50 protein-coding genes and 3 tRNA genes (2 of these 53 cut by a window edge) are annotated in these 57,671 nt (G+C 65.2%); 20 read left to right on the plus strand and 33 right to left on the minus strand.

Annotated features, from left to right (window positions below):
• Window positions 1-338, plus strand: partial view of an endonuclease NucS gene (nucS, locus tag CSQ85_RS08180; protein ID WP_150383658.1) — the 3' portion only. It extends 397 nt beyond the left edge of the window; 338 of the gene's 735 nt are visible here — the last part of the coding sequence; the start codon falls outside the window, past its left edge; it ends in the stop codon at window positions 336-338.
• 320 nt (window positions 339-658) lie between these two features.
• Here nucS and CSQ85_RS08185 read toward each other — a convergent pair whose 3' ends face one another.
• From CSQ85_RS08185 to CSQ85_RS08225, 9 genes are all read right to left on the minus strand, one after another.
• The gene (locus tag CSQ85_RS08185; protein ID WP_043165894.1) at window positions 659-958 is read right to left on the minus strand and encodes a F0F1 ATP synthase subunit epsilon; all 300 of its coding nucleotides are present in this window, start codon (window positions 956-958) and stop codon (window positions 659-661) included.
• Complete coding sequence (gene atpD, locus CSQ85_RS08190) at window positions 958-2,445, minus strand: F0F1 ATP synthase subunit beta (protein ID WP_107041711.1); 1,488 nt, start codon at window positions 2,443-2,445, stop codon at window positions 958-960. Before atpD ends, CSQ85_RS08185 begins: the two co-directional genes overlap by 1 nt.
• Window positions 2,446-2,454: 9 nt before the next feature.
• The gene (locus tag CSQ85_RS08195; protein WP_150383659.1) at window positions 2,455-3,375 is read right to left on the minus strand and encodes a F0F1 ATP synthase subunit gamma; all 921 of its coding nucleotides are present in this window, start codon (window positions 3,373-3,375) and stop codon (window positions 2,455-2,457) included.
• 3 nt (window positions 3,376-3,378) lie between these two features.
• The gene (atpA, locus tag CSQ85_RS08200) at window positions 3,379-5,007 is read right to left on the minus strand and encodes a F0F1 ATP synthase subunit alpha (RefSeq protein WP_107041709.1); all 1,629 of its coding nucleotides are present in this window, start codon (window positions 5,005-5,007) and stop codon (window positions 3,379-3,381) included.
• 81 nt (window positions 5,008-5,088) lie between these two features.
• Entirely contained in the window at window positions 5,089-5,916 is an 828-nt protein-coding gene (locus CSQ85_RS08205) for a F0F1 ATP synthase subunit delta (RefSeq protein ID WP_150383660.1), read from the minus strand.
• A gap of 47 nt (window positions 5,917-5,963) precedes the next feature.
• On the minus strand, window positions 5,964-6,485 hold the full coding sequence (locus tag CSQ85_RS08210) for a F0F1 ATP synthase subunit B (RefSeq protein ID WP_190972958.1): 522 nt from the start codon (window positions 6,483-6,485) through the stop codon (window positions 5,964-5,966).
• Window positions 6,486-6,539: 54 nt separating this feature from the next.
• Window positions 6,540-6,770, minus strand: a complete 231-nt coding sequence (gene atpE / locus CSQ85_RS08215) for an ATP synthase F0 subunit C (protein WP_107041706.1) — start codon at window positions 6,768-6,770, stop codon at window positions 6,540-6,542.
• Window positions 6,771-6,923: 153 nt separating this feature from the next.
• Window positions 6,924-7,736 carry a F0F1 ATP synthase subunit A gene (gene atpB, locus CSQ85_RS08220; protein WP_150383662.1) on the minus strand — a complete coding sequence of 271 codons (813 nt, stop codon included), beginning with the start codon at window positions 7,734-7,736 and terminating at the stop codon, window positions 6,924-6,926.
• A 669-nt stretch (window positions 7,737-8,405) separates the two neighbouring features.
• Complete coding sequence (locus tag CSQ85_RS08225) at window positions 8,406-9,461, minus strand: homoserine O-succinyltransferase (RefSeq protein ID WP_150383663.1); 1,056 nt, start codon at window positions 9,459-9,461, stop codon at window positions 8,406-8,408.
• A 170-nt stretch (window positions 9,462-9,631) separates the two neighbouring features.
• Between CSQ85_RS08225 and CSQ85_RS08230 the strand changes: the two genes are divergently transcribed.
• Window positions 9,632-9,708, plus strand: a tRNA-Met gene (locus CSQ85_RS08230).
• 141 nt (window positions 9,709-9,849) lie between these two features.
• On the opposite strand, the gene CSQ85_RS08235 is transcribed toward CSQ85_RS08230, so the two are convergent.
• Complete coding sequence (locus tag CSQ85_RS08235) at window positions 9,850-11,094, minus strand: hypothetical protein (RefSeq protein ID WP_150383664.1); 1,245 nt, start codon at window positions 11,092-11,094, stop codon at window positions 9,850-9,852.
• A gap of 460 nt (window positions 11,095-11,554) precedes the next feature.
• Between CSQ85_RS08235 and CSQ85_RS08240 the strand changes: the two genes are divergently transcribed.
• The 3 genes from CSQ85_RS08240 to CSQ85_RS08250 all read left to right on the plus strand — a co-directional run bounded on the left by CSQ85_RS08240 (window position 11,555) and on the right by CSQ85_RS08250 (window position 15,493).
• Window positions 11,555-13,846 (plus strand): alpha-1,4-glucan--maltose-1-phosphate maltosyltransferase, encoded by a 2,292-nt coding sequence (locus CSQ85_RS08240; RefSeq protein ID WP_150383665.1) that lies wholly within the window; start codon window positions 11,555-11,557, stop codon window positions 13,844-13,846.
• Window positions 13,847-13,924: 78 nt separating this feature from the next.
• Complete coding sequence (locus tag CSQ85_RS08245; protein ID WP_043165914.1) at window positions 13,925-14,419, plus strand: inorganic diphosphatase; 495 nt, start codon at window positions 13,925-13,927, stop codon at window positions 14,417-14,419.
• Between the two features lie 495 nt (window positions 14,420-14,914).
• Window positions 14,915-15,493, plus strand: coding sequence for a manganese efflux pump MntP (locus tag CSQ85_RS08250; RefSeq protein WP_150383666.1), 579 nt, complete (start codon window positions 14,915-14,917; stop codon window positions 15,491-15,493).
• 45 nt (window positions 15,494-15,538) lie between these two features.
• Here the strand turns inward: CSQ85_RS08250 and CSQ85_RS08255 are convergent, their stop codons facing one another.
• The gene (locus CSQ85_RS08255) at window positions 15,539-16,384 is read right to left on the minus strand and encodes a hypothetical protein (RefSeq protein ID WP_150383667.1); all 846 of its coding nucleotides are present in this window, start codon (window positions 16,382-16,384) and stop codon (window positions 15,539-15,541) included.
• A gap of 365 nt (window positions 16,385-16,749) precedes the next feature.
• Between CSQ85_RS08255 and CSQ85_RS08260 the strand changes: the two genes are divergently transcribed.
• From CSQ85_RS08260 to valS, 4 genes are all read left to right on the plus strand, one after another.
• Complete coding sequence (locus tag CSQ85_RS08260; protein ID WP_190972973.1) at window positions 16,750-17,493, plus strand: winged helix-turn-helix transcriptional regulator; 744 nt, start codon at window positions 16,750-16,752, stop codon at window positions 17,491-17,493.
• A 156-nt stretch (window positions 17,494-17,649) separates the two neighbouring features.
• Window positions 17,650-18,315 (plus strand): endonuclease III, encoded by a 666-nt coding sequence (gene nth, locus CSQ85_RS08265; RefSeq protein ID WP_190972959.1) that lies wholly within the window; start codon window positions 17,650-17,652, stop codon window positions 18,313-18,315.
• Window positions 18,316-18,412: 97 nt separating this feature from the next.
• Complete coding sequence (locus tag CSQ85_RS08270; protein WP_190972960.1) at window positions 18,413-20,194, plus strand: ABC transporter substrate-binding protein; 1,782 nt, start codon at window positions 18,413-18,415, stop codon at window positions 20,192-20,194.
• Between the two features lie 85 nt (window positions 20,195-20,279).
• Window positions 20,280-23,054, plus strand: a complete 2,775-nt coding sequence (gene valS, locus CSQ85_RS08275; RefSeq protein ID WP_150383670.1) for a valine--tRNA ligase — start codon at window positions 20,280-20,282, stop codon at window positions 23,052-23,054.
• Between the two features lie 463 nt (window positions 23,055-23,517).
• Here the strand turns inward: valS and CSQ85_RS08280 are convergent, their stop codons facing one another.
• The 10 genes from CSQ85_RS08280 to gatC form a co-directional block, all read right to left on the minus strand.
• Window positions 23,518-25,842, minus strand: a complete 2,325-nt coding sequence (locus CSQ85_RS08280) for a hypothetical protein (RefSeq protein ID WP_150383671.1) — start codon at window positions 25,840-25,842, stop codon at window positions 23,518-23,520.
• 159 nt (window positions 25,843-26,001) lie between these two features.
• A complete protein-coding gene (locus tag CSQ85_RS08285) occupies window positions 26,002-26,484 on the minus strand; it encodes a chorismate mutase (RefSeq protein WP_223846913.1) in 483 nt (160 codons plus the stop codon).
• Window positions 26,485-26,602: 118 nt separating this feature from the next.
• Complete coding sequence (locus CSQ85_RS08290) at window positions 26,603-27,559, minus strand: aminodeoxychorismate lyase (protein WP_150383672.1); 957 nt, start codon at window positions 27,557-27,559, stop codon at window positions 26,603-26,605.
• Between the two features lie 228 nt (window positions 27,560-27,787).
• Window positions 27,788-30,028, minus strand: coding sequence for a transcription termination factor Rho (rho, locus tag CSQ85_RS08295; RefSeq protein WP_150383673.1), 2,241 nt, complete (start codon window positions 30,026-30,028; stop codon window positions 27,788-27,790).
• Window positions 30,029-30,627: 599 nt separating this feature from the next.
• Complete coding sequence (locus CSQ85_RS08300) at window positions 30,628-32,232, minus strand: NAD(P)/FAD-dependent oxidoreductase (RefSeq protein WP_150383674.1); 1,605 nt, start codon at window positions 32,230-32,232, stop codon at window positions 30,628-30,630.
• A gap of 98 nt (window positions 32,233-32,330) precedes the next feature.
• On the minus strand, window positions 32,331-32,645 hold the full coding sequence (locus CSQ85_RS08305; protein ID WP_043167202.1) for a DUF2469 domain-containing protein: 315 nt from the start codon (window positions 32,643-32,645) through the stop codon (window positions 32,331-32,333).
• A 110-nt stretch (window positions 32,646-32,755) separates the two neighbouring features.
• Window positions 32,756-33,856 (minus strand): GNAT family N-acetyltransferase, encoded by a 1,101-nt coding sequence (locus tag CSQ85_RS08310; protein WP_190972961.1) that lies wholly within the window; start codon window positions 33,854-33,856, stop codon window positions 32,756-32,758.
• 337 nt (window positions 33,857-34,193) lie between these two features.
• The gene (gene gatB / locus CSQ85_RS08315; RefSeq protein WP_150383675.1) at window positions 34,194-35,693 is read right to left on the minus strand and encodes an Asp-tRNA(Asn)/Glu-tRNA(Gln) amidotransferase subunit GatB; all 1,500 of its coding nucleotides are present in this window, start codon (window positions 35,691-35,693) and stop codon (window positions 34,194-34,196) included.
• Between the two features lie 33 nt (window positions 35,694-35,726).
• The gene (gene gatA, locus CSQ85_RS08320) at window positions 35,727-37,268 is read right to left on the minus strand and encodes an Asp-tRNA(Asn)/Glu-tRNA(Gln) amidotransferase subunit GatA (RefSeq protein ID WP_150383676.1); all 1,542 of its coding nucleotides are present in this window, start codon (window positions 37,266-37,268) and stop codon (window positions 35,727-35,729) included.
• Window positions 37,269-37,276: 8 nt separating this feature from the next.
• Window positions 37,277-37,576 carry an Asp-tRNA(Asn)/Glu-tRNA(Gln) amidotransferase subunit GatC gene (gene gatC / locus CSQ85_RS08325; RefSeq protein ID WP_043167208.1) on the minus strand — a complete coding sequence of 100 codons (300 nt, stop codon included), beginning with the start codon at window positions 37,574-37,576 and terminating at the stop codon, window positions 37,277-37,279.
• 592 nt (window positions 37,577-38,168) lie between these two features.
• Between gatC and CSQ85_RS08330 the strand changes: the two genes are divergently transcribed.
• The gene (locus CSQ85_RS08330) at window positions 38,169-39,125 is read left to right on the plus strand and encodes a hypothetical protein (protein WP_150383677.1); all 957 of its coding nucleotides are present in this window, start codon (window positions 38,169-38,171) and stop codon (window positions 39,123-39,125) included.
• 357 nt (window positions 39,126-39,482) lie between these two features.
• Here the strand turns inward: CSQ85_RS08330 and CSQ85_RS08335 are convergent, their stop codons facing one another.
• The 3 genes from CSQ85_RS08335 to CSQ85_RS08345 all read right to left on the minus strand — a co-directional run bounded on the left by CSQ85_RS08335 (window position 39,483) and on the right by CSQ85_RS08345 (window position 41,390).
• The gene (locus CSQ85_RS08335; protein ID WP_150383678.1) at window positions 39,483-40,253 is read right to left on the minus strand and encodes a TrmH family RNA methyltransferase; all 771 of its coding nucleotides are present in this window, start codon (window positions 40,251-40,253) and stop codon (window positions 39,483-39,485) included.
• Between the two features lie 127 nt (window positions 40,254-40,380).
• Window positions 40,381-41,022 (minus strand): orotate phosphoribosyltransferase, encoded by a 642-nt coding sequence (locus CSQ85_RS08340; RefSeq protein WP_181281858.1) that lies wholly within the window; start codon window positions 41,020-41,022, stop codon window positions 40,381-40,383.
• Between the two features lie 86 nt (window positions 41,023-41,108).
• Window positions 41,109-41,390, minus strand: a complete 282-nt coding sequence (locus tag CSQ85_RS08345; protein WP_107041620.1) for a metal-sensitive transcriptional regulator — start codon at window positions 41,388-41,390, stop codon at window positions 41,109-41,111.
• Between the two features lie 220 nt (window positions 41,391-41,610).
• Here CSQ85_RS08345 and CSQ85_RS08350 point away from each other — a divergent pair, with 220 nt between their 5' ends.
• Window positions 41,611-44,268, plus strand: coding sequence for an HAD-IC family P-type ATPase (locus tag CSQ85_RS08350; RefSeq protein WP_150383679.1), 2,658 nt, complete (start codon window positions 41,611-41,613; stop codon window positions 44,266-44,268).
• A gap of 129 nt (window positions 44,269-44,397) precedes the next feature.
• On the opposite strand, the gene CSQ85_RS08355 is transcribed toward CSQ85_RS08350, so the two are convergent.
• The 7 genes from CSQ85_RS08355 to rpsF form a co-directional block, all read right to left on the minus strand.
• On the minus strand, window positions 44,398-45,129 hold the full coding sequence (locus tag CSQ85_RS08355; RefSeq protein WP_150383680.1) for an MIP/aquaporin family protein: 732 nt from the start codon (window positions 45,127-45,129) through the stop codon (window positions 44,398-44,400).
• A 709-nt stretch (window positions 45,130-45,838) separates the two neighbouring features.
• A tRNA-Lys gene (locus CSQ85_RS08360) sits at window positions 45,839-45,912 on the minus strand.
• A 380-nt stretch (window positions 45,913-46,292) separates the two neighbouring features.
• Window positions 46,293-46,366: transfer RNA gene (locus CSQ85_RS08365), tRNA-Lys, on the minus strand.
• An 862-nt stretch (window positions 46,367-47,228) separates the two neighbouring features.
• Entirely contained in the window at window positions 47,229-47,675 is a 447-nt protein-coding gene (gene rplI / locus CSQ85_RS08370) for a 50S ribosomal protein L9 (RefSeq protein WP_107041633.1), read from the minus strand.
• A 17-nt stretch (window positions 47,676-47,692) separates the two neighbouring features.
• Window positions 47,693-47,941 carry a 30S ribosomal protein S18 gene (gene rpsR / locus CSQ85_RS08375; protein WP_043167349.1) on the minus strand — a complete coding sequence of 83 codons (249 nt, stop codon included), beginning with the start codon at window positions 47,939-47,941 and terminating at the stop codon, window positions 47,693-47,695.
• A gap of 69 nt (window positions 47,942-48,010) precedes the next feature.
• Complete coding sequence (locus tag CSQ85_RS08380; RefSeq protein ID WP_150383681.1) at window positions 48,011-48,679, minus strand: single-stranded DNA-binding protein; 669 nt, start codon at window positions 48,677-48,679, stop codon at window positions 48,011-48,013.
• Window positions 48,680-48,750: 71 nt separating this feature from the next.
• Window positions 48,751-49,047, minus strand: a complete 297-nt coding sequence (gene rpsF, locus CSQ85_RS08385) for a 30S ribosomal protein S6 (RefSeq protein ID WP_150383682.1) — start codon at window positions 49,045-49,047, stop codon at window positions 48,751-48,753.
• A 462-nt stretch (window positions 49,048-49,509) separates the two neighbouring features.
• Between rpsF and CSQ85_RS08390 the strand changes: the two genes are divergently transcribed.
• The gene (locus CSQ85_RS08390) at window positions 49,510-50,523 is read left to right on the plus strand and encodes a ribose-phosphate diphosphokinase (RefSeq protein WP_150383683.1); all 1,014 of its coding nucleotides are present in this window, start codon (window positions 49,510-49,512) and stop codon (window positions 50,521-50,523) included.
• 22 nt (window positions 50,524-50,545) lie between these two features.
• The gene (locus tag CSQ85_RS08395) at window positions 50,546-51,754 is read left to right on the plus strand and encodes a MalY/PatB family protein (RefSeq protein WP_150383684.1); all 1,209 of its coding nucleotides are present in this window, start codon (window positions 50,546-50,548) and stop codon (window positions 51,752-51,754) included.
• 267 nt (window positions 51,755-52,021) lie between these two features.
• On the opposite strand, the gene CSQ85_RS08400 is transcribed toward CSQ85_RS08395, so the two are convergent.
• On the minus strand, window positions 52,022-52,327 hold the full coding sequence (locus CSQ85_RS08400; protein ID WP_150383685.1) for a hypothetical protein: 306 nt from the start codon (window positions 52,325-52,327) through the stop codon (window positions 52,022-52,024).
• A gap of 294 nt (window positions 52,328-52,621) precedes the next feature.
• On the opposite strand from CSQ85_RS08400, the gene CSQ85_RS13640 reads away from it, so the two are divergent.
• The 7 genes from CSQ85_RS13640 (at window position 52,622) to CSQ85_RS08435 (ending at window position 57,143) form a co-directional block, all read left to right on the plus strand.
• On the plus strand, window positions 52,622-53,296 hold the full coding sequence (locus CSQ85_RS13640; RefSeq protein ID WP_150383686.1) for a hypothetical protein: 675 nt from the start codon (window positions 52,622-52,624) through the stop codon (window positions 53,294-53,296).
• Window positions 53,297-53,569: 273 nt separating this feature from the next.
• The gene (locus tag CSQ85_RS08410; protein WP_150335994.1) at window positions 53,570-54,022 is read left to right on the plus strand and encodes a helix-turn-helix domain-containing protein; all 453 of its coding nucleotides are present in this window, start codon (window positions 53,570-53,572) and stop codon (window positions 54,020-54,022) included.
• Window positions 54,023-54,215: 193 nt separating this feature from the next.
• Window positions 54,216-54,368 (plus strand): hypothetical protein, encoded by a 153-nt coding sequence (locus tag CSQ85_RS13090; protein WP_190972962.1) that lies wholly within the window; start codon window positions 54,216-54,218, stop codon window positions 54,366-54,368.
• Window positions 54,365-55,717, plus strand: a complete 1,353-nt coding sequence (locus tag CSQ85_RS13095; protein WP_190972963.1) for a helix-turn-helix domain-containing protein — start codon at window positions 54,365-54,367, stop codon at window positions 55,715-55,717. The genes CSQ85_RS13090 and CSQ85_RS13095 overlap by 4 nt, the downstream gene beginning before the upstream one ends.
• On the plus strand, window positions 55,714-56,298 hold the full coding sequence (locus CSQ85_RS08425) for a WhiB family transcriptional regulator (RefSeq protein WP_150383688.1): 585 nt from the start codon (window positions 55,714-55,716) through the stop codon (window positions 56,296-56,298). Before CSQ85_RS13095 ends, CSQ85_RS08425 begins: the two co-directional genes overlap by 4 nt.
• Before the next feature lie 48 nt (window positions 56,299-56,346).
• Window positions 56,347-56,928: a ParA family protein gene (locus CSQ85_RS08430; RefSeq protein WP_150335992.1), complete on the plus strand. Its 582-nt coding sequence runs from the start codon at window positions 56,347-56,349 to the stop codon at window positions 56,926-56,928.
• Window positions 56,925-57,143: a hypothetical protein gene (locus tag CSQ85_RS08435; RefSeq protein ID WP_033494383.1), complete on the plus strand. Its 219-nt coding sequence runs from the start codon at window positions 56,925-56,927 to the stop codon at window positions 57,141-57,143. The genes CSQ85_RS08430 and CSQ85_RS08435 overlap by 4 nt, the downstream gene beginning before the upstream one ends.
• Window positions 57,144-57,214: 71 nt before the next feature.
• On the opposite strand, the gene CSQ85_RS13100 is transcribed toward CSQ85_RS08435, so the two are convergent.
• Window positions 57,215-57,671, minus strand: partial view of a GNAT family N-acetyltransferase gene (locus CSQ85_RS13100; protein ID WP_081892078.1) — the 3' portion only. The gene runs 68 nt beyond the window's last position; 457 of the gene's 525 nt are visible here — the last part of the coding sequence; its start codon lies off the right edge, out of view; the stop codon is at window positions 57,215-57,217.

Here is a 57,671-nt window from a genome sequence, read left to right on the forward strand (position 1 = left end):
CCGCGCAGATCGAACGCATCGGCGAGGGCGCCAAGCTCGTGCGCCGTGAATACCCGACCGCCATCGGCCCGGTCGACATCATGGCGATCAACGCGGACGGCGAGCATGTCGCGATCGAGATCAAGCGCCACGGCGGCATCGACGGCGTTGAGCAGCTCACCCGCTACTGCGAGCTGCTCAACCGCGACCCACTGCTCGCCCCGGTCCACGGCATCTTCGCCGCGCAGACCATCACCCCGCAGGCGCGCGTCCTGGCCGAGGACCGCGGCTTCCGCTGCCTCATCCTCGACTACGAGGACATGAAGGGCACCGAGGACGACTCGTTGCGGCTGTTCTAGCTTTTGGGCTTCTCTCCCCCAGTCAGCCTGCGGCTGCCAGCCCGTCCCGCAATTATGGACGCGCTACGCGCGCAACTTGCCGGCTCGCCTGTCGGCTCGCACGTTGCCTACAAACAGCTCTGCTGTTTGCTTCACGGCAACGTCCCGTCAGAGGGGGCCAACGACAGCCAATGACAAAGCGCCTCGGCGCGTTCCTCCCCGCTAAACGGGAAACGGAACGCGCCGAGGCGCTTGTCATATATGCTCGCGTTGCGATGCGATGCGATGCGATCGTCAGCCAATCAGCCGGCCAGCCAGTCAGCCGGCCGATCGCAACCGGGTCACTGCTCCTCGGTGGTGGAGTACTGCACGTCGCGGCCGCGCTCGACGGCCACGGTGAGCTTGTTCGAGTCGAAGGAGATGAATCCGTCGGTCACCTCGAACATGTGGCGATCCTCGTCGGGTTCAACCACGGTGACCGTGCCCTGCTTGATGATCGTGAGCACCGGCTCATGATCCGGCAGGATGCCCATGCCGCCCTCGGCGGCCGGGATGGTCACGCTCCTCGCCTCGCCGTGCCACACGGGGTGGTCGGCCGCGACGATGTTGACCTGCATCGTGGTCTTGTCCGATCCAGCCATCACGCACCCAGTTCCTTCTGCATGTCGTGCCACTTCTTCTCGAGGTCGTCGATGCCGCCGATGCCGGAGAACGCCTGCTCCGGGACGTCGTCGTACACGCCGTCGCAGATGCGGGTGAAGGCCTCGATGGTCTCGTCGGCCGGCACGTAGGAACCCGGACGACCGGTGAACTTCTCGGCCACGTAGAAGTTCTGGCCGAGGAACTGCTCGATGCGGCGGGCGCGGTTGACGGTGGTCTTGTCCTCCTCGGACAGCTCGTCGATACCGATCAGGGCGATGATGTCCTGCAGCTCCTTGTTACGCTGCAGAATCGCCTTGACGCGGTTGGCGCACTCGTAGTGGGCCTGACCGACGTAGCGCGGGTCGAGGATTCGAGACGTGGAGCTCAGCGGGTCCACGGCCGGGTAGATGCCCTTGGACGCGATGTCACGGGAAAGCTCGGTCGTCGCGTCGAGGTGGGCGAAGGTCGTGGCCGGGGCCGGGTCGGTGTAATCGTCGGCCGGCACGTAGATGGCCTGCAGCGAGGTGATGGAGTGGCCACGCGTCGAGGTGATGCGCTCCTGCAGGGCGCCCATCTCATCGGCCAGGTTCGGCTGGTAGCCCACGGCGGAAGGCATACGGCCCAGCAGCGTGGACACCTCGGAACCGGCCTGCGTGAAGCGGAAGATGTTGTCGATGAACAGCAGCACGTCCTGGTTCTGCACGTCGCGGAAGTACTCGGCCATCGTCAGGGCGGTCAGCGGGACGCGCAGACGGGTGCCCGGCTGCTCATCCATCTGGCCGAAGACCAGGGCGGTCTTCTCGAGAACGCCGGCCTCGTCCATCTCGCCGATCAGATCGTTGCCCTCACGGGTGCGCTCGCCGACGCCGGCGAACACGGAGACGCCGCCGTGGTTCTGCGCCACGCGCTGGATCATCTCCTGGATGAGGACCGTCTTGCCGACGCCGGCGCCGCCGAACAGACCGATCTTGCCGCCCTGCACGTACGGGGTCAGCAGGTCGATGACCTTGATGCCCGTCTCGAACATCTGGGTCTTGGACTCCAGCTGGTCGAACGCCGGCGGGTTGCGGTGGATCGGCCAGCGCTCGGTCACGGTGACCTGCTCGTCAGCCTTCTTGTTGAGGATGTTGCCGGAGACGTCGAAGACGTGGCCCAAGGTCACGTTGCCGACCGGCACGGAGATTGAAGCGCCGGTGTCGTACACGGCGGCACCGCGCACGAGGCCGTCGGTCGGCTTCAGGGCGACGCAGCGGACGGTCGAGTCGCCGAGGTGCTGCTCCACCTCGAGAGTGATCTCGGTCGCCTTGGCCTCGCCCTCCTCCTTGGCGCCCGTGTTCACGATGGTCACGTGCAGGGCGTTGTAGATGTCAGGCATGTGGCCAGCCGGGAATTCAACGTCGATGACCGAACCCTGGACTCGGGTGACGCGTCCGTGGATCGGTTCGCCGTTGGTCTCGGAAGGCGCAGTGGTCTGCTTTACAGCCATAGTGCGTTCCTACTCTTCCTTTGTATTCAGAGCATCGGCGCTGCCGATGATCTCGGTAAGTTCCTGGGTGATCGAGGCCTGACGCGACGCGTTGAGCTTGCGGGTCAGGGAGTCGATCAGATTGCGTGCGTTGTCGGTCGCCGTGTGCATGGCGTTCTGACGGCTGGCGGTCTCCGAAGCGGCCGCGGTCAGCAGGCACTCGTGGATGCGAGACTGGATGTACTTCGGCAGAATCGCGTCGAGCACCTTCTCGAGGCTGGGCTCGAAGACGTACAGCGGGGCCATCTTGTCCTTGTTCGGCTCCTCGCCGACCTCGGGCGCGGTCGCGGGGGATTCCACGATCTCGACCGGCAGCATGCGCAGCACGCGAACCTTCTGGACCACCATGTTGATGAACTCGGTGTAGACGATATAGAGTTCCGAGACCCCGCCCTGGTCCGCCGGCTTCATGTAGGCGTCCAGCAGCGTCTTGGAGATCGTCTCGGCGATTTCCACGCCGGGCTGGTCGGTGTCGCCCTCCCACGTGGCCACGACGTCACGGTTGCGGTACTTGTAGTACGTCGAACCGCGACGCCCGTACACGAACAGCTCCGGCTTTTTGCCGTCACCCTCGAGCCGGGCCAGCAGGGACTCGGTCTCGCGGATGATCGAAGAGGTGTACGGGCCGGCCATGCCACGATCCGAGGTGAGGGCGAGAACAGCCACGCGCGGGTTCTTCTCGTCCTTCACCGCGATCGGATGCGTGATATGGGTATGCGCCACCAACGCTTGCACGGCATCGAAAATCGCATCGGTGTACGGCTTCGCGTTCAGGGCCACGTCACGGGCCTTGGCGATATGCGAAGACGCGATCATCTCCTGGGCGTTGAAGATCTTCTCCAACGACTCCGTGGAGTGGATGCGTGATTTCAATGCGAGTTGCGAGCCCATGGCTTATTTCTCTCCCGCCACGATCTTTTCCTGATCGACCGGGGTGGCCTCGGCCGCGCTCGGCTTCTTCTCCACCAGCGGCTTGCCCGCGGAGGTGACGAAGGTGGCGCGGAACTCGTCGACGGCCTTGGCAAGAGCCTTTTCGGTGTCGGCGGTGAAGTCCTCGGTGTCACGGATGGTCTTCAGGATATCGGTGTTGTGGTCGAGGTAGTCGAGCAGACCCTGCTCGAACGGGAGCACGTCCGCGAGCTCGAGGTCATCGAGCTTGCCGTGGGTGCCGGTCCAGACGGACACGACCTCCTGCTCCATCGAGTACGGGTGGAACTGCGGCTGCTTCAACAGCTCGGTCAGATGGGCGCCACGGGTCAGCTGGGCCTTGGACGCGGCGTCCAGATCGGACGCGAACATCGCGAAGGACTCGAGCGAACGGTACTGCGCCAGGGAGATCTTCAGCGTGCCGGAGACCTTCTTCAGGGCCTTGGTCTGCGCCGCGCCACCGACTCGGGAGACGGAGATGCCGACGTCCACGGCGGGACGCTGGTTGGCGTTGAACAGATCGGACTGGAGGAAGATCTGGCCGTCGGTGATGGAGATCACGTTGGTCGGGATGTAGGCGGACACATCGTTCGCCTTCGTCTCGACGATCGGCAGACCCGTCATCGAGCCGCCGCCGAGGTCGTCGGAGACCTTTGCGCAGCGTTCGAGCAGGCGGGAGTGCAGGTAGAAGACATCACCCGGGTAGGCCTCGCGCCCCGGCGGGCGACGGAGCAGCAGCGAGATCGAGCGGTACGCCTCGGCCTGCTTCGACAGGTCGTCGAAGACGATGAGGACGTGCTTGCCGTTGTACATCCAGTGCTGGCCGATGGCCGAGCCGGTGTACGGGGCGATGTACTTGAAGCCGGCGGAATCGGAGGCCGGGGAGGCCACGATGGTCGTGTACTCCATGGCGCCCGCGTCCTCGAGGCTCTGCTTCACCGAGGCGATGGTGGAGCCCTTCTGGCCGACCGCGACGTAGATGCAACGCACCTGCTTCTTCGGGTCGCCGGATTCCCAGTTGGCCTTCTGGTTGATGATCGTATCGATCGCGATGGCGGTCTTGCCCGTCTGGCGGTCGCCGATGATGAGCTGACGCTGGCCGCGGCCGATCGGCGTCATCGCGTCGATGGCCTTGAGGCCGGTGGACAGCGGCTCGTCGACCGGGTGACGGTGCATCACGTCCGGGGCCTGGGCCTCGAGGATGCGGCGTCCCTCGCTCTTGATCTCGCCGAGGCCGTCGATCGGCTTGCCCAGCGGGTCGACGACACGGCCGAGATAGCCGTCGCCGACCGGCACGGAGAGCACTTCGCCCGTGCGGCGCACTTCCTGGCCTTCCTCGATTCCAGCGAAATCGCCGAGGATAACCACGCCGATCTCACGGGCGTCAAGGTTGAACGCCAGGCCGAGCGTGCCGTCTTCGAACGTCAGCAGCTCATTGGCCATGCAACCAGGCAATCCCGTCACGTGCGCAATGCCGTCACCGGCCGTGGCGACATATCCCACTTCCTGGGTGGGGTTGTCGCTCGGCTTGTAGGATGACACGAAGTCGTCCAGGGCCTTGCGAATCGAGGCGGGATCGATGGTCAGTTCTGCCATGATCACTCCTTCATTACTTATCTATTATTCGGGTCAAGTCTTGAAAAAACTTGGGGTGCGCGGTCTGTGGCGACCGCGGTGTCAGGCTTCCGCCCTGACGGTGCGACGCAGGTTCTCGAGCTGCGCGACCACGGTGTTGTCCGTGACCTCGTCGCCGATCTGGATGCGCATGCCGCCCAGCACGGACGGGTCGACCACCGAGTTGATGTGGACCGCGCGTCCGGCCTTGGCGGAGTACACCTTGGTCAGTCGGGCGATCTGCTCGCTCGTCAGCGGGGTGGCGGTGGTCACGGTGACCATCGACTCGCCCATGTGACGGGAGAACTTGTTGATCAGCCACTGGATGGTCTCCAGATAGCGGCGGCGGCGCAGGTTGCAGGTGGCGTGCTCGGCGAGCCTCGCCGTGACCTTGTTGAGGTGCTTGCCGTCGAACAGCTCGTGGAACAGCTTCACACGGGCCTCGCTCGGCGCCTGGTCGTCGTACAGCTTGGCGCGCACGACCGGCAGTCCCAACAGGGCCGAATGCAGCTCGGCCAGCTCGACGGAGACCTTGAGGGTGGCGTCCGTGGCGTCCGCGTAGTACATCATCGCGTCGACGCCGAAGTCCTCGACGGCGTTGGCGATGTCCTTGGCGCGGCTCCACCGGCGGGCGACCAGATCGGTCATGATCTCCATCGTCAGCGGGTGGGCCTTGCCGCCGACCAGCGTCTCAAGCACGGCGACCTTGTCGGCCACCGGGCGCGACGGGTCGGTGAGCGCGCGTTCAAGCTGGATGTTGTGGTCGAGGACGTTGGTCAGCGAGAACAGTTCGTTCCCGATGCGCCAGTTCTCCTCGCCCGCGTCACGCAGCTTGGGTGCCAGCGAGTCACGCGAGACGCGGTCCGCGATGCGCGATGCCTCTCCTCGCATTGGTCACCTCCCTTTCCTTGGCGTCATTGACGACGTTATTGACGAAGTCACTTCTTGTCGCTGTCCAGATCGTCGATCATCTGGTCGATCATCGACGACTGCACGTCGGCGCTCTCGAGCTTGGAGCCGAGGATCTTGCCGGCGAGGGCCGCGGCGAGCGTGCCGACTTCGCCCTTGAGGCTGACCATCGCCTGACGGTGCTGCGACTCGATGGAGCGCTGCGCGTTGGCGGTGATCTGCGCCGCGTCGGATTCGGCGCGGGAGCGGGCGTCGGCGATGATGTGCGAGGCCTCGGCGCGGGCGTCGTCGCGGATCTTGGCCGCCTCGACGCGAGCGGTGCTCAGCTGCGCCTCATACTTGGCCTTGGCCTCGTCGGCGTCCTTCCTGGCCTGCTCGGCCTTGGCGATGTTGCCTTCGATCCTGGCCGCACGTTCGTCGAAGATCGCGTTGAACTTCGGCATGAAGAACTTGTAGAAGAACACCGCAACGATGACGAGGATGATCAGAGACCATACGATGTCGTAGACCTGCGGAATGAACAGCTGGATTCCGTCTGCCGCGAGTGCCATCAAGCCCTCCTTTCAGTGATGGACATATCGGTTGTCGTCTGTGGTGCTGATCGCTTACTTGATGATCAGGGCGGCGACGAAGCCGATGAGGGCCAGCACCTCGACCAGAGCCAGGCCGATGAACATGATGGTCTGGATCTTGCCGGACATCTCAGGCTGACGGGCGGTGGACTCCATGGCCTTGCCGAAGAGGATGCCGAGGCCGATGCCAGGGCCCAGGGTGCCGAGGCCGTAACCGATGACGGACAGGCTGCCGGAGACCTCTGCGAGGGTGATGATATCCATTTCTGTATCCTTTCTAACGTTCGGTAGACGTTATAAATCTTGGGTTCTCCTCCGGGCGGGGCGTCTGCGGTCGATGCCGCCGCGACGCACGCGCGGCCCGGTGGAACCGGCCGGTCGGCTCATCTCATCGCCGATCGACCGGCCGGGTGGCCGTCAGTCGGCCTCCGGGTAGCTCAGGTTGATGTACACGGTGGAAAGAATGGCGAACACGTAGGCCTGCAGGAAGGCGACGAACGCCTCGAAGCAGGTCATGGCCGCGCCGCCGAGGAACCACACGGCACCGACCGGGATGCCCTGCATCTTGTTGACCGCGTCGACCATCCAGTACTGCGCGAACGCGAGGCAGGTCGCGACCATCAGGTGGCCGGAGACCATGTTGGCGAACAGACGGATCGTCAGGGACGCCGGGCGGATGATGAGCAGCTCGAGGATGTTGATCGGGGCGAGCAGGATGTAGACCGGCCACGGCACGCCCGGCGTGAACAGCTCGTGGCGCAGGTAGTGGCCGAGGCCCTGCTCGCGGATGGCCGCGATCCAGTACTGGATCAGCGTCCAGACGGCGAACACCAGAGGCATCACGACCGTGGCGGTGGCCGCCATGTTCATGCCCGGGATGATGCCGCACAGGTTGAATACGAAGATCGTGAAGAACAACGTCGCGATCATCGGGACGTACCGCTTGCCGCGGACCTCGCCCATCACGTCGTAGACGATCTTGTCGCGCACGAACTCGATGCCGTACTCGACGACGCCCTGCCAGCGTCCCGGGATCAGCTTGGCGCGGCTTGCGGTCAGGCCAAGCACCGCGAGGAGCACGACGGTGGCGACGATACGGATGAGGATGATGCGGTTGATCGCGAACGGCGTCCCCTGGAACAGGATCTCCGGGGGGAGAAAGTCGTTGACGCTCGGCAGTTCGGGCTCCGCTGCCGCCAGCAGTACGCTCGAAGCGAACTCTCCTACCATTCCACGCCTCCTGCTTCTTGAAATCAGCTGTCAGTCTATACCCGGGCGAGTGGGGAATGTGTCCAAGACGTTACCGTGCGCGAGGCCGGTTCGCGGCCGTCACGCAGGCGTCCGGACGAGGGACGGCGCGGCCGTCTTTTCCCTGCTTCCGTACGGGTCAGGCGTCGTCCGCCGTGGTATGCGTCCAGCCGAACGCGACATCACGGCATTCGGCTCCGAATGACTGATGATGATTATTTGCCTGTGTTCGGACAATTGCAAGCTGTTGCCGAGGTTTGCATGAAGTTGGCGTGATCATCGTTGAAAACCCGCGGATTTCCGCCTGTTTCCCGGGCGTTTCGCGGTGATTTGTCTATCTGGTGTCTGTCTGTGACACGCGATTTTTGGAGGTCGATGGCCGTTTACGGAGGCCCGGAGCCCGTCGCCGTGCCGGAATGCCTGTATCGGAGATGGGCTTTTCCGTACACAACCGACAGTTTCTGTTACTTTTTGTACCGAACTCGCGGTCCACAATGCGGACGTCATATGGTCCACTCTGCGGCGTGAGGAGGTCCGGAGGGCGGACGCGCGGGCCGGGCCGGACCGGTTCGGGTCGTCCCGGGGCTCCGCGCGTCAGCGTCGGAGCGCCAGCGCGCCGCCCGCCATCACACAGCCCGCCATCCCAGCCCGTCATCCGCGGGCGGAATCGGCTCCCCCGCGGATCACGCCGTACCCGTCGTGCGCGAACGGCGCGAAGCCGTCCCCGCGCGGGCCGCCGGGCTCGTGGCGGATCGATCGGTCGGTGCCGAGCCGCTTCTCGGCCCGAAGCTCCGGCACCTCGGTCAGGTCGTACGGCGTGGTCTGGTACACCCAGTTGAGCCAGTTGCGCCACAGCAGGTTGGCGTGCGCGCGCCACGCGAACAGCGGCTCGAGGCTCGGGTCGTCATGCGGGAAGTAGTTGGTCGGGAACGGGACGTTGTCGAGCCCCTTGGCCATGTCACGCTCGTACTCCTCCTTGAGCGTGGTCTTGCCGTACTCCCAGTGGCCGAGCGCGAACACCTCGGAGAAGTCTCGCGTGGCGATGAGTCCCGGACCGGACTGCGGGCCCCAGGTGAGGATCTGCAGCTCGGGGTTCGCCCGCACGTCGTCCTCGTTCACGCCCGCGAGCCGCGAGTGCGGCTGCAGGTCGATCTCGTCGAAGCCGTTGGTCAGGAAGCAGTACTCGTCCTGCAGGTACTGCGGGAAGACGCCGAAAATCTTCTGCGCGTAATCGACCTTGCGCACGCCGTAGCGGTAGTTGAGGGCGCCCATCGCGCCCCAGCACAGGTACATCGTCGAGAAGACGTGGGTCGACGCCCAGTCGAGGATCGCCTTGAACTCGTCCCAGTAGTCGACCTGCTCGAACGGCATGTGCTCGACCGGCGCGCCGGTGACGACGAAACCGTCGTAGTAGTTGCCGCGGAAGGCGTCGAGGTTCTCGTAGAACTTGAGCAGGTGGTCGGCCGAGACGTGCGTCGACTCGTGCGTCGAGGTCTTCATGAAGTCGACCTCGACCTGCAGCGGCGACTTCGAGATGAGACGCAGCAGCTGGGTCTCCGTCTCGATCTTCTTGGGCATGAGGTTCAGGATCACCAGTCTGAGCGGGCGGACGCGCTGACGCTCCGCCTCGGGCTTCTCGAGCGCGAAGATGCGCTCCGAGTCGAGGATGGCTCTGGCCGGAAGGCCGCTGGGAATCTTGATAGGCATGTCTTCATTATGGTAGCCGTGCGGATATGCGGCGCGGACTGCGCCATACTTTCTTCCTATGACCGATTATCGCGACGTTGCGTTCGGCGGCCGATACGGCGCGACACGCCGAGGTTGACATATACGGATTAGCCCGTATCTTAGATAGAGCTGTCGCAAAGACAAGCCGTCGCGGGGTGGAGCAGCTCGGTAGCTCGCTGGGCTCATAACCCAGAGGTCCATGGTTCAAATCCATGCCCCGCTACCAATGACAAATGGTCGGAAAGCCAATCGGTTTTCCGACCATTTTGTATTTTCCCGACGATTTCCCGACGATTTCCGGGTCAGGAACCGGGGGTGGGCATCACGCCTTGTGGCATCACGACTTGTGGCATCACGACTTGTGGCATCACGACTTGTGGCGGCGGATGACGGCGAGCATGAAGGCGCCAACGGCGAGCGCGGAGACGACGACCAGCACCACGGCACCGATGTTGACGCCGGTCTTGGCCAGCGGATTGTTGCCGTTGGTGTATTTCTTGTTGGTCGCGTTGAGGTTGTTGAGCAGGTCCTGCGCCTGCTTCTTCTGATCGTCGGTAGGCTCGTTGACAGGCTTGGTGCCGGTGGGATCGCCGCCGTCACCGCCGCCGGTACCGTCATTCTCGCCCTCGCCGTCCGGCGCGGGATCGGGGTTCGGGGCGGGCGCGGGGCCGGGATCCGGCTGCTCGTTCTGTTTGTCGGCGGCCTTGGTGACGGGGTGGGCGTGGGCGAGGTCGTCGAACCGGGTCGCGAACGCCTTGGCTCGCGCATCGCCCTCGAACTTCCACATGAACACGTACCAGCCGGCCTTCTCGGCCTTGATCCGCACCACCTTGCCATCCGCGTCCTTGGCCCCGTTGCCGACGACGATGTGGCCGTTGACCGCCTCGTACTCCCATGTATCGATCAACTCGTTGTTCTTGTCCGCGTTCGGCGGCAGCTCGCCGGTCGGGCGGTTGAGGTTGTCGAACAGCTTGTCGGGAGTGAGTCCGCCGAACTGCGGGCCGCCCGACCACCACCACAGACTCACCTGTATGCGCGCGTTGTCGCCGTCGACCTTGCCATGGTCGTCCGGGAAGCCGCTCACGTCGACCACATCGGCGATGACCGAGTCGACGCCGACCGGCTCGTGCCGTGTGAACGACGAGGTCACCTTGGGCTCGCTCTGGGTGGGTTCGGTCGGCTCGGGATCGGGCTTGTCAGGATCGGGTTGCTCCGGATCAGGCTTGTCGGGATCAGGCTGCTCCGGATCCTTGTTGGAACCGTCCTTGTCAGGGTCCGGCAGCGCGCCGTCGGGGTCGCCCCCGTCACCCTCATCCGCGACTCCGACGTCATCCCCCGCTTCCGCCCGACTCCGGATCACGGCGTCGTCCGATCGCGACATCGCCCCGCCGGACGAGGAGCCGGGAACGCCGGCCGTGCCGGCGGCGTACGACGCGGGCGCCAGCGCGGCCGTCATCGACAGCGTCGCCGCGATGGATGCGACCACGGCGAGCGCACGCCGCCATCGGGGAATCCCACGGCCGAAGCCGGTCGGCGAACCTCGACGGGTGTCCCGGGCCATCTCGCCATCCCCCGTGCTCACGGCCGAATCCTCAGCGATACCGTTCATCATGATGTGTCCTTTCCTTGACGGACGGCCGATCGCGGCCGTTCACGTCGAACCTGTGCGGAGTCGACGCGCCGGTGCGCCGCCACTCCCCCGCGCGACGTCCCTCGCCGACCGCGGTCCGCCCGGCTTCTTCGCCGGACGCCGGGACCCACACTGGCACGCCGACGCGCCGATCGTCCCGCAATGCGGACGATGTGGACGAAGCCCCTCATGATCCACGGCGAGAAGGCGTTTGTCCCGCCGAAGTTATCCACATGACAACGATGTGCACGCTCACAATACGGGTTATCCACAGGGCCGCGCCATCATCCACCGACGCATCCACCGCACCGCGGCCATGCCCCCGACCGGCCTTCGGATGCATGCGGCCGCATCATCCCTGTGATTTCGTCGGTTTGCCCCCTACAATGGGGCGTATGGCATCATCCATGCGTGATGCGTACTGAGGTAAGGAGAGGACGCCATGTCACAGCTGTCCGAGAATGAAAACGATACCACCGCGCCGGCGCTAGCCGAGGAAGCCTCCGCCGGCGTCTCCGCGCAGAACGCGGAGAAGAAGACCGCCAGGGCCTCGAAGACCGCGAAGGGCGACAAGCCGAAGACCACGCGCGCCCGCAAGCCCCGCACGACCCGCGCCAAGGCCGCAGCCAAGACGCCGGCGAAGGTCACCGAGCCCGGCGAGGTCCCCGCCCCGTCGCTGCCGATCGAGGAGCCCGGCCAGTTCGGTCGCGTCAACGTCATGGATGTCACCCCGAACGAGGAGCGCGGCATCTACCCGGCGCGCGTCGAGCTCGGCGAGCCGTTCGAGGTCACCGCGCAGGTGTTCATCGAAGGCCGTACCAAGGTCGGCGCCACCGCGGTCGTCCGCAACGCCCGCGGCAAGGAGACGCAGCGCCTGCCGATGACGTGCGTCAACCCCGGTCTCGACCGCTGGGCCGTGACCCTGACCTGCGGCGAGCGCTCCGACGCCAAGCCGTGGGAGCCGGCCTTCGGCGCCGTCAAGCGTCAGCTGGGCCTGTGGTCCGTCACCGTCGAGGGCTGGGAGGACACGTACGCCTCCTGGCTGCACGACGCGGCGATCAAGGTCGAGGTCAACGACGACGTGGAGAACGCGCTCGCCTCCGGCGCCCAGCTGCTCACGCGCTGGGCCGACACCGCCGACGCGCACCTGCCGCAGCACGAGCGTCGCCTGCTGCGCGACGCCGCCAAGGTGATGGAGGACAAGACCCTGACGCCCAAGGAGCGTCTGGCGGCCGCCACCTCCGACACCGTCACCGAGCTGCACCGCACCAACCCGCTGCGCGACGGCCTGTCCGCGAGCGCCCCGCAGGCCTTCAAGGTCGAGCGCCCGAAGTCCAGCTTCGCCGCGTGGTACCAGTTCTTCCCGCGCTCCGAGGGCGCGTACATCGATCAGGAGACGCACAAGATCGTGCAGGGCACGCTGAAGACGTCCGTCTCCGGACTCGAGCGCGCGAAGGCCGAAGGCTTCGACATCGTCTACCTGCCGCCGATCTTCCCGATCGGCACCACCAACCGCAAGGGCAAGAACAACGCGCTGGTCGCCGGCCCGGACGATCCCGGTTCGGTGTTCGGCATCGGCTCGGCCGAGGGCGGCCACGACACCGTCGACCCGAAGCTCGGTACGATGGACGACTTCAAGGCCCTCACCGCCAAGGCGCATGAGCTCGGTCTCGAGGTCGCGCTCGACTTCGCGCTGCAGTGCTCGCCCGACCACCCGTGGGTCAAGGAGCACCCGACCTGGTTCCGCACCAAGCCGGACGGCTCGATCGCGTTCGCCGAGAACCCGCCGAAGAAGTACCAGGACATCTACCCGATCGACTTCAACGCCGACATGCCCGGCATCGAGAAGGAGGTCGAGCGTATCCTCAACCTGTGGATCGAAGCGGGCGTGACGGTCTTCCGCATCGACAACCCGCACACCAAGCCGGTGCGTTTCTGGCAGGACGTCATCGCCGCCGTGACCAAGCGTCACCCGGAGGTGATCTTCCTCGCCGAGGCGTTTACCCGCCCGGGCATGATGCGTGCGCTGAGCTACGTGGGCTTCACGCAGTCGCACTGCTACTTCCCGTGGCGCAACACCAAGGAGGAGCTGGCCGAGTACCTCGCCGAGACGAACGGCGACGACGGCTACTACCAGCACAACACGTTCTGGCCGACCACTCCGGACATCCTCACCGCCTATGTGCGCGACAACGGCATCGCCGGCCACGCGGTGCGCGCGGTGCTGGCCGCGATGGGCTCGCCGTCGTGGGGCATCTACAACGGCTACGAGCTGATCGAGAACAAGCAGCGCCCCGGCTTCGAGGAGCAGATCGACAACGAGAAGTACGAGGTCAAGATCCGCGACTGGTCGCTGGCCAAGAAGTTCGGCATCGCCAAGCTCCTGACCTCGCTCAACGAGATCCGTCGCGATCATGTGGACGCGTTCAGCTACCACAACCTCACGGTGCTCGAGACCACCGACCCGAACATCCTCGCCTTCGCGCGCCACACGCCCGCCGAGCTCACCGCCTCGGGCAAGCCGGAGACGCTGATCGTCGTCGTGAACCTCGACTGCCATAACGCGCACCAGTCCGGCGTGCACCTCGATCTGCCGTCGCTCGGCATCGACCCGGACAAGGGCGCGCACGTGCGCGACGAGCTGACCGGACGCGAGTTCGACTGGAGCTGGGACAACTTCGTCTCGCTGGCGCCGTGGGCCGATGTGGCGCATGTGCTGACGGTCGAGTACTGATTCCTGCTCGGTAGCGGTATTGTGTGTTAGGAACGTTTCCATCGAAACATCGATATATCGATAAAGGAGAAACCGATTATGGCTGAAACCTTCAACGTCGTGGTTGAGATCCCGCGCGGCTCGAAGAACAAGTACGAGGTCGACCAGGAGACCGGTCGCGTCTTCCTCGACCGCGAGCTGTTCACCGCCATGGGCTACCCGGACGACTACGGCTACATCGAGGGCACTCTCGGCGAGGACGGCGATCCGCTCGACGCCCTTGTGATGGTCAAGAACTCCGTGTTCCCCGGCTGCGTCATCGAGTGCCGCGCCGTGGCCCTGTACCACATGGAGGACGAGGAGGGCGGCGACGACAAGGTGCTGTGCGTGCCGGCCGACGTCCGCTACGACGACATCCAGGACGTCAAGGACGTCAACGAGTTCCACCTCAAGGAGATCAAGCACTTCTTCGAGCAGTACAAGGCCCTCGAGCCCGGCAAGGAAGTCAAGCCCGGTGACTACTGGACCGGCGCGGACGTCGCCGAAAAGGAGATCAAGGAGGCCCGCGAGCGCCTCGCGAACGCGGCCAAGTGATCGACTGATCACAATTCCAAGCTGATCCCAAGCCGAGGAGGGTGTCCGGAAGACTCCGGGCGCCCTCCTCTTGTCATACTTGTCATATTCGGCTGTCTCAGCGCAACAATCTCCGGAAATCAGCCTTGAATTCCTGAATTTGTTGCGCTGAGTCGGCGTCAGTGCAACAAATTCCCGAGATCAACCATCGTTTCGAGAGATTGTTGTGCTGCCCCGGTCTCAGCGCAACAATCTCCGGAGATGGCCCTTTGTTTCGGGAAATTGTTGCGCTGAGTCCCATACGTACGCGGGTGACAGGGGTGACAGGGTGACAGGGTGACAGGGTGACAGGGTGACGGTACTTGGGTGACGGTACACTGGTCATCTGTAATTTCACCTAGGCGTAGGCGGCGTGTGGGAACGCTGGTCGAGGCCCATCCCGTGGAATTCGCCGTGATCCGGCCACAGTCGATACGTGGTCGACCGGCATCGGGATGAACCCATTTGACGCACACCATGATTTCGATGATTGTTCAATCGTTGCTTATTTCCGTTTCCGTCGCCATGGACGCGTTCGCCATATCCATCGGCAAGGGCCTGACCGTGAAGAAGGCCCGATTCGTCGACGCGCTGAAGTGCGGACTGTGGTTCGGAGGCTTCCAGGCGCTGTTCCCGCTACTCGGCTTCTTCGCCGCCGCCGCGTTCGCATCCTATGTGACCGCTGTGGATCATTGGATCATCTTCGGCCTGCTGGCGTTCATCGGCGGCAACATGATCCGCGAGGCCTTCGAGGAGGACGAGGAGAACTCCAAGGAGACGCCGGAGTTCGACTGGCGTCACATGCTGCCGCTTGCCGTGGCGTGCAGCATCGACGCGTTCGCCGTGGGTGTGAGCCTCGGACTCATGAAGCTCAATCTGGCGTTCGCGGTCACGTCGATGGGTGTGGTGACCGCCCTGTTCTCGATCGCGGGCATCTACATCGGCCGAATCTTCGGCTCCCGCTGGCAGAAGCCGGCGCAGATCGCCGGCGGCATCGTGCTGATCCTCATCGGCATCAAGGTGCTGCTCGAACACCTCGGCCTGATCACGTTCTGACGCGCACGAGGCGCGTCCGATACTACGGTAACGGACGTTTTTGCGTTAGACCAGCTGGAGGAAGAGGGCGGCGGCGAAGACGACGAGGCCGTAGAACATGACCGGCAGGAGGGCGACGCCGACCCATGGAGAGCGGGTCTTCGGATCGGGGTCAAGCTCATCGAGCCACCATACGGAGGCGACGGCGAGCACCACGGCGAACAGCGCCATCACGACGACGACGCCGATGAACACGCCCGCGCCGACATCGTTCGGCGTCACCGAACCCGCACCGGCAACGGCAGACACGCCGCTACCAGCACCGGCACCGGCAGCACCTCCCGACAGCGCGGCGCGTCCCGCCACGGCGACGTACGGCAGGTAGAACCAGCCGGCCAGCGAGATCGACGCGGCGCCGCCGGTCACGCAGTGGGACAGCGCGCGGATCAGGTGGGAGCGGTTCTCGCGCGCCATCTGCCGGGCGAACGAGACGATCGTCAGCAGTACGAGCAGGCCGGCCACGACGGCGGCCCACTTCGCCATCGGGTAGGTGCGCAGCTTCATCGGATCGCCGGCGTCCGCGTCGGAGATGCCGTAGATCGACATCAACGGCGAGGCGACCGCGATCACGGACAGGAGGCCCACAATCACACCGATCGCGCGGTCGACCAGCGTGGCGCGGAACGGCCAGTTCGCATGGAAGCAGCACAGCACGAACAACATCGCGGCGATGAGCGCGGGAGCCACTCCCGACGGCAACACGGCGACACCCTTCGCGGCCGCGTCAGCTCCGGACACGGACAGGCCGGCCCACACGCCGCCGAAGACCGCGAACAGGAGATACGCGCCGGCCTGCACGCCGAGCATCACCCCGCGCCTGGCCGACCATGCCGTCTTGCTGTCATCGCTCATGCTTCACTCCCCACATTCCCGACGTGCGTTCCTGACGTGCCGCCCGGACGTTCCCGCATGGCGGACGCGACGGACGCGGATGCGCACATGGGCGGGAAGGCGGGCGGACCTAGTTGGACTCCCGACAATCCTACCCACAGCATGGGATGGGCCGGGGACGATGGCGGATGGTCCACCGGACGGATCACCCGTCCGCCGTCCGTTTCGCCTCCCCGCGCGGAAAACGCACAGCGAAAACGTGCGAATGACCATGAGTTGTCATGAATATGAACATTTTGTGTCCGAGATATGCGCGTACAATGAGCACAGCAATCGCAACGGTTTCATGAGAGAAAAGGGGGTTCGATATGACTGACCTGACGTTGATGACGTTCGCCAGCAACCCCGCTTCCGTGCTGCCTTCGCTCGCACTGTTGTCCCATCGCGTGCGCGTACTGCCGATGGACGCCGCCAGTCTGGTGAAGATGCCCGAGAACACGATCCTGTTCCTCGACGCGCGTGACGACCTCGCCACGGCCAAGACCCTGTGCAACCTCATCCACGCGTCCGGCCTGTCCACGCCGATCGTGCTGATCCTGACCGAGGGCGGCTTCACCGTCGTCAACTCGCAGTGGGGCATCGCCGACGTCGTGGTCTCCACCGCGTCGCCAGCCGAGGTGGAGGGGCGTCTGCGGCTGGTGTCCGAACGCGGCAACGCCCCAGCCGCCGCGGCCTCCGCGGGTGCCGGCGACAAGGGCGTGACCACCGAGGACGGCCAGATCCGCTCCGGCGACCTCATCGTGGACACGAACGGCTACACAGCCTCGTTGCACGGCCGTCCGATCGACTTGGCGTACAAGGAGTTCGAGCTGCTCAAGTACCTGGTCCAGCATCCGGGCCGCGTGTTCACTAGGGCTCAGCTGCTGCAGGAGGTGTGGGGCTACGACTACTACGGCGGCACCCGCACCGTGGACGTGCACATCCGTCGTCTGCGCGCCAAGCTCGGCGGCGAATACGAGCACCTCATCGGCACCGTGCGCAACGTCGGCTACCGCTTCGACCCGCCGGACGACGAGTCGGAGGAGTCCGCGGCCAAGAACGCGGCGAAGCGCGCACCGCTCGACGACTGAGACGTCCACCAATCGAACCTTGATATTCCACATAGTGAGACATTGGGTCATCACTGTCCACATTTCGGACGTCATATCAGACGAAATCTCACATTTCCCAATCACCTCATCACAGCCGGCGACACCGGCACCGACCAACCAACGAAAGCGCACGCGATGGCACGCGAATCGAAACAGGCACGGATCGCACGCATGCACGCGGAGTACGCGATCCTGTGCGAGCGATACCCCGCGCCGAAGTGCGCGCTCGACTTCACGAACCCGCTCCAGCTGCTCATCGCGACGGTGCTGAGCGCACAGACCACCGACAAGCGCGTCAACACGGTCACACCGGAGCTGTTCGCGCGATACCCCGAGGCAGCCGACCTCGCCGCCGCGAATCCGGAGGACGTGGAGTCGATCATCCGCCCCTTGGGCTTCTACCGTTCCAAATCGAAGCATCTGCTGGGACTGGCCGCCACGCTCGACGAGCGATTCGGCGGCGAGGTGCCCCGCACGATGGACGAGCTCGTCACGTTGCCCGGCGTCGGACGCAAGACCGCGAACGTCGTGCTTGGCAACGCGTTCGGCGTGCCCGGATTCCCGGTCGACACGCACGTCATGCGCGTGACCGGGCGCCTGCGCTGGCGTTCCGACTGGCGGATCGCGAAATCCGACCCCGTCACGGTCGAACGCGAGATCTGCGCCTGCTTCCCGCCCGAGGACTGGACCGACCTGAGTCACCGGCTCATCTTCCACGGACGAGACGTGTGCCACGCGCGCAAACCCGACTGCGTCGACTGCCCGCTGGCCGACACCTGCCCGTCGTTCGCCGTGGCGTGACGGGCGATCGCGCCGGCCACCTAGACTGGGCTCCATGATCGGGAGCAGCAGAGGACGGAATCGTGACGCCGAGGTCGGGACGTATCGTCCGGACGGCATGAACGACGCACGCGACGCGGATTCCGGGGCGTCCGGCGCGTCCGAGGCCACCCCCGCCCCCGGACGCCGTCACCGCCGCGCACGCCGCTCCCCCTCGCCGCTGTCGCAGTGGCTCACCTTCCTCTGCGTGGCGGCCGCCCTGTTCCTGCTGATCTGGGGCGGATGGTCGGTGCTGGGCCGTCGCGTCCCGCTGCCGTACACGTCGGGCACAGTGCGATCCGACTCCGCCGTGACCGTGGGACTCACACCGTCGAATCCGACGGCCGTCCCCGTGTCAGCCACGACAGCGACGACGGACGCATCCTCCGCACCGACCACGCTCGACATCCGCACCGCCGACTCCACCGAACTCGACCGCGCGCTGATCGGCAACGTCTATCAGACGCTGCTCGGGCGCGATGAGAACAACAAGCTCACGGCCGGCGTCGCGTCGTCATGGAAGACGTCCGCGGACGGGTTGACGCTCACGCTCACGCTGCGCGACGGCCTCACCTTCTCCAACGGCGACAAGCTCGACTCGTCCGACGTCGTATGGTCGCTGCAGCAGGCCATCGAAGGCAAGTGGCCCGGCGCCGAACACGCGTTCGCGGCGCTGAAGTCGGTGGCCAATCCCGATGCACGCACCGTCGCCATCACCCTGGAGCGTCCAGACGCGACGCTGCCGTACACGCTTTCCGGCCGACTCGGCATCGTCTACGACGCCGACGCGACGGTCGACTACGCGACGACGGCGCTCGGATCGGGACCGTTCATCGTCGCGAACTTCGCGGCGGCGAGCAGTGCCGGAACGGGAAGGAACGGCGGGGAGTCCGGCGCGTCCGGGAAGACGGCCTCGCAGATCGGACAGATCACCCTGAAGGCGCGCACGGACCGCGGACGGAACGGCAACGCCACCAACGACGGCAACGGCAACGCCACCGACACCGCCAAGACCGGCACGGTGACGCTCAATTACTACGCCGACGACGCGGCGCTCGCCGAGGCCGCGAAGCGAGGCGACGTGGATCTGGCGGTGCCGGCCGAGGCGGCGACCGCGAAGTCGATCGCCGACGCGTCGAACGGCGCGCTCGCCGCGCACGAGGGCGCGAGCACGCGCAAGGTCGCGCTGCTGTACAACAACGACACCGAGTCGATCCTGTCCATTCCGCGCGTGCGGCAGGCGCTGCGCATGATCGTCGACAAACAGGCGGTCGCGAACGGGCGCGCGGACGTCGCGCACGTACTCGGCGGGCCGATCGGGCCACTGGAGGCGGGCTACGAGGATCTGACCTCGATCCTGCCGCACGATGTGACGGGCGCGAAGTCGATGCTCACGTACTTCGGCTCGCGCTACATGGGCACGTTCACGCTGCTCGCGCCGACGCGATACGAGTCGCTCGCGCGCGGAGTCGCGGACCAGATGACCGCCGCCGGACTCAAGGTCGACGTGCAGGTTCCGGGCGACGCGCAGCTGGCGGAACGGGTCGCCTCGCGGCAGTTCACGCTGATGGTCGGCGAACTGGACGGCGAGGCGGGGACTGCGGCGTTCGCCGATCCGACGTCGGTCACGCACTACACGAACGCGACGGCGCAACAGCAGTATCAGGCGGCGGCCGGCGCGACCTCCGACGACGCCCACGCCGCCGGGCTCAAGGCCTACGCGCGCACGGTGAGCGAGGACGCGGCGAGCGACTGGCTGTACGCGAAAAAGACCGCGGTCGCGGCGTCGACGAAGCTCTCCGGATACCCGGTCGCGATGAGCGACGACCGACTGCCGCTGGCGACGCTGGCGCGCAGGTAGGGCCGGCTCCCCCTGACCACCCCTGACGAGGAAGCCGGAGCCCCGCATCCCAATGTTGTCACCGATTCTGCATAGACTCGCGTGTATGACTGAAGCCAAATCCATCACCGCCAACCTGACCCCGCTGCCGGACCGCGTGGGCGTCGACGGTCTCGAAGACAAGTGGCGTGCCGTCTGGGACGAGCAGGGCACGTACAAGTTCAACAACACGCGCGACCGCAAGGCCGTGTACTCCATCGACACCCCGCCGCCCACCGTCTCCGGCCACCTGCACGTCGGCCACGTGTTCTCCTACACGCACACCGACGTCATCGCGCGATTCAAGCGCATGCAGGGCTTCGACGTCTTCTACCCGATGGGCTGGGACGACAACGGCCTGCCGACCGAGCGCCGCGTGCAGAACTACTACGGCGTGCGCGTCGACACCTCCCTGAAGTACGATCCCGACTTCAAGCCGCCGTTCGAAGGCACCGACGGCAAGAAGATCGACGCGAAGGACCAGGTGCCCTGCTCGCGTCAGAACTTCATCGAACTGTGCGAGAAGCTCACCGGCGAGGACGAGAAGCTGTTCGAGGCGCTGTGGCGCAAGCTGGGCCTGTCGATCGACTGGTCGCAGACCTATCACACCATCGGCGAGCACCCGCGTCGCGTGGCCCAGAAGGCGTTCCTGCGCAATCTCGCGCGCGGCGAGGCCTACCAGAAGGACGCGCCGGGCCTGTGGGACGTGACCTTCCAGACCGCCGTGGCCCAGGCCGAGCTGGAATCGCGCGAATACCCGGGCTTCTACCACAAGGTCGCCTTCCGCTTCGAGGACGGCACCCCGATCTACATCGAGACCACCCGCCCGGAGCTGCTGGCCGCCTGCGGCGCGCTGATCGCGCACCCGGACGACGATCGCTACAAGCAGTATTTCGGCCAGTACGTCTACTCCCCGCTGTTCAAGGTGAAGGTGCCGATCCTCGCGCACCCGGCCGCCGAGATGGACAAGGGCGCCGGTATCGCGATGTGCTGCACCTTCGGCGACGTGACCGACGTCGAATGGTGGCGCGACCTCAACCTGCCGACCCGTCCGATCATCCAGCGCAACGGCCGCATCATCGCTAGCGTGCCGGACTGGATCACCGACGAGGGCGGCAAGAAGATCTTCGAGGAGACCGAGGGCAAGACCACGTTCTCCGCACGCAAGATCATCGTCGACCACCTGCGCGAATCCGGCGACCTGGACGGCGAGCCGACCCCGACCAAGCGTATGACGAACTTCTACGAGAAGGGTGACAAGCCGCTCGAGATCGTCACCTCCCGCCAGTGGTACCTGAAGAACGGCGGCACGGACACAGCGCTCAACGCCCAGCTCATCGAGCGCGGCCGCGAGCTCGAGTTCCACCCCGACTTCATGCGCGTGCGCTACGAGAACTGGGTCCACGGCCTCAACGGCGACTGGCTGATCTCCCGCCAGCGCTTCTTCGGCGTCCCGTTCCCGCTGTGGTACCCGGTCAAGGAGGATGGTTCCGCGGATTACGACCACCCGATCACCCCGTCCGAGGATCGCCTGCCGATCGACCCGACGACCGACGTGCCGGAGGGCTTCGACGAGTCGCAGCGCGACGTGCCCGGCGGATTCACGGCCGAGAAGGACATCATGGACACGTGGGCGACCTCCTCGCTCACCCCGCAGATCGTGACCCGCTGGGAGGAACCCGGCGAGGAGAACCAGGCCCTGTTCAAGGCCACGTTCCCGATGGACCTGCGCCCGCAGGGACAGGACATCATCCGCACCTGGCTGTTCAGCTCCGTGGATCGCGCGCATCTCGAGAACAAGTGCCTGCCGTGGAAGCACACCACGCTCTCCGGCTGGATCCTTGACCCGGATCACAAGAAGATGTCGAAGTCCAAGGGCAACGTCGTCGTACCGAACAAGCCGATCGAGCAGTTCGGCGCCGACGCAGTGCGCTACTGGGCCGCCGCCGCCCGCCTCGGCCTCGACGCCACGTACGACGAGGGCCAGATGAAGATCGGCCGTCGACTCGCAATCAAGCTGCTCAACGCGACGAAGTTCGCGCTGGCGATCGGCCGCGAGGACGAGAACCATCACGTCTCCTCGTCTGCGGACGTGGTGTGGAACCCGGCCGACGTGACCGAGCCGCTCGACCGCGCCGCGATGGCGAAGATGGCGCTGGTCGTGCGCGAGGCGACCGCCGCGCTCAACGCCTACGAGCACTCCAAGGCGCTTGAGGCGATCGAGAACTACTTCTGGCAGTTCTGCGACGACTACATCGAGCTGGTCAAGAACCGTGCCTACGGCACCGCCGACGCGACCGGCCATGTGCCGAGCGAGGCCGCGGTTCGTTCCGCGCGCACCGCGCTGGGCCTCGGCCTCGACGCGTTCACCCGCCTGCTCGCCCCGTACCTGCCGTACGCCACCGAGGAGGTGTGGAGCTGGATGCACACCGGTTCGGTGCACCGCGCCGCTTGGCCGACCCCGGACGTGTACGAGGCCGCCGCATTCAAGGTCGCCCCGGAGTTGCTCACCCACGCCGGTGAGGCGCTGGCCGCGCTGCGTGGTATCAAGTCCAAGGCCAAGGTCTCGATGAAGACCCCGATCCTGTCCGTCACGCTGGGCGTGGCCGACGATGTGCGCGAGTCGCTCTCCGGCGCGCTCAACGACATCGCCGAGGCCGGTCGCGTGGTCGGCAAGATCAACTTCGCCGCCCTTGCCGCAGCCACCAAGGCCGTGAAGACCACGGCCGAAGCCGCGGTGGACGCCGCCGCAGCCGCCAAGGCCGAGACCGAGGCCGCCGCCGAGGTCATCGTCGAGGAAAGCGAGCTCGGCGAGCCGCCGGCCAAGAAGCCGCGCAACTAACGTTCGGTTTTGGCTCCCCTTGTCAGGACGGTGCCGTGAAGCAAACAGCGGAGCTGTTTGCAGGCCGTGCGCCGACAGGCGAGCAAGTACAACGCACGCGTAGCGCGTCCGTAATTGCAGCGAGTTGGCCCGCGAAGCGGCTCTAAGGGGTAGTGTCGGACAGTCGGCTCGTGAATGGCCTCCGAATCCGTTAATACGTACGGATTTGGAGGCCATTTCGCGTCTTGCGGCGATGTCACCGCGCGGCGGGTTTCCTCACCGCGCGGTGACGCCTCCCCACACGCGGTGTCACCTCCCATCACGCGGTGTCACCTCCCATCGCGCGGTGAAATCCCCATGAAGCGGTCTCTCCCCCATGACGCGGTGTCGCAAAATGGCGGAATTCCGCCAAACTCCAAAATCCCCTCACCGCGCCATGGGAACTTCACTACTCCATGGGAAGTACACCGCGCGATGGGTACCACTAGATTCCCGGTTCGACGATGAGGAAACGGGTGGTGGCGTCCGACGGGATGGCATTCTCACCGGAGGCGGAGTCGGTGCCGGCGGTGGACCCCGACGAAGCGGTACCGGCGCCGGAGGACGGCAGAAGCTTGCCGGCACCCTGATTGATGGCGGCGGCGATGAGCGCGCCGGCGTCGGCGAGCGCGGTGGTGTCGTTGATGAGACCGTCGGTGTCGATGGTCAGCGCCGGGCCGGGATTCATGCCTGCCATGCCGAAGTAAGGCGACGGACGGTTCGCCGGAATCGCGGAGGCGCCGGATGATGCTGCGGCCGAGTTTGTCGAGGAAGCGGCCGAATCGTCGTGCACGGCATCAGTCTGCTTGCCGGTGCCGTCCGGACCACCGGTACTGCTCGAACCGTCGGTACCGCTCGAACCACCGTCGGCACTCGAACCACCAGCCGTACTCGAACCACCGTCGGCACTTGAGCCACTGGCATCGCCCGAGCCACCGGCGTCCCCGGATTCGCCGCCTGTCGAACAGCTCCCCTTGCCCGCGCCGGGGATGCCGCCGGCGAATTTCATCACATCGCTCGCATCGGTTTTGGCGGCGGTCTCGTCGATCACGGTAGTCGTCACGTCACCGGAGGACGCCTTGGCGGCCTTACGCTCGGCGGCGGCCAGCTCGCGCAGCCGCCTGGTCTCGGCGCGGGCCGCAAGTGACTCGTCCGATCCCATAGGATCGGACAAACCGCCCCGGAACTCCCGCCTAGTACCGTCCGATCCCGCAGTATCGGACGCCACACCGGACGCCGCACCGGACACACCCGCGCCCACGCCGTTGAGTTCGTCGGCGAAACGCAGCACGATCTGGCGGTAGGCGGCGGCCGCACCGGTGCGCTCACGGGCGGAGGCGAGCACGGACAGAGCGGTGTTCACCTTGGCGGTATCGCCCGCATGCGCGCCACCGGACGCGAAGTCCTTGTCGGTGTCGGCGATCGCCCGATCGAGGTAGGCGGCAGCGCCGGACGACGTGCCGCCGGTGTAATCGCTCAAATGCTTGGTGTACGCGTCGGTGTAGGCCATCGAATACGGGATCATCGCCTGCGAGAGCTGCGACTGGCCGGCGGCATACTCCTTCGCGCCCTCGGTCTCCTCCTCGCCGGCGCGACGTTTGAGCGTGTCGGCGAGGCCGTCGACCCTCTGCGCGCGGGCCATGCGGATCACCTGGTCGATCGCATCGGCCGCGCCCGTGTGCTGGTGCGCGGAGGCGAGCGCGTCGGTGGCGTTGGCCTCGCCGAGCACGGCCTTGGCGAGTGGGGTGTCGCCGCTCAGCTCGCCGGCAGTGCCCATCAGGGCCGTCAGCTGCGTGGATGAACCGATCGAACCGGACAGGTGATTCGTGTACGAGCCTACGTAGGCGGCCATGTAGGCGTGGAACGCCTTGTCGTAATCGGCCTGTTTGCTGGCGATTTCGCTCGACGCGAGGGAGCGTTCGAGGTCACGCAGCTTAGTGAGCTGGTCGATGAGTCGCTGGTATCTGCCGGAACCGGTGTCGCCTGCGACGGTGGACTTGGACTTCCCCGAGGCATCGGACTGTCCCGGCTGGCTGAACGTCGCCGAGCCGTCGCCCATCGCCTGCGCCTCGGCGGCGAGCGCGGACGTGACGGATGCGTCGGACGCGGAGACGACGGCGATCTGTCCCATCGTGAACTTCTTCGCGTTCATGTAGCAGTCGACCTGCTCCCCCGCGCGCACGACGGCGGCGACGAGCGTGTTCGAGCCTTGCGTGCCGACGATCGAGGTGTCAGTGCTGACGGTCAGGTCGTCGGCCACGCGCGTCGGCACGGTGAAGACGATGAGGAATCGCCGGGAGTCATCGGACGCATCGCCGGAGACCGCGTCGGTCAGCCCGTCGAGCAGCTTCTCATGGACCTGCACATGCACGCCGACGACGCCGGTCGCGCCGGAGATCGTCGCGCGGTCGACGTTCGGCCCGTCGAGGGAATAGGTGACGTCCACGTCGATCGGAATGTCGCGTTTGCCGGCTTCGACCTGCGTGACGGCGATCGGCTGGCCGGAGCCCGATGCCGGACCATCCGACTGGTCGGAACCGCCGGACGCATCGGATGCGACAAGAAAGAGATCACCGGGCTCACCGTCGTCATCGGTCACGGTGAAGACGCTGGCGCCGTCGATCGAGGGGATCACGGCACGTTGGGCGGCGGCATCGATGCCGATCGCCCCACCCAACGCCAGCGATGATACGACGGCGAGCGCACAGGCCGTGGCGCACGTGCCACGCAGTCGGACGCGAACCGTCGCAACAGGCGTCGATCGTCTCATAATCCCCCACCATCCACCGCACGGTTACAGCCATCACGACCGTACCGGGCCAATCAGCAATTCAGCACGTCAATATACTCGTCCCGCCGCAGTTCACCCATGGACGGAACTGGAACATCTGTCCAAAGCCGCCAACGGAGCCGATAACGACGCGACCGATCAGGCGAAGACGTCGAGGACACCCGGATCGCCGCCCGCGTCGGCGATGCGCTGGTGACGCTTCTTCGCCTCGGTGACGACGAACTCGCGGTACATCTCGGCGATGTCCGGGTCGAGTCCGGCGCCGACGGCGATGCGGTGCAGTCGCTCGATCTGGTAGTCCTCGCGCTTGTAGTCCGCGGGGGCGAAACCGGCGCGGGCCTTGAGCACGCCCACCTGAGACGTGTACTTGAATCGTTCGGCGAGCAGGGAGACGATGGCCGTGTCCACGTTGTCGATGGACTGGCGCAACGCCTTGATCTTCGCCACAGTCAGGGCGGTTTCGGGGTCGTTGGCGGCCTGCTCGGAGTCGATGACCGTCGCATGCTCGCCGGGATTGCGGCTGACGCTGGCGCTCAGCCAGTCGCCGCTCTCGTTGCCGTTGCCGCCGGCGGTGCCGCTGACCGCTCCGGCGTTCGTCGTGGTGTCGCTCGTTTCACTCATAATCCCAACCTTACCCCAACGGCACGGACGCGGCCCGTTCACACCGCTGAACGCGAATATCGACAGAAATCGCGTCGAGTGGCACTTGGGGCCCGTAGCCGTAACTCCGATGCCGCCCTCACCGCGGACCGATGGTGAGGGCGTCGTCGTGGGTGCGGCCGGTGTGGATCGCGTCGTTGATCGCGGCGATTTCGGCCGGATCGCAGTCGATCGCGCGGCCGTCGAGCTCGTTGACGGGGATGGCCCAGCCGCCGTGCGTCATGTACAGACGATCGGCCTCGCGCAGTTCGGCGATCGGCAGCTTGCGGTATTCAATCTTGCGCCCCTCCTGCATCGCCCACGCGAACAGCTCGCGCTGCGACGTGCCGTTCAGGATGCCGATCGACGGGTCCGGCGTGACGAACGTATCGCCGTAACGGGCGACGATCGACGAATTCGGACATTCGAGCGTGAACCCGTCCTCGGTGAACAGCACCGCATCGCCCACACCACGACGCGCGCACTCGCGATGCACGGCGCAGTTGAACGCGTAGCTCAGGGTCTTCGCGCCGTTGAGCAGCCACGGCGCGCGGGCGGTGATGTCGGACGGGTAGCCACGCGTCATCGAGGCCACCGTGATCGGGGTGACATCGTGCAGCGCGCCCTTCGCGTCAAGGAAGATGAACACCGTGGGCGTGCCGTCGGAGGCTCGACCCACGCCGGTCTCCGGATCAAGCCCGCGCGAGACGATGATGCGCAGCAGCGGACCGGGTTCGGGATCGTCATATGCGGCGATGACCAGATCCACGGCCCGAGTGAACGCGGCGATGTTCGGTGCGGGCATGTCCATCAGCGCGGCGGAGTGCGCGAGACGGCGCAGATGGTTCTCCAACGAGATCGGGCGGCCCTTCCACACCGTGGTCGCCTCGAAGATGCCATCGCCGCGCAGCACGCTCAGGTCGAACGCGTTGATGTTGAACCCCTCCGGGTCGGCCAGTGTGATGAGGCCACTATCGGGCACGGCCGCGATGTCGACGACATCGCCGTCGCCGAACAGTACCTTGCCATTGCCCATGCCCAGCACGATGGAAGCCATGCGATCGTCCTCCCCTGATGCCGTCCGGCCACGAAGCCCGACGGCCGTTTTCTTGTTCATTTCGGGCATTGAACATACCCCCGTCATGTTTCACGAATGAATCGGATGGCGATGATCGTCCGATCGCCGATAGCGGTGTCCGGCCTCTTATAGGAAACGCCCGCCCGTAGATGACGGGCGGGCGCGTGAGGCGATGGGCGCGACTCTACCAGCGGCTCAGGCTCAGACTCAGTTGCCGTTGACGGGGCTGCCGTTGGCCTGCTGGACGAGCGCGGTGAGGAAGTCGCGGTTGGTGGCGGTCTTCTTCAGGCGCGGGACCAGCGTCTGGTAGGCCTGCTCGGGCTCCATGCCGCCGAGCAGTCGACGCAGACGGTAGATGATCGGCAGCTCCTGCGGGTTGGTGATGAGCTCCTCGCGTCGGGTGCCGGAGGCGTTCACGTCGATGGCCGGGAACAGGCGCTTGTCGGCGAGCTCGCGCGACAGGCGCAGCTCCATGTTGCCGGTGCCCTTGAACTCCTCGAAGATCACTTCGTCCATCTTCGATCCGGTCTCCACCAGAGCGGACGAGATGATGGTCAGCGAGCCGCCGTTCTCGATGTTGCGGGCCGCGCCGAAGAACTTCTTCGGCGGGTACAGGGCCTGTGCGTCGACACCGCCGGACAGGATGCGGCCGGAGGCGGGCGCCGCGATGTTGTAGGCGCGGGCGAGTCGGGTCATCGAGTCGAGCAGCACGACCACGTCCTGACCGAGCTCGACCAGTCGCTTCGCGCGCTCGATCGCGAGCTCGGCGACGGTGGTGTGGTCGGAGGCGGGGCGGTCGAAGGTCGAGGAGATGACCTCGCCCTGGACCGTGCGCTCCATGTCCGTGACCTCCTCGGGGCGCTCGTCCACGAGCACGACCATCAGGTGGACTTCCGGGTTGTTCGTGGTGATCGAGTTCGCGATGTTCTGCAGCGTGATCGTCTTGCCGGCCTTCGGCGGGGAGACGATCAGGCCACGCTGACCCTTGCCGATCGGGGAGACGATGTCCATGATGCGGCCGGTGAGCTTGTTCGGCGTGGTCTCCTGCTTGAGGCGCTCCTGAGGGTACAGCGGGGTGAGCTTGCTGAACTGCGGGCGGTTGGCCGCCTCCTCGACGCTCATCCCGTTGATCGAATCGATCGACTGCAGCGGCACGAACTTCTGACGCTGGTTGCGGCGGTCGCCCTCGCGCGGCGCGCGGATGGCGCCGTGCACCGCATCGCCCTTGCGCAGACCGTACTTCTTGACCTGGCCCATCGACACGTACACGTCGTTCGGGCCGGGCAGGTAGCCGGAGGTGCGCACGAAGGCGTAGGAGTCGAGCACGTCGACGATGCCAGCCACCGGCACGAGGTCGTTCTGCTCCTCATTGCCGGCGTTGCCGCGACGATCGGCACGCTCATTGCGATCCGCGCGGTCGTTGCGGTCGGCGCCGCGCTCGGCGCGGGTGCCGCGTTCCGGCCGGTCGTTGCGATCCGCGCGATCGCCGCGCTCATCGGACCAGTCGCGGCGGTCGTCGCGCTCCTCGAAGTCGCGACCGCGGTCACGGCCGCGCATGCGACGGCCGCGGCGGTCGGCGTGATCGTCACGCTCGGCGTTGCGTCCGTTGTGTCCATTGCGATCGCCGCCGCGTGCGCGACGGGGCTCCTCCTCGTCCTCCACGCGCGGCGTGACGTTGTTCTGCGTGGGCAGCGTGGCGAGGATGTCGTCGAGATCGCGCACGACCTCGTCGTTCTGCTCGCTCTCCTCGGTGGGGCGGCGGCGACGGCGCACGTTCGCGACGATGATCTCGTCGCCGTTCTCGTCGATGATGTGACGACGGCCGCGTTCCTTGCGTTCGGTGCGATCCTCACGGTCGGCGGAGGAATCGCCCTCGCCCAGATCCAGCGAATCAAGCAGGCTGGCCGCATCGATCTGACCGCGATCGCCGGATCGGGCGGCGTCGGACCTGCGCGCACGCGTGCGTGCGGCGCGTTCACGGCCGCGATCGGCGTCATCCTCGCGACGCTCATGCACCGCGTCGGATTCGATGGAATCGGACGACGCGGCGGCCGGCGTGATCGGCGTGAAGGATTCGAGGACGGAGTCGACGCGCTCCTGCGCGGGCTCCTGCGCCGGGGCGACCGCGGCTTCGGCAGCGGCCTGCGGGATCTCGGAGGAGACGGGCTGCGCCGGAACGGCCGGGGCCGGCTCGGAGGACGGGGCCGCGGCTTCGGCGACCGCTGCCGCGAGATCGTTCTGCTTGGCGGCCTTCGCCTTCGTGGACTTCGCCGTCTTCGGCGCGCGCACGGTGACGCCCGCGGGCGCCTCACCGCCGGAACGGGCGGCCTGCAACGTGGCAAGCAGCTCCGGCTTGCGCATGGTGGACGTGCCGCGCAGTCCCATCTGCTTGGCGAGCTCCTTGAGCTCCGGCAGCTTCATATCCTCAAGATTCTGGCTATTGGCCACGATTCATACCTTTCCACAGCACCATACCGACGCATACGCGACACACCGGCACCAGCCTGAAGAGTGATTACGGCTTCCCGCCGTCTGTGAACGTCCGCCGCAATCCAATGCTCGCGAACTGCACTTACCATACAACGTCTCCCAGACCAACGCAAACCGGCTTTTCCACTTGCGCGTGTACGAAGGCACGCATGTACGCGCCTCCCGGAAACATGCACAGCCCTATGTTTCCACCGTTCCATTGCCCACCAAACCGCCAGTCCGGGCGACGGATCCTATCGGATCGGGCGTCCGAAGGCCCGATTCGGGACTTGTAGCGTCCGATCCTATAGGATCGGGCGAAAACATGTCCCCGGACACACCCCGTGACGTCCGATCCTATCGGATCGGACGGCTGGTGAACCGACGGGCGGGCCAGACCGCGTCCAGCTCGCCTCATCACAACGCAAAAAGGCTCCCTCGAGGACCGAGGGAGCCTTGGTATCGCGACTATTTCACTTCGTCACAAGTGGATGGACGCGTGCGGAGACGGCCGTCCGAAGGCGAAGGCGTACGAAGGTACGTCGAGTCTGAGGAAAGGCCGTATACGCTCCGTCCATTCACTTCTGCTCGTGGTAGGACTTGTCGGTGTTGACAGACCACACGTTCTTCTTGGACGTCTTGCCGGACTTGATGTTGCCGACGGCCTCGATGGCGGTGGCCATCGAGTGGTCCATGTTGTTGTAGCGGTGCTGGCCGTTGCGGCCGACGCAGTACAGGTTGCCGAAGCCGTCGAGGTACTCGATGAGCTCGTCCATGTGCTCGTAGGTGTCGAAGTAGGCGGGGTACGCCTTCTTGACGCGCTCGCGGTGCGAATCGAGCACGTCTGCGGGGCCGCTGATGACGCGCATGCGGGTGAGCTCGGAAATCGCGAACTTGGTGGCCTCCTCGTCGGACATGTTCCAGAACGAGTCGCCCTCCTCGCAGAAGTACTCGAGGCCGATCCACACGGTGTTGTCGACGTCCTTGACCAGATACGGGCTCCAGTTGTTGAAGATCTGGAGGCGGCCGACCTTGTATCCCGGGTCCTGCACGTAGATCCAGCAGTCCGGCACGATCGGCGGGTTGCCGAGGGTGGGGATGTCGGTCGTGTTCTTGAGTCGCAGGTGCTTGACCAGCAGACCGACGGTCACGAAGTCGCGGTACGGCAGGCCTTCGGCGACCTGGACCATGTCCGCGGGGGCGTGCTCGCCCTGCACGGCCTGCTCACCGGCATCGATCGCGTCGACGAGGTCCTTGACCGGCATCGAGGAGATGAACTGGTCGGCCTTGAGCTCGTTGCGATTGCCCTCGGAGTCGACGGTCACGACGGAGGCGATGCGGCCGCCATCCTGACGCACCTCGACGACCTTCGCGTCGGTGACGACCTTGACGCCCGCGGCCTCGCAGTTCTGCTCGACGGTCTCCCACAGCTGGCCGGGGCCGTACTTCGGATACCAGAACTCCTCGATCAGCGAGGTCTCGACCTCGGCGTTGGAGCGCTTCTTCGGCAGGAGCTTCTGGAACGCGTTCTTGAGCACGCCCAGAATCGACAGGCCCTTGACGCGCTGCGCGCCCCAGTCGGCGGAGATCTGCGAGGGGTGACGACCCCACAGCTTCTCGGTGTAGCCCTCGAAGAACATCGAGTACAGCTTGCGGCCGAAACGGTTGATGTAGAAGTTCTCGAGGTTGGTCTCGGGCAGCTTGTGGAACATCGACTTCAGGTAGGAGAAGCCGGCGACCATCGTGAGCCTGAAGCCCATCGCCTTGAGCGTGTTGGGGCTTAGGGAGATCGGGTAGTCGAAGAAGTGGCGGTTCCAGTAGATGCGGGAGACACGGTGGCGCTTGAGCATCACCTTGTCCTCGACCTCCGGATCGGGACCGCCCGGCTCCATGTCGTGCTCGCGGCCGAGCTTCCTGTCGTCGTAGGAGGGCGCGCCCTGCAGCGGCAGGACCTCCTTCCACCAGTCCATGATGCGGTCGTCCTTCGAGAAGAAGCGGTGCCCGCCGATGTCCATGCGGTTGCCGTTGTGGCGAACGGTACGCGAGATACCGCCGAACGCGCGGGTCTCCTCGAGAACCGTCACATCGTACTTGTCGGCGCCGCCGTCCTTGATGAGCTCCCATGCGGCGGTCAGTCCGGCGGGACCTCCGCCGATGATGACCACGGATTGTTTGTCGGTCACGTTCATCTCCTTATAACAAAATCACGCATATCCTACCGGAGCGCACGGAACCGCACGCCGACCGCGTGCGTTTTCTCACATAACGTCCGTCAGCCCGCTCAGTGGATGTCGTCGGGGATGTCGATGTCGGTCTTCTGGACCTCCTCGACATTGACGTCCTTGAACGTGACGATGCGCACGTTCTTGACGAAACGGCTCGGACGATACACGTCCCACACCCATGCGTCGGTGAGCTGGACGTCGAAGTACACGTCCTGACCGGCGGAACGCACGTTGAAATCCACCTTGTTCGCCAGATAGAAGCGGCGCTCGGTCTCCACCACGTAGGTGAACAGCTTGATGACGTCGCGGTATTCCTTGTACAGCGACAGCTCGGCGTCGGTTTCGTAATTATCGAGATCCTCGGCGCTCATACCCTTCCTTAATCCATCCTTGACTTGACGCATGACGCGCGCCGGCCCGCCCGATGCGGGCGCGACATGCACGCCATGCGGTACATCATGCACTATCACGTATTCGTTCGCTACCTGTCGCTTTCGCGCTTGCGACCACGTCCAAGGGTACGCCACCAGGCGTCCTTCGACGTTTTGCGCTCGCTCTGGCCGTACGGCCAGTTGCTTTCCTCGTCCGACGTGTCGCGCGATGCATGCGACTCGCCCGTCTCCGGCTCGACGATCCTCGGCGGCAGTCCCAGCCGTTCGCGCGCCTCCTGGGGCGTCAGATGATGCAGTTCGTCACGCGCGGCAGTGCGTGCGGACGCCGATGCGGCGACACGCGCGTCCGACGTCCTATCGGCGCCGACGCCCTCACCGTCGCGCGTGCGCTGGCGGATGGCGATCGAATGCTCGCGCGCGCTCAACGCCTCCTGCACGCCGGGATTGTCCTCGATCAGGTGCATGCCGAACGCCTCGAGGGACCGGATCGGATCGTACTCGTCGACCAGCGTGTCCATGACGATGAGGTCCTGGTACTTGCGGGTGACCGGGTCCCACAGCGCGTCTCGCGACGTACCGGACGGCACGAAGCCGAGCGACTGGTAGACCGAGACGGAACGCGTGTTTTGCTCCGGCACACTCACCCAGATGCGGTGCATGCCGAGGCCCGCCGGCTCGGGTGCGAAACCGTACGTCATGACGCGCGGCATCGCGTCACGCGAGTAGCCGCGGCCGCGGTAGTCGCGACCGAGGATGATCTGGATGCGGGCGGAACGGGACCAGCCGTCGATGTCGATCAGGAAGATCATGCCGATCACGTTGCCGGTGGACGATGCGTCGGTCTTGTGATCCATGTCGTGGTCCGCGTCGGTCAGCACCGCCCACGCGATGGTGCGGCGCGCCTCCGGATCCCCCACACCGGACTCGCTCGTGGCCTGACCCTGCGTCCACGCGACGGAACGGGCCACCCACGCGTGCACGACGGCGCGTTCCGCGTTCTCGTCCTTGCCTGTGATCTTGGTGGCGTGATAATAGGCGTCAAGCTGATCCAGCTTGGGCAGGTCCTCCATGGTGGCGGGGCGCAGATGCACCATCTCGCCGCGAATGGGCGGGATCACGATGCGTGCGGGCAGTTCGCGACGTTCGATATCCGACGCCGCAGCCATGTTCGCTTCCGTGTACTCAGTCATTTCCCTGTTGTCCCTCGCAAAACCAAACGTCGCCGGACCTCCTTGACCCGGCCACCGATTGCCGACCAATCATTGCCGAAGTTATCTTACTCGGCTGTGTGAACGCTGGGAGAACACTGAGGTTACATGTAACCGAATTTCCACACGGAACGCAGGAATCCCGCCATCCCCCTTGAAATGGGGGAACGACGGGATTCCGATTATCGATTGGATGGAAGCCGCTCAGTCCTGCAATTATGGACTTGCCTACGGCAAGGACTCAACCTGCCTTCACGGACGCTGCCGCATCCGTTCAGGCTGAAACCAGTCGGAAGCCCACCGGGCTTCCTTGGTGGTTTCAGCCCTTGATCTTGCCCATGACGATCTTGGTGACGGCCTTGGCGTCGGCCTGACCGCGCGTGGACTTCATCACGGCGCCGATGATCACGCCCATCGGCTTCATGTTGCCGCTCTTGAGCTTCTCGACGACGTCCGGGTTGGCCTCGAACGCGGCGTCGACCGCGGCCTCGATCGCACCGGAGTCCTCGACGATCTTGTAGCCGTGCTTCTTGACGACCTCGTCCGGGGTGCCCTCACCGGCGAGCACGCCGGCGACGGTCTGCTTGGCGAGCTTGTCATTGAGCTTGCCGTCGGCGATGAGCTTCTCGACCTCGGCCACGTCGGCCGGGGTGACGGGCAGCTCCTCGAGCGAGACGCCCTTGGCGTTGGCCTCGCGGGACAGCTCGCCGAGCCACCACTTGCGGGCGCCGGCCGCCGAGGCGCCGGCCTTGACGGTGTCCTCGATCAGGTCGAGGGCATCGGCGTTGAGGATGTCGCGCAGCTGCAGGTCGGTGAGGTTCCACTCGGCCTTGAGGCGGTTGCGGCGCTCACGCGGCATCTCCGGCATCTGGGCCTTCATCTCGTCGATGTGCTCCTTGGTGATGTGGAGCATGACGAGATCCGGGTCCGGGAAGTAGCGGTAGTCGTCCGCATCGGACTTGAGACGGCCGCCGGCGGTGGTCTGCGTGGCCTCGTCCCAGTGACGGGTCTCCTGCAGGATCTCCTTGCCCTCGTCGAGGCGCGCGGCCTGGCGGCGGATCTCGTACTGGATCGTCTTCTCGATGCCACGGAACGAGTTCACGTTCTTGGTCTCGGAACGCGTGCCGTACGGGGCGTCGGCCGACGGGCGCAGCGAGACGTTGACGTCGGCGCGCATGTTGCCCTGCTCCATGCGGGCGTGGGAGATGCCCAGCGCGCGCACGATGTCGCGGATCGCGCGCATGTAGGCGCCCGCGATCTCCGGGGCGCGGTCGCCCGCACCCTCGATCGGCTTGGTGACGATCTCGATCAGCGGCACGCCGGCGCGGTTGTAGTCGACCAACGAGTGGTCGGCGCCCTCGATGCGGCCGTCGGCGCCGCCGACGTGGGTGTTCTTGCCGGCGTCGTCCTCGATGTGGGCGCGCTCGATCGGCACGCGGAAGACGGTGCCGTCCTCCAGCTCGACGTCGAGGTAGCCGTTGCCGTTGGTCGGCTTGTCGTACTGGGAGATCTGGTAGTCACGAGGCATGTCCGGGTAGAAGTAGTTCTTGCGCGCGAACTGGCTCCACTCGTTGATCTCGCAGTGCAGGGCGAGGCCCAGCTTGATCGCGTAGTCGACCGCCGTCTTGTTGACCACCGGCAGGGAGCCCGGCAGGCCGAGGCTCACCGGGGTCAGCTGCGTGTTCGGTTCGCCGCCGAAGTGGACTTCGGCCGGGCAGAACAGCTTGGTCTTCGTGGACAGCTCGACGTGCGTCTCGAGGCCGAACACCACATCGTACTTCTTGGTGGCATCGGCGTACTTCATCAGTTTTTCAGCCATGATGTATTTCTTTCGATCCTTCCGATGCTTGGCTCACTTGGCGAGGCCGTCGAGCCACGGGGCCTTCAGGTCCTTCCAGACCGGTCCGTTCCAGTCCTCCTCGAGGGCGGCCTCGAGCGCGGCGGCGGGCTTGTACATGACCTCGTCGCGCTGCTGCGGGGCGATGAACTGGAAGCCGACCGGCAGGCCGTCGTCGGACAGGCCGGCGGGGATCGACATGGCCGGCACGCCGGCGAGGTTCGCCGGGATCGTCGCGATGTCGTTCATGTACATGGCCAGCGGGTCGTCCATCTTCTCGCCGAACTTGAACGCGGTGGACGGGCTGGTCGGGGAGACCAGGACGTCGGCCTGCTCGAAGGCCTTCTTGAAGTCGTCGATGATGAGCGTGCGGACCTTCTGCGCGGAGCCGTACCAGGCGTCGTAGTAGCCGGCGGACAGGGCGTAGGTGCCGAGGATGATGCGGCGCTTGACCTCGTCGCCGAAGCCGGCCTCACGGGTGTAGGCCATCATGTTGGCGGCGGTCTGCGGCACGTCGGCCGGCGGCATCACGCGCAGGCCGTAGCGCATGCCGTCGTAGCGGGCCAGGTTGGAGCTGACCTCGGACGGCATGATGATGTAGTAGGCGCCCAGCGCGTACTCGAAGTGCGGGCAGGAGACCTCGACGACCTCGGCACCCATGTCCTCGAGCTTCCTGACGGCCTCGTTGAAGCGGGCCTCGACGCCGGGCTGGAAGCCCTCGCCGCCGAGCTCCTTGACCAGACCGACCTTCAGGCCTTTCAAGTCGCGCTTGGCGCCTTCGCGCGCGGCGGCGGCCATCGGACGCGGGCCCTCCGGGATGGAGGTGGAGTCGCGACGATCATTGCCGCCGATGATCTCCTGCAGCAGGGCGGAGTCGAGCACGGTGCGGGAGACCGGGCCGATCTGGTCGAGCGAGGAGGCCATGGCGATCGCGCCGAAGCGGGAGACGCCGCCGTAGGTCGGCTTGACGCCGACGGTGCCGGTCAGGGCGCCCGGCTGGCGGATCGAGCCGCCGGTGTCGGTGCCGAGGGCCAGCGGGGCCTCGAACGCGGCGACCGCGGAGGCCGAACCACCACCGGAGCCGCCGGGGACGCGCTCGGTATCCCACGGGTTGTGGGTGGTCTGGTAGGCGGAGTGCTCGGTGGAGGAGCCCTGCGCGAACTCGTCGAGGTTGGTCTTGCCGAGGATCGGCATGCCGGCCGCCTTGAGCTTCTCGATGACGGTGGCGTCGTACGGGGGGACCCAGCCTTCGAGGATCTTGGAGGCGGCGGTGGTCTCGATGCCCTTGGTGACGATCATGTCCTTGATCGCGATCGGGACGCCGGCCAGCTCGGGCAGATTCGCCTTCTCTTCCGGCATCTTGGCGTCGAAGGCGTCGGCCTGCTCGCGGGCGACGTCGGCGGAGACCTTGAGGAACGCCTTGATGCTCGGCTCGGCGGCCTCGATCACCTCGAGGTGCGCGTCGACCAGCTCGCGGCTGGAGACCTCGCCCTTCCTGACGGCCGCGGCCATCTCGGCGGCGGACAGCTTGACCAGTTCGTTGGTTGCTTGCGTCATCTTCGCTCTCACTCCTCGCTTCCCAGGATTCGCGGCGCGACGAACATGCCGGCCTCGGTCTTCGGGCCACCGGCGAGCGCCTCGGCCTGCGTGAGCGGGGTGACCGGCTCGTCGGGACGCAGGTAGGCCTCGAGCGGCACCGGGTTGGCGGTCGGCGGCACGTCGTCGGAGGCGACCTCCTGGACCTTGTTGATGGAGTCGGCGATGACGTTCAGCTCGCCCTGCAGGCGGGTGATCTCCTCATCGGTGAGCGCGATTCGGGCCAGATCGCCCAAATGCACGATTTCTTCGCGTGTGAATGTAGGCATGCGCCTAACTATACGAGCGGTTTGTGACACGCGCGGGACATGTCCGTCCCCTTCCGCCACCATCGTGTCTCCATCGCAGCGTCCGACTGCACCTGCGCTCAGTCCTTCCGTCCCTGTCCATCTGTCCCCGACCCTTCCCTGCGAGAGCCATCATGGCCGACATAACGGAAATCTCTCGCTGGACAGCCCCTTGGCGAGAGGTCCCGGATCAATAATGACGGCTATCTCTCGCTGGCAGCCCTTCAGCGAGAGTCCCACGACCACTACCGACGAAAACCTCTCGCTGCCCCTCCTCCCAGCGAGAGTCCGCCGCTTGACAGTGGCGGGAACCTCTCGCTGACCAGTCCCCCAGCGAGAGATAACCGTCACACGGCAACGAAACAGTCCCGCTGACCGCCCTTCAGCGAGACATTCACGTCACTAACCGGCAGAAACGGGACCGGCGAGCAGCAGCCGGCACGCCATAACAGGCCGTGTCGGGGAGTTATCCACAGCTTTCGCCCCGATCACGGACCACGCGGGCCACGGGAGGCTTCGTCCACAGGGCCGATCGAGGTCGCGTTCCGACCGAGACGGCGCCTATGGTCGCCCCATGAGACAACATCATGAAATCACGGCGCTGATTCAGACAGCGCAATCCGAACGACGCTGCGCGTTCGGCACCACCCACGCACAACGTCAGGCACTGTCCCGCCGCGCAAGCGCGGGCGAGCTCCATCCGACGCTTCCCAACCTGTACGCCGATGCCGCATACTGGCAGTCGCTATCCCCGCCCGAACGGACGTTGCACATCGCACGGGCATTGGCGGTGAAACATCCCGGCTGGGCGTTCGGCGGCATCACCGCTGCCACGGCGCACGGACTCGACCACCGTTGGCGGCTGCATGACGGTACCATCACGGTTGCTACCACTCGAAGTTCCGGCACCTGTGCGAATGGTCGTATCAGGCGGCTGCACATCCCCGCGAACCAACGCATCGTCACCGTCAACGGCATCCGTGTCACGGATCAGGCACGCACCGTGGTGGATTGCGGTTTGACGGTGGCGTTCCGGGACGCGCTCGCGATCATCGATTCAGCCATGTCCAAAGGGCTGTCCGCCGCTGACATACTCGCGGCGAGTGCACGGATCCGCCGGAATCCCCTGCCGGTGCTGCAACTGCTGCGATATGCGAATCCCGGCAGTGAGAACGGCGGCGAATCGCTGGCGCGTGGCACGATCATCGAACAGAAATTCATGGTCCCGGAAGTCCAGGTGACGTTCGTCGACCCTTCCGCGGGGCAGACGTATCGCGTCGACTTCATGTGGCGGCTGACCAATGGACGTGTCATCGTCGGCGAATTGGACGGCACTGAGAAGTATGTGAATCCGGCGATGACCGATCGAAGGAGCATCCAAGGCGTGGTGCTTGCGGAGCGGGAACGCGAGGAGGCGTTGCGCCGTGCCGGAGTCACAACGATATTCCGGTTCACCTTCGATGACGCGATCCGTCGGGAACCGCTCATCGGCAAGCTACTCGCCGCCGGAGTGCCGCGGAACCAGATCTAGCCGATCAGGCCGCTTTTCGCATGGACCATCCGCCCGAGACGCATCCTACGGACACCGCCAGCGAGAGGCTCACGGTCAATGATGACAGGAATCTCTCGCCAGAGTGCTCCTCGCGAGAGGATTCCGTCATCATGTGACGGGGACCGCTCTCGGGGCAATACATGTGCGAGAGATTCCCGTCAGTATGCGACTCAGGTCTCTCGCTGGGCGCTCCCTAGCGAGAGGTTTCCGTCACATGGGAGCGCGCACGGCGCGCAGCATGAGGGCATGGAGCCGGATACAGCGATCCGCACTCGACACGCGGGGCGTAGTCACGGACGACGGCGCCCCGCGCCAGTGCCGGCGCCCGGCGTCCCCTCAGCGGATGGCGGCGTGCTGGGCGATCCAGGCGTGCATGGTCACGGCGGCGGCGGCGCCGGCGTTGATGGATCGGACCGAACCAAACTGGGAGATGTAGACCACGTCGTCGGCGAGGTCGAGGGCGGTCTGCGTGAGTCCCGGCCCTTCGGCGCCGAACAGCAGCAGGCAGCGCTTGGGGAAGGCGTAGGTCTCCATCGGCACGGCGCCGGGGATGATGTCCATCGCGATGACGCGCGCGGCCTCGAGCTCCCGGATACGCGCGTCGTCTGCCGCGGCACGGGAGCGCTCGTAGGCGATTTCGCCGGCGATGCGGTTGCGCCAGCATTCGACCAGCTCGGCGATCGACGGGTGATGCTCCACATGCTGGTAGAGCTCGGTCATCAGCGCGCCGTTGCGATTCCACTTGTGCGGTCCGACGATGTGGACGCGCCGCGCCTGGAACGCGTTGGCGGTGCGGACCATCGACCCGATGTTAAAGTCGTGCGTCCAGTTCTCGCAGGCGATCTCGAAATCATGACGCCCGCGCGAGTCGAGGTCGGCCTTGATCGCGGCGACGCTCCAGTAACGGTAGCGGTCGAGTACGTTGCGTCGATCGCCCTCGTCGAGCAGTGCGGAATCGTACCGATACGGATCGAAAGCAGGTGACGCCGGATCGTCGGGACGCGGCTCGCCGGGGTGGGTTTCGGACCACGGCCCCACGCCGACCTCGCGGAAGACGGGTTCGCCGGATCGTTCGGCCTCGATGTCGATGGGATTACGGGGATGCATGCGACTCCTCGACTGACTATATGAGCATGACCGGCCACTGCTGACAGCCGATCACCGACTACCCCTCAGTCCCGCTCCGCGGACCAGCTCCCCCGACAAGGGGAACCGATCACAGAGAAGCAACCAGCTACGCCTTGAGCTCGGACTCGTGGAAGACCTGGATGAACGGGACCTCGTGGCGCGAGCCGTCGACCGGATTGATCACGGTGATTTCGTGCTCGTCCGCGCCCTCGCCGACTTCGCCGACGAGCGAGGCGACGGCGACGACCGAGGCGCCCTCGTGCTCGACGACCGAGAAGTCGAGGCTCAGCTCGTTGCCGTTGCGCAGCGTGACCAGCGAGCTGGTCTGCACATACGACTTCTCCGACAGCCACGCGTCAAGCAGGACGACGCGCTTGCCCTTGATCGACGGGCCCTTGATCGACGGGAACACGAAGTCCATGACGAATCCGTCGAGGTCCTCGCCACGGGATGCGGCGGCCTGGATCGCGGCGCTGACGAGCGGCACGGAGGCGGCGGTGAGCGCGCCGACCGCGTCGAAGTCGTCCACCGAATAGCCGGCGTCCTCAAGCGTGTCGAGTAGGACGTGGCCCATCACCGCGGCGCCGTGGTGATCGAGCGTGACGCCGTACAGTTCGGAGAACGGACGCCCGACGACGCGTTCCTTCAACAGGGAGCGCAGCTGGTCGCGCGGGTCGAGGGCGGCGAAGTCGATGGCGTCACCGCGCAGGTCGGCGGGGCCGGTGGTACGGAAACCGGAATCAGTCATAACGCCAACAATACGGCCCGGTCTCGTCACCGGGCGCCACCGGCCGGCACTGCGACGGCGCCGGTCGGCACTGCGACGAACGCCTTTCAGGATTTGACGAGGCGCGCAATGGCGGCGGACGCCTCGTCGATCTTCTCGTCGGCCACCGCGCCGCCGTCCTGCGTGGCCTGGTACACGCAGTGCTTGAGATGGTCGTCGAGCAGCAGCAGCGCCACCGATTTCAGGGCCGAGTTCGCGGCGGCGATCTGCGTGAGCACGTCGATGCAGTACTTGTCGTCCTGCACCATCTGCTCGATCGCGCGCACCTGCCCTTCGACGCGATGCAGCCGCGCGAGCACCTTCGCCTTGTCGTCGCCGTAACCGTGCACGATCGCCCTCCTGTCCTGCCATACCGCGATCCCGCGGTTTTCCCCTCGGAAGAATCTCCGATCATTATACCATATAGGGGTATAGGGTATACACTGTCATCAGGGATAGAATCGTGACGGACGACATCCGAGCGTCGGATGCCGGGAACGTCATGGAACGGAACGTCAGAGCACGGCACGTCAAGGCACGGCACGACACGGAGAGGAACGAAGGGACGACATGCAGTTCGAGATATTCACGATCGGGGCGTCGCTGATAGGCGCGGCGCTGCTCACCTGGCTCATCCTGCGGTTCTTCTTCGGCGCACGCAAGGCCACGCAGGGCGAGATGGCCGACGGCGAGCAGCGCGCCACCATCACCGTAAAGGGCGGCTACTCGCCGGATGTGCTGACGATGCGCGCCGGCGTGCCGATCGTCCTGAACTTCGACCGGCAGGAGACCGGCGAATGCACGTCGCACGTCGTCTTCGGCGATCTCGGACTCGACGCGATGCTGCCGGGCAACACCGCCACCGAAGTGAGGCTGCCCGCGCTCAAGGCGGGCGAGTATCCGTTCGCATGCGGCATGAACATGGTCCACGGGCTGTTGCGCGTCGAGGGTGACGGGGACGGTGCGGCGGCGGACACGGCGGCGAGCGCGGCTGACGCAAGCGAGGCCGCTGCGAGCACGACCCGCTCCAGCGCCGCCGATGCCCCCGCCCCCGGCGCCGATTTCGCCGCCGCGCAGGCGCGTGAGGCCGAGGAACGCCGCGCGGAGATCAGGAACCTGACCAAGCTCGTCGCGATCGGCGCCGTGCTCACGCTGCCCGTTTTCGCGGGCATGATGCTGCACATGATCGATCACATGCTCGTTCCCGGCTGGCTTGTCAATCCGTGGCTGCAGGCGGTGCTCATCACACCGGTCATGTTCTACTGCGGCGCGCCGATCCATCGCGTCGGATTCCCGGCGCTGAAGCACCGCTCGCCGGACATGAACTCCCTCGTCTCGCTCGGCACAAGCGCCGCGTACCTGTACAGCCTGCTCGTGTGTGTGGCGCCGTGGCTGCTGCCGGAGGGATCGCGCGAACCGTACTTCGAATCGGTCGGCGTGGTGATCACGCTCGTGCTCGTCGGGCGCCTGTTGGAGACGAAGGCGCGCGAGGGCACCGGCAAGGCCGTGCAGGCGCTGATCGGACTGCGCCCGCGCACCGCGCACCGGCTGGTTGTGGCGTCGGATGCGACGGATACCGCGAGCGCCATGGCCATCGCGTCCGACTGGCTCGACCCGCACGCCTACACGGACGTCGACATCGACGACGTCAAGCCCGACGACCTCATCGTCGTCAAGGCCGGCGAGCGCATCCCGACCGACGGCGTGATCGTCGCGGGCGAGGCGCAGGTCGACGAGTCGATGATCACCGGAGAATCGCAGCCCGTGCGCAAGGCCGCGGCCGCGGACGCCACCCTCACCGGCGCGACGATCGTGCTCAAAGGCAACCTCCTCATGCGCGCGACACAGGTCGGTGGCGACACGGTGCTTTCGCAGATCGTCGCGATGGTCGCCCGCGCGCAGGCGACGAAGGCGCCGGTGCAGCGCATGGCCGACTCCATCGCCCGTGTGTTCGTGCCGGCGGTGTTCATCATCGCGGTGTGGACGTTCGCGATCTGGTTCGCGATCGGCCCCGATCCGGCGCTTGCGCACGCGCTCGTCACGGCGGTGAGCGTGCTCATCATCGCGTGCCCGTGCGCGCTGGGCCTGGCGACGCCGCTGTCGGTGACGGCCGCGACCGGCGTGGGCGCGACGAACGGCGTGCTCGTCACCAGCGCGAAGGCGCTGGAGAACGCGCGGATGATCGGCACCGTCGTCTTCGACAAGACCGGCACGATCACGCGCGGCGTGGCCGACGCCGATTCGACCGACTGGAGCCGCCCCAGCTACGAACGCGACCCGATCAAACCCGGATCGAAGGAGGCGGTGGCCGCATTGCGCGCCGCCGGCATCCGCACGGTCATGCTGTCGGGCGACAAGGCCGACGTGGCCGCGCACATCGCGCGCGAGGTCGGCATCGACACCGTGATCGCGCAGGTCAAGCCCGACGGCAAGGCGTACTGGATCGAGAAACTGCAGAACGAGCCGCATGACGGACTCGTCGCGATGGTCGGCGACGGCATCAACGACGCCCCCGCGCTCGCGCAGGCCGATCTGGGACTCGCGATCGGCACCGGCACCGACGTGGCGATGCAGTCGGCCGACGTGACGCTGATGAGCGGCGACCTGCGCGGCGTGATCCGGACGATCAACCTGTCGCAGGCGACGATGCGCAACATCAGGCAGAACCTCGGCTGGGCGTTCGGCTACAACGTGATCGGCATCCCGATCGCGGCCGGCGTGCTCTACCCGTTCACCGGATGGTTGTTGAGCCCGATGATCGCGGGACTGGCGATGGCGCTGAGCTCGGTGTGCCTCGTGCTCAACGCGAATCGTCTGAACCTCGCGCGTCCGAGTGCGGATGCGGTGTCCGGGCGGAGGATCGACGGTGGCGACACCGCCGGATCGCATCGCGGAGGTTCCACGGGAAACACCGGCACCGGCGACGGGCCGCGCGTGATCGTGGACGAGCGGACCTCGCTCACCACGGGCGCAGCGGGCGCGCACACCGCGGACAATACTTCCCATAACACCAATCACAAGGAGAACACCATGGAAATGAACCACATGCACATGCACCACGCCGCCCCCGCCGACGGCGAGACCGCGACCGACCCGGTGTGCGGCATGACCGTCGCGGTGAACGCCGACGCGATCACACGCGAACACGACGGCAAGACCTGCTACTTCTGCGGCGAGCACTGCGCGAAGAACTTCGACAAGGCACCGCAGATCTTCCTCGAGAAGTAAGCGGCTTCCCCCGAAATACAACGAAGAAGGCTGGTCGATTCCCATGTGAGGAATCGACCAGCCTTCTTCTATATCAGGCGTAGGCGTAGACGTATCCGGCGTATCCGCAGTGTTTCAGCGGACCATCTCTCAGTTGAAGAACATGGTGAACAGCCAGCAGCCGATGATCGCGCCGACGATCGGGGCGACGACCGGAATCCACGCCTCGTTCCAGCGGGAGGTGCCCTTGTTCGGGATCGGCAGGATGGCGTGCAGCAGTCGCGGCATGAGATCGCGGGCCGGGTTCAGGCCGGGGCCGGTCGGACCGCCCATGGAGGTGACGAGGCCCCACACGATGAAGCCGACGACGATCGCCGCGGCGGCCGGGTCCTTCTCGCCCCACGGGTCCATCAGGCAGCACAGCGCGCCGAAGACGAGCACGAGGGTGCCGAACATCTCGTTGAGGAAGTAGTTGACCTTCTTGTCATCCGCGTCGCTGGTGCAGAACGTGGCGAAGATGGCCTCGGGGTCCTCGGTCTCCATGTAGTGCGGGTAATAAGTCAGGTAGACGATGAACTGGCCCAGCGCGGCGCCCAGCAGCTGCGCCACGATGTACGGCAGGACGTCGTTCCACGGAAACATGCCGTTGATGGCCTGGGCGATGGTCATGGCCGGGTTGATGTGGGCACCGGAGATCGCGCCGAACATGAGGACCGGGAACATCACACCGAAGCCGTAGCCCATGGCGATGTTGAGCCAGCCGGCGTGATGGCCCTTGGTGTTCTTAAGCTCGACGTTGGCCACGGAGCCGTTGCCGAAGATCATCAGGATGGCGGTGCCGAAGAACTCGGCCGCCAGCTTGGTCATGAGGGAATATTCCACTGCTCTTCTTTTCTTCTCGTGCTAATTGCTTGGTAGTGCGGTAATGCGACGGTGACGCGACTCGCGTCAGGCAAACGAGCTAAGTGTACGCCGAGGGCTGAACCGTGTTGTGCGTGCAAGCGTGCCGCCTTGGCCGGCGGAGCCCGCCCAGACTGGAGGACCAGGGGCCACACGTTCCCCGTCCGGCCCTATAGGATCGGATGGTCAAAAAAAGATCAGGGCCGCGCATTTCGTCCGATCCTATAGGATCGGACGTTTCGGAAGGACGGGGACACACAGTTTCGTCCGATCCTACAGGATCAGACGTTCCCGATGACGCAACCGGCATCCTACCGACCAACCCTATAGGATCGGACGTTTCCCGCAACAGAAACAGCTGCTCTCTATCCGATCCTATAGGATCGGACGTTGCGGAAGAAGCGGGCCGCGCGTTTCGCCTGTTCCTACAGGATCGGACGTTTCGCGTACCCTCCGCGACCCGGCTAGCGGCGGATCCTGCAGGATCGGGCGTTTTCAGCGCGAAATGGGGACTTTTTACGTCCGATACCATAGGATCCGCCGTTTGCGAGCCCCGGCATGTGCACGAAACGCCCGATACCATAGGATTCGTCGCCAAGGTGCGGGACGGGAGCCCGGCCCGAGGCTCCATGCTCCGGGACTCCGGAAGAAAACAAGAAAGGCACCGGCGCGAAGCCGATGCCTTTGAATGTGCCCCCGCAGGGATTCGAACCCTGGACACGCTGATTAAGAGTCAGCTGCTCTAACCAACTGAGCTACAGGGGCGTTGGTCAGACGTTGAAGTGTTCCTTGCAACAGGTGACTAATATACACGCAATCACACATGACGCAACCTGATCCTTTCCCCCGCGTGTCGCATCATCACACCGCCGTCCATCCCTACAGGATTGGACGTTTCGCGTACCCTCCGCGACCCGGCTAGCGGCGGATCCTGCAGGATCGGGCGTTTTCAGCGCGAAATGGGGACTTTTTACGTCCGATACCATAGGATCCGCCGTTTGCGAGCCCCGGCATGTGCACGAAACGCCCGATACCATAGGATTCGTCGCCAAGGTGCGGGACGGGAGCCCGGCCCGAGGCTCCATGCTCCGGGACTCCGGAAGAAAACAAGAAAGGCACCGGCGCGAAGCCGATGCCTTTGAATGTGCCCCCGCAGGGATTCGAACCCTGGACACGCTGATTAAGAGTCAGCTGCTCTAACCAACTGAGCTACAGGGGCGTTGGTCAGACGTTGAAGTGTTCCTTGCAACAGGTGACTAATATACACGCAATCACACATGACGCAACCCCGGCGTGTCGCACTCACGCGGTGGGATCGCACTCACGCAGTGGGAGCCGCACTCGCACGGTGACGGGTGGGCGCATTCGTCACCCCAACGTTGGACAGCGGTTCAGAGACGACCTCGTCACGTAAACCACATCGACCTCTTGCCACGGCACATGCCAGCGAGAGACAACCGTCACTATGAGACGACGCACTCTCACAGGCAACCGCCCAGCGAGAGACATCCGCCACCACAGTGACAACGCCCTCTCACAAGCAGCCGCTTAGCGAGAGACAACGGTCACCATAAGGGCGACGCACTCTCACAGGCAACCGCCCAGCGAGAGACATCCGTCACCACAGTGACAACGCCCTCTCACAAGCAGCCGCTTAGCGAGAGACAACGGTCACCATAAGGGCGACGTCCTCTCATAAGCAACCGCCCAGCGAGAGGTTTCGGTCAGGCATCCGCAGGGGCGTCTCGCCAGTCACCCTGCCAGCGAGAGACGCCCGCCACGTCCTGACCGCGAACTCTCACAAAGCACCCGCCCCTCAACCAAAACGCACACCCCCGCACACGCACACACCCTCATACGCCCCCACACGCACACACCCGCCACGCAGATACGAGAACCCCGCCGGGTCGGCGTGCGGATACACGCGGCAACGGCGGGGTTCTCAGTGCTTAAGCTCAGACTCTCAGTCTGATGGGGTCCGGCGGTCGCCCGAACATGATCGATCAGCCGATCAAACGATCAAACGATCAAACGATCAGACAATCAAGCGATCATCACGAAGGCAACTGCGCCGGAATCAATCACTCGGCGACGACCTTGACGAAGAACTTCGCGGAGATCTCCGGGTGGAGCTGGACCTCGGCCGGGAACTCGCCCGTGGTCTTGATGGCCTCGACGGTGATGGACTTCGGGTCGACCGGAGCCTTGTCGAGGAGGGCCATCGCGATGGCTTCCTTGGAGATGGAGCCGAACAGCTTGCCGGACTCGGACACCTTGGCGGCGATCTCGACGGCGGAGCCCTCGATGGCGGCCTTGGCGGCGACGGCGTCCTCGCGGGTGGCGACGGCCTTGGCCAGACGCGCGCGCTTCATGGCGGCGATCTGGGCCTCGGCGCCCTTGTTCCACGCGAAGGCGTAGCCCTGCGGGATCAGGAAGTTGCGGGCGTAGCCGGCCTTGACCTCGACGACGTCACCGGAGTGACCGAGGTTGGCAACGGTCTGAGTGAGAATAACCTTGGTATCAGCCATGTTCATAGCCTCCTAACTCAGCGGCCGGACGTGGCGTACGGCAGCAGGGCCATCTCGCGGGCGTTCTTGATCGCCTTCGCGAGATCACGCTGCTCCTGCACGGTCACGCCGGTGATACGACGGGAACGGATCTTGCCGCGATCGGAGATGAACTTGCGCAGCAGCGCGACGTCCTTGTAATCGATCTCGGTGACCTTGGCGGCCTTCAGCGGGTTCGGCTTCTTCTTGAACGGCTTGACCGGCGGTTGCGGCCTCTTGCGTGACATGATGTTCTCCTTGTTTACGATTTGATGCTTGTGTGGCGTAGGCGCGGTGCGTGCGCTGAAATCGTTGGATCAGAATTCCGGATCGTCGTCGGATCCGCCGCCGAAATCGGAGGATCCACCGAAGGTGGAGAAGCTGGAGCCGGAACCGGCGTCGCTGCTCCACGGGTCGGCCGCGGGGGTCTGGCTCTGGGACGGGGCGGACGGGGCCTGAGGCGCGGAAGACTGGCCGTAGCCGGAGCCGCCGCCCTGGTAGCCGTTGCCACCGGAGTAGCTGGCGCCACCGGAGTAGCCGCCATTGCCGCCGTTGCCGTATCCGCCGTTGTTGCCGGCGAATCCGCCGTTGCCCTGACGACCCGCGAAGCCGCCCTGACCGGATGACTGACGGGTGACCTGGGCGGTGGCGTACCGCAGGGAGGGGCCGATCTCGTCGACCGTCATCTCCACGACGGTGCGGTTGGAACCGTCCTGCGCCTGATAGGAGCGCTGCTGCAGACGACCCTGCGCGATCACACGCATGCCCTTGGACAGGGACTGCGCGCAGTGATCGGCGAGATCGCGCCATGCGGAGCAACGCATGAACAGCGCCTGACCGTCCTCGAACTGGCCGGACTGGCGGTTGTACGTGCGCGGCGTGGATGCGATGGTGAAGCTCGCCACGGTCGCGCCGGAACCGATGGTTCGCAGCTCGGGATCCGCGGTGAGGTTGCCGATGATGGTGATCGTGGTTTCGCCTGCCATGACGCTACCTTCTTAATCCATTTCCAGCGCGATCCGGCGCGAACGCCGAACCAGCGTCGCTGGTCTTACGCTTACTTGACGTCCTTACGAAGGATCTTCGTACGGATCACGGACTCGTTGAGGTTGAGGACACGGTCGAGCTCATCGCTGACAGCGGGCTCGGCGGTGTAGGTCACCACGACGTAGTTGCCTTCGGTCTTGCCGGCGATCTCGTAGGCGAGCTTGCGACGGCCCCAGTAATCGGGCTCATCGACAACGGCGCCCTCCTTGGTGACGAGCTCGAGATACTGCTCGGTCAGCTTCTTCAGACCGCGCTCATCCAGCTCAGGATCGGCGATGAACATCAGTTCGTACTTGTGCGCAGACATCACCCACCTCCTTCGGACTATTCGGCCACGGACCTTCCGTGGCAGGAGTGTGTTTACGCGTTACTGCTTTACAACCGGACAACACGGGAATCGGGGATGACGCCCGGCGACCGGCCGCAAAACACAACTTCACTACGATAACGCGGCGGCGCGACATATTGAGTGGCGCAGGTTCTCGACCACCTCGACTACCCCTCAGTCCCGCTTCGCGGGCCAGCTCCCCTGACAAGGGGAGCCGGAGGGAGGTGAGACAACCGGATCGTCGTCGAAATGACTGACGCGGGTCTGACAAGGGGAGCAAGGGGAGCCGGAGGAAAGCGAAAGACAACCGGCGCGCAACGCCCGAGCTCCCGGCATCCGGCCCCCTAGTACACTGTGTAAAAGCTGTTCAGGGTCTGGCCCCACGCCCGGCCCGATTACCCGATTATGTTCGCGGAAACACACGAAGGACGGAAACGAAACATGTCGTCGATGCTGGAAGGCACTCCGGACAAACGAATGGCGCTGGTAACGGGCCGCGCATACCCCGAGTTGGCCGATCAGGTGGCCGCGTGCCTGGGCACGCAGGTGCTCGAGACGACGGCCTACGACTTCGCGAACGGCGAGATGTACGTGCGCTTCACCGAACCGGTGCGCGGCGCCGACATGTTCGTGCTCCAGTGCCACTCCGGCCTGATCAACAAGTGGATCATGGAGCAGCTCATCATGATCGACGCGCTGAAGCGCGCCTCCGCACGCACGATCACCGTGGTCGCGCCGTTCATGGGCTACTCGCGCCAGGACAAGAAGCACCAGGGGCGCGAACCCATCACCGCGCGCCTCATCTACGATCTGTTCCGCACCGCCGGCGCCGACCGCATCATGACGGTCGACCTGCACGCCGCGCAGGAGCAGGGCTTCTTCGACGCGCCCGTCGACCACCTCACCGCCACGCCGGTGCTGCTCGACTACGTGCGCAACCACATGCCGCTGGACAACACCACCGTCGTCTCCCCCGACGCCGGCCGCATCAAGGTGTCCGAGCGCTGGGCCGCGAAGCTCGGCGGCGTGCCGCTCGCGTTCATCCACAAGACGCGCGACATCACCCGCCCGAACCACGCCGTCGCCCACGGCATCATCGGCGACGTGCTCGACCGCGACTGCGTGGTCGTCGACGACATGATCGACACCGCCGGCACGATCTGCGAGGCCGTGCGCGCCCTGCGCGAGGCCGGCGCCCGCTCCGTCACGCTGGTCGCGACTCACGGCCTGCTGTCCGGCCCGGCCGTCGAGCGCCTGTCGAAGTGCGGCGCGAAGGAGATCGTCCTGATGGACACCGTGCCGATCCCCGAGGAGAAGCGCCTGCCGAACATGACCGTGCTGTCCGTCGCGCCGCTGCTGGCCGCCGGCATCCGCTCCGTGTTCGAGGAGGGATCCGTCCAGACGCTGCTCGAGGGGCTTCCCGAGGACATGCGCCCGCGCAACATCTACGCGTGATCGGCGCGCGTCTGACGTGAATATGTTCGATTTCACGACGATTCCCGACCGCCGCGACCATGACGCGCTGGCGGTCGACGACATCGGCTCCGCGGTCAACCCGGACGCGCCGCACGCGCCGATGCCGGGCTTCGAGCCGATCCCGATGTGGGTTGCGGACATGAACTTCGCGACGGCGCCGGCCGTCACCCGCGCGATCGCCCGCAGGCTCGAACACCCGCTGTTCGGCTATTTCCGGCCGACGGACGACTATTTCAACGCGATCATCGACTGGCAGTCGCGTCGCAATGACGTGACTGGACTCGCCGCCGAACACATCGGATACGAGAACGGCGTGCTAGGCGGGCTGGTGTCGGCGCTGCGCGCGTTCGCCGCGCCGGGCGAGTCGATCCTCGTGCACTCCCCCACGTACGTCGGGTTCACCCATGCGATCGAGGGCGCCGGATACCGCATCGAGCACAGTCCGCTCACGCGAGACGCGGACGGCGTGTGGCGCATGGACTACGAGGACATGGATCGCAGGCTCAAGGCGGGGAACATCCATCTCGCGGTGTTCTGTTCGCCGCACAATCCCACCGGCCGTGTGTGGGAGCGCGACGAGATCGAGCGGGCGATGGAGGTCTATCGCGCGAACGACTGCGTGGTCATCTCCGACGAGATCTGGTCGGATCTGATCCTGGACGCGCATCATCACATCCCCACGCAGTCGGTGGGCGAGGATGCGCGCAATCGCACGATCGCGTTCTATGCACCGAGCAAGACGTTCAATCTGGCGGGATTGGTCGGCAGCTATCACGTCGTGTACGACCGGTACCTGCGCGATCGGCTGGAATCGTCCGGCGCGCGCACGGCGTACAACAACATGAACGTGCTGTCGATGCACGCGCTGATCGGCGCGTATTCGGAGGACGGCGAGGCGTGGCTCGACGAGCTGCTCAAGGTGCTGTCGCGCAACCTGCGCATCGGCTTCGACTACTTCGACGCGATCGAGGGCGTTCGGCTCGCGCGGCCGCAGGGCACGTACATGCTGTTCCTCGACTGCGAGGAGTGGTGCCGTGCGCACGGGCTCGCGATGGACGAGCTGCTGCGTCAGGGATGGGACGTCGGCATCGGCTGGCAGGACGGCCGCGCGTTCGGCGGCGACTGGACGATCAGGATGAACTTCGCGCTGCCGCTCGCGCGTGTCGAGGAGACATTGCGACGACTGGACGAGCATGTGTTCGTGCGATGACTATTCATATGTCCGGCCCCATCTGAGATGAGGGGGCTGTCAGCGAAGCTGACTGGGGGCGAGATCGGGAAACCGTACTTGCTTCCCATGCAACTCTCAGGAAACGCGCATGGAGCGTTGAAGAAAGTGCGGTTATATAGGAATTGCAGTCAAGCAGACCGCAACAACTGAACTTCCTTCTTCTCCTTTCTTCTCCTCTCTCGGAAGCCCGGCCCCGATCGGCCGGGCTTCCGTCGTATGGGGGCCTTCTCCGCTCACTGTCTCCGCTCACTGCTGGAGGCTGGTGGTCACCTGATGTTCGATGCGGTCGTAGGCGTTGGCGAGGATCATGTTGCCGGGGACGGTGGTCAGCAGGAACGCGAGCAGCGCCGCGATGACGGCCATGAGCACGCCGCGGATGATCTTCACGACGATCTTGAAGATCACATACGCGATGATCGCACCGGCCACGACGCTCAGCACCGTGCGCACTTGCTCGGGAAGGTTGCCGTACCAGACCACGAACCGGTCCACGGCGGACAGATCAAGCTTCGACGGGTCGATGGCGTTGAGATCGATGAGATTCAGGTTCATGGGCACGATCCCCTTTCAAGAATGAAGAATGTTTTCACGAATTGTTTCACGTATGTTCGCGGATGTGGATTTCTCCCGCCGTCAAACGCGATTCACGGGTACTATCGGATCATAGTAAGAGGTGTGGTTCCTCTGGATCATCGCCCTGTCGTTTCGGACGATGACGCGCCCTCACATCCATTGGCGGTTCGGATTCGGCGCAACTTGGGGATGGTAGTGAACTATGAGGGGACAGCATATGCATCGGGGATATGGATGGTCGAAGCGCATCGGGGCGCGGGAAGCGCGGCAATCATGACGTTTACACAGGAGCAGATCGCCTATCTCGAATCGCTGCCGGCGGTCGAGCACGCCAGCGCGACGCGCATCACATACGCGGAGGACTTCTGCCGCATCTGCCTCGAGCGGTACCGTCACGGCGCAAGCCCGACGGCGATGTTCCGCGAGGCCGGACTCGACCCGAAACTGGTCGGGTACAAACGCATCGAACGGTGCTTCGCCCGCTGGAAGCTGCAGGCGGACAGCGCGGCCGGCGACGGCAGCGGAACGGGATCGGGCGCGAGCCATGCCGGAACGACGGGTGTCGACGGCGTCGCGGGCAGTGACGCGGGCACGCGGACGGCATCCGCAGACGCGAGTGCCGACGGACGAGACGCGGGTGCGACTGGCCGTGCCTGCGGTGACGGGGAGAATCGCGCCACCGCCACGCGACTCGGAGATACAACCGGCGGCGGGACTGGCGACGGCCTTGGCGGATTCAGCCGCTTCGCCGCTTCCGGCGGAGTCACCCGCATCAGCGCGGTATCGGGCGGTCAAACAGTCGGGGCAATGGGAACGGCGATCGGACCGGCCGACCCGCGTGACACGATCATCGCACGGCAGGCGCTCCTCATCGACGAACTCGAGCACGAGATCGCGGAACTGCGCCACGGCGACGGCTCCTACCGCGCACCTGACGGGAAGGACTGAGGTCTGACAAGGTCTGACATGGCCTGACGGGGCCTGACACGGGGCCGACGAAGGGGATTGAGACCCGGACGAGGAATGGCGACGCGCGTCGACACGGCAACGCCGGGTTGAATTGTCGGGTAACGACGTGTATTTTAGAAGAGTTGCCCCTCTAGCTCAACGGTTAGAGCAGCGTCCTTTTAAGTCGTGGGTTTTTCGGGGATTAAACGTACTGCCCCGACCCGCTTCACGGATTAAATTTGAACGGCTCCCGGTCATGGAAAGCGTGTTTCCATGTCTCGGACCAGTGCCTCCGCCGCGTGCGCGTTGTCGCCGGTGTTTGCCGTTGACGGCTTCGCCGATGCCTCGCGCGTCCTGTTCGGGCGTGGTGTCGTTCCTCAGTCCCATGATACCCGTTTTCTGCTGGTTCCCGCCGCGAACCGTGACACGAGCGTGCCTGACGGGCAAGGCGCGGCGAGCGAACGCGAGCTGCGCCGTGACGGCGTGACCACGCGCCGCGTGCGCATGCTGATGGGCGAGCCGAATTATGTGAGCTACGCGGCGCTTGCCCGTATCATGCGACTGTCGAAGTCGTCGGTGACAGGCAAGCTCAACGGCGACATCAACTGGACTCTGCCCGACATCCGGCGCATCGCGTCGCATTTCCGCGTTTCCAGCGACTGGCTGCTCGGCCTGTCCGACGATCCCGTTCCTTCGATGGCGAAGGAGGTGGTCGCCTTCACATAGAAAAAGCCCTCTCCTTGCGGGAGAGGGCCAGGTCCGTTCGGGATCCGTGGAGGCGGCCGGTCAAAACCGTTTCCCGGATTCCAATCAAAGTAACCAAGAAAGCCTGAATTTTGTGAAGAGAAAGGAAGGCTTTCGCGGTGCAGACAGAGATTGGATTCTTATGTCTTACAAGCAGGATTGTATACCCGCGCGCGTGACCGTCATCGTGTGCGGAAGCCCGGAAAACCACGGTTTTGAGGGAAAGTCTTATATCACGGTTTCACCGTATCTCGACGAATCGGTCAGCCGCGCTGACCGATTGCGGCGTGCCGTGGCCGCGCATCCGGCGGGAGGTGAACGCCGATGAGCATCCAGGCATTGAGCCGCGTGTTCACGCTCAAGCGGCTGATCGAGGACCCGTACGCCCAGCTCGTGCTCATCAACCTCGCCGACAACGCCGACGAGCACGGGCGCAACTCCTTCCCCGGCATCAAGAAGATGGCCAGGAACTCGTGCATGTGCGAACGGTCGGTGCAGCGCAAGCTGCGCTGGCTGGAGGAGAACGGCTTCATCCGCAAGTCGGAAGCCACGGAGGTGATCCAGTACCTGCCCGAGTACAAGCGGCCGACCGTGTGGGAGATCTGCATGGACCGCGACGAGACGTTGCCCGCGCCGACGGACCGCAAGCCGCGCACATCGTGCAGAGGCGAGAGCCAGACGGAGGAAGCGGACGACACCGAGCAGGATGCCGACGCCGGTGCATGCGAGGCACCCGGTGCATCACAGTCACCGGGTGCAGGAAAAGCACCGGGCGGAAGCAAGACGCCCGATGCACTGCGAGTCACCAGCCCGGTGACCGTGCAGTCACCCAAACCATCCCATGAACCTATTACCCCTCTGTCCCCTAAAGGGGACATCTCCCCACGGGGAGACTCAGCCGGGAACAGCACAACCACCATCAGCCAAGAGCCCGCCGAACCGGACACCTACGCCGAACCGGACCGAGGTCTTGTCTTCACCGGCGAAAGCCCTCGGCCGGACGAGACATTCGTCGGCGACAACGTCTCCGCATCCGATTGCGACGCGCTGCTGGAACGGTTCGCCGAACTGCTCGCCGGCGAACAGGTGTGGGCCAAGCCGCCACGGGCGCGCGACCAGCGGGCCGCGGCGAAATTGCTCTCGGAGCACAGCCAGATGGAGATTCTGGAGCTGGTGCTGTGGACCGCCAAGAATCCGTTCTGGCGTCCGAAAATGCTGAGCATGTCCGAGTTCGCCCGACGTTGGGAACGCCTGTGGCAGGAACGGCGCGGCGAGATCGAACAGCGACGGATCAGGGTCAAACGCATCAAGGCGGGGACCATGCCGGCGAAAGACGAGGAGGAGAAGGACCCTCATGCGGCGGTTCTGGTCTCGTGCGAAACCGTCACGCAGTGCCCGGTCTTCGGCTACTCGTCGTTCCAGCACGGCAGGTCGAACAGTCGAATCGCGTTCGCGCAGAACCATCTCAACGGCTCCATCCGACGGGACAAGTGCCCGGTGTGCGCGTACGACGAACGCAACCTGGCGCTGCACGGCAACACACGCACCGCGGAAGCCGTCAAGCGGGCACGGGTCGAGGCCGACGAGCAGACGAAACGCTGGAAGGAACACCTGCGGCAGAAGGAAGAGAAACTGGCAGCGTTCGACCGGATGCTGAGCATGGAACGGAGCGCATGATGAACGGGTTCCGCCCCACCGGTAAGCCGGCCGACAAACCAGCACGAGCTACGGGCGGCGACGAGTGGATACACACGTCGATGCTTCCGCCCGGCGGCCTGTGCGCGCAGGCGCAGCTCGACCTGTACGACATGATCTGGATGGAACTCGACGCCGCCGGCGACTCACGCCCCGACCAAATGCTGCGCGGCGCAGCCAAACGCCTGTGCGCGCAATGCCCAATGCTCATGCCGTGCCTGGCCCGTAGCCTGCTGCGCCCGGTCACGCACGGCATCCTCGGCGGCATGACCTACAAGGAACGCCAGTACGCGATGCGCGTCGTCATCGTCCACGACGTTCTGCCCGGCCGCAAGGCCGCGGATCTCGCCCAACCGTACCGGCGGCTGCTCGACTGGCTTGACGCCCACCCCGAAATCCACAGCATCGTACGCAACCGGCGACGCAACGAACGCGCACGCAAAACCGGCAACGGCGAACCGCTCGGACGGCCACGCAGGCTCACCCGGCTCGAACCCGGCGAACGCGATCCGCCGGAGACGCCCGACGAACAGGCGCAGCCGGACACATCCGCAAAGAAATAAAGAAACAAAGAAAAACACAAATACAAACAAACACAAAGGGAGACCGTCATGAGAATCGCCATCGCCAACGCGAAGGGCGGGGTCGGCAAGACCACCATCGCGCAATACCTGTGCCACGCGCTCGTCCGCGACGGGCAGCATGTCACGCTTCTGGACGCCGACCCGCAGTACTCCGCGACCCTGTGGGACAGAATCGCCAACCTCAACAACGAAACGCTGCCGTTCAACGTGCGGGCCGCCGCCGGCGACGAACTTGCCGCAATCCGCACCGCGCCGGGAGAATGGCTCGTCATCGACGCGCCGCCCACGCACGCGGGCCTCAAAACCGCGCTCGACACGGCCGACTTCGTGATCGTGCCCACCACCGAATCTCCCGTCGACCTGCAGCAGGCATGGGCGACCGTCAACGCGGCCGGACGCACGCCCGCCGCCGTACTGCTCAACCGCGTCGAAACGAATACGGTCGCGTTCCGGCAGGCCATGCACGCGCTCGAAACACAGGACACGCCACGCTTCGACACGATCGTGCCCAAACGGCAGGAGATCAAGACCAGCTTCGGCCGCCGCCCGGCCAAACTCTGGGAGTACGGCCTCGTCCTGCACGAGCTGAGACGGGCGGTCGGACGATGAAGGGGAACCTGAGCTATCTGCCCGCCGAACGCGAGATCACGTCGGTCGACGACATCTACCGAGAGGAACCGGCCAACGACCCCTACATGGTCACCAGCATCAAGATCCGCACCTCGCTGCGCAACCGCATCAAAGCGGCCGCCGGCATCAAGGGCATCCGCATGCAGGACCTCGTCGCCCAGGCCCTCGCCGAATACCTCGACCGGCACGAGTGAAGTTATTGCTGGTGCGCCGCAGCGGAGACATTCCTTGCAGTCGTACCAGCAATACAGCCAATCGTGATGGATTAGCGTCTCGCCCATAGGTTGAACACGAAGCCGTGACGATCCTTCTCATATGTGCGGATGAGCTGGTATCCGAACGAGGCGAACAAATGAGCGCTGGCACGGTTGTTTTCATCAATAGTGGCGATGAACACCGGGTTTAAGTCACGTTGGACGGCATCGCGGGTCGCAACCGCCATCGCGTCGCGTAAGGCCTGCGTACCTAATCCCAGGCCTCGGAGCCTGCGGGATACAGCGATCACCGCGATTTCGTACACCCCGTTACCCTTATGCGCTACCGCACAGTATGAAGCCAGATTGCCGGTCTCATCGTCCACGCCCACGCGAATCCAGCAATCCTTGTCGTGATATATCGGACTGTTATGGATGAGACGTTGCACCAAAAGCGCCCACGGTTCCGGATGAAGCTGTGATCCTTTGACCCATCGTCCGTCAATCTGACGGTTGGCCGGTACGGGA

Origin of the sequence: Bifidobacterium rousetti (assembly GCF_008698235.1) — a bacterium.
Taxonomy (GTDB): Bacteria; Actinomycetota; Actinomycetes; order Actinomycetales; family Bifidobacteriaceae; genus Bifidobacterium; species Bifidobacterium rousetti.

Bases quoted from the DNA above. Each gene is read 5' to 3' on its own strand.
- CSQ85_RS08185 (WP_043165894.1), bottom strand. From the start codon at position 958: ATGGCTGGATCGGACAAGACCACGATGCAGGTCAACATCGTCGCGGCC.
- atpD (WP_107041711.1), bottom strand. From the start codon at position 2,445: ATGGCTGTAAAGCAGACCACTGCGCCTTCCGAGACCAACGGCGAACCG.
- CSQ85_RS08195 (WP_150383659.1), bottom strand. From the start codon at position 3,375: ATGGGCTCGCAACTCGCATTGAAATCACGCATCCACTCCACGGAGTCG.
- atpA (WP_107041709.1), bottom strand. From the start codon at position 5,007: ATGGCAGAACTGACCATCGATCCCGCCTCGATTCGCAAGGCCCTGGAC.
- CSQ85_RS08205 (WP_150383660.1), bottom strand. From the start codon at position 5,916: ATGCGAGGAGAGGCATCGCGCATCGCGGACCGCGTCTCGCGTGACTCG.
- CSQ85_RS08210 (WP_190972958.1), bottom strand. From the start codon at position 6,485: ATGGCACTCGCGGCAGACGGAATCCAGCTGTTCATTCCGCAGGTCTAC.
- atpE (WP_107041706.1), bottom strand. From the start codon at position 6,770: ATGGATATCATCACCCTCGCAGAGGTCTCCGGCAGCCTGTCCGTCATC.
- atpB (WP_150383662.1), bottom strand. From the start codon at position 7,736: ATGGTAGGAGAGTTCGCTTCGAGCGTACTGCTGGCGGCAGCGGAGCCC.
- CSQ85_RS08225 (WP_150383663.1), bottom strand. From the start codon at position 9,461: ATGCCTATCAAGATTCCCAGCGGCCTTCCGGCCAGAGCCATCCTCGAC.
- CSQ85_RS08235 (WP_150383664.1), bottom strand. From the start codon at position 11,094: ATGATGAACGGTATCGCTGAGGATTCGGCCGTGAGCACGGGGGATGGC.
- CSQ85_RS08240 (WP_150383665.1), top strand. From the start codon at position 11,555: ATGTCACAGCTGTCCGAGAATGAAAACGATACCACCGCGCCGGCGCTA.
- CSQ85_RS08245 (WP_043165914.1), top strand. From the start codon at position 13,925: ATGGCTGAAACCTTCAACGTCGTGGTTGAGATCCCGCGCGGCTCGAAG.
- CSQ85_RS08250 (WP_150383666.1), top strand. From the start codon at position 14,915: ATGATTTCGATGATTGTTCAATCGTTGCTTATTTCCGTTTCCGTCGCC.
- CSQ85_RS08255 (WP_150383667.1), bottom strand. From the start codon at position 16,384: ATGAGCGATGACAGCAAGACGGCATGGTCGGCCAGGCGCGGGGTGATG.
- CSQ85_RS08260 (WP_190972973.1), top strand. From the start codon at position 16,750: ATGACGTTCGCCAGCAACCCCGCTTCCGTGCTGCCTTCGCTCGCACTG.
- nth (WP_190972959.1), top strand. From the start codon at position 17,650: ATGGCACGCGAATCGAAACAGGCACGGATCGCACGCATGCACGCGGAG.
- CSQ85_RS08270 (WP_190972960.1), top strand. From the start codon at position 18,413: ATGAACGACGCACGCGACGCGGATTCCGGGGCGTCCGGCGCGTCCGAG.
- valS (WP_150383670.1), top strand. From the start codon at position 20,280: ATGACTGAAGCCAAATCCATCACCGCCAACCTGACCCCGCTGCCGGAC.
- CSQ85_RS08280 (WP_150383671.1), bottom strand. From the start codon at position 25,842: ATGAGACGATCGACGCCTGTTGCGACGGTTCGCGTCCGACTGCGTGGC.
- CSQ85_RS08285 (WP_223846913.1), bottom strand. From the start codon at position 26,484: ATGAGTGAAACGAGCGACACCACGACGAACGCCGGAGCGGTCAGCGGC.
- CSQ85_RS08290 (WP_150383672.1), bottom strand. From the start codon at position 27,559: ATGGCTTCCATCGTGCTGGGCATGGGCAATGGCAAGGTACTGTTCGGC.
- CSQ85_RS08305 (WP_043167202.1), bottom strand. From the start codon at position 32,645: ATGAGCGCCGAGGATCTCGATAATTACGAAACCGACGCCGAGCTGTCG.
- CSQ85_RS08310 (WP_190972961.1), bottom strand. From the start codon at position 33,856: ATGACTGAGTACACGGAAGCGAACATGGCTGCGGCGTCGGATATCGAA.
- gatB (WP_150383675.1), bottom strand. From the start codon at position 35,693: ATGGCTGAAAAACTGATGAAGTACGCCGATGCCACCAAGAAGTACGAT.
- gatA (WP_150383676.1), bottom strand. From the start codon at position 37,268: ATGACGCAAGCAACCAACGAACTGGTCAAGCTGTCCGCCGCCGAGATG.
- gatC (WP_043167208.1), bottom strand. From the start codon at position 37,576: ATGCCTACATTCACACGCGAAGAAATCGTGCATTTGGGCGATCTGGCC.
- CSQ85_RS08330 (WP_150383677.1), top strand. From the start codon at position 38,169: ATGAGACAACATCATGAAATCACGGCGCTGATTCAGACAGCGCAATCC.
- CSQ85_RS08335 (WP_150383678.1), bottom strand. From the start codon at position 40,253: ATGCATCCCCGTAATCCCATCGACATCGAGGCCGAACGATCCGGCGAA.
- CSQ85_RS08340 (WP_181281858.1), bottom strand. From the start codon at position 41,022: ATGACTGATTCCGGTTTCCGTACCACCGGCCCCGCCGACCTGCGCGGT.
- CSQ85_RS08350 (WP_150383679.1), top strand. From the start codon at position 41,611: ATGCAGTTCGAGATATTCACGATCGGGGCGTCGCTGATAGGCGCGGCG.
- rplI (WP_107041633.1), bottom strand. From the start codon at position 47,675: ATGGCTGATACCAAGGTTATTCTCACTCAGACCGTTGCCAACCTCGGT.
- rpsR (WP_043167349.1), bottom strand. From the start codon at position 47,941: ATGTCACGCAAGAGGCCGCAACCGCCGGTCAAGCCGTTCAAGAAGAAG.
- CSQ85_RS08380 (WP_150383681.1), bottom strand. From the start codon at position 48,679: ATGGCAGGCGAAACCACGATCACCATCATCGGCAACCTCACCGCGGAT.
- rpsF (WP_150383682.1), bottom strand. From the start codon at position 49,047: ATGTCTGCGCACAAGTACGAACTGATGTTCATCGCCGATCCTGAGCTG.
- CSQ85_RS08390 (WP_150383683.1), top strand. From the start codon at position 49,510: ATGTCGTCGATGCTGGAAGGCACTCCGGACAAACGAATGGCGCTGGTA.
- CSQ85_RS08395 (WP_150383684.1), top strand. From the start codon at position 50,546: ATGTTCGATTTCACGACGATTCCCGACCGCCGCGACCATGACGCGCTG.
- CSQ85_RS08400 (WP_150383685.1), bottom strand. From the start codon at position 52,327: ATGAACCTGAATCTCATCGATCTCAACGCCATCGACCCGTCGAAGCTT.
- CSQ85_RS13640 (WP_150383686.1), top strand. From the start codon at position 52,622: ATGACGTTTACACAGGAGCAGATCGCCTATCTCGAATCGCTGCCGGCG.
- CSQ85_RS08410 (WP_150335994.1), top strand. From the start codon at position 53,570: ATGTCTCGGACCAGTGCCTCCGCCGCGTGCGCGTTGTCGCCGGTGTTT.
- CSQ85_RS13095 (WP_190972963.1), top strand. From the start codon at position 54,365: ATGAGCATCCAGGCATTGAGCCGCGTGTTCACGCTCAAGCGGCTGATC.
- CSQ85_RS08425 (WP_150383688.1), top strand. From the start codon at position 55,714: ATGATGAACGGGTTCCGCCCCACCGGTAAGCCGGCCGACAAACCAGCA.
- CSQ85_RS08430 (WP_150335992.1), top strand. From the start codon at position 56,347: ATGAGAATCGCCATCGCCAACGCGAAGGGCGGGGTCGGCAAGACCACC.
- CSQ85_RS08435 (WP_033494383.1), top strand. From the start codon at position 56,925: ATGAAGGGGAACCTGAGCTATCTGCCCGCCGAACGCGAGATCACGTCG.